General features: G+C 40.8%; 39 protein-coding genes and 1 tRNA gene (1 of these 40 running past the window's edge). 17 read left to right on the forward strand and 23 right to left on the reverse strand.

From position 1 onward, the window contains the following. Nucleotides 1-251: 251 nt before the first annotated feature. From JMX07_RS06905 to JMX07_RS06935, 7 genes are all read left to right on the forward strand, one after another. Entirely contained in the window at nt 252-3593 is a 3342-nt protein-coding gene (locus JMX07_RS06905; RefSeq protein ID WP_201607047.1) for a glycosyltransferase family 2 protein, read from the forward strand. Nucleotide 3594: 1 nt separating this feature from the next. Then, nucleotides 3595-4653, forward strand: a complete 1059-nt coding sequence (gene ribA / locus JMX07_RS06910) for a GTP cyclohydrolase II RibA (RefSeq protein ID WP_227684684.1) — start codon at nt 3595-3597, stop codon at nt 4651-4653. A gap of 2 nt (nt 4654-4655) precedes the next feature. After that, a complete protein-coding gene (locus JMX07_RS06915) occupies nt 4656-6077 on the forward strand; it encodes an asparagine synthetase B family protein (RefSeq protein WP_201607049.1) in 1422 nt (473 codons plus the stop codon). Further along, nucleotides 6074-6754: a hypothetical protein gene (locus JMX07_RS06920; protein WP_201607052.1), complete on the forward strand. Its 681-nt coding sequence runs from the start codon at nt 6074-6076 to the stop codon at nt 6752-6754. The genes JMX07_RS06915 and JMX07_RS06920 overlap by 4 nt, the downstream gene beginning before the upstream one ends. Before the next feature lie 317 nt (nt 6755-7071). Continuing rightward, on the forward strand, nt 7072-7581 hold the full coding sequence (locus tag JMX07_RS06925; protein WP_201607054.1) for a hypothetical protein: 510 nt from the start codon (nt 7072-7074) through the stop codon (nt 7579-7581). Between the two features lie 118 nt (nt 7582-7699). Then, a complete protein-coding gene (locus JMX07_RS06930; RefSeq protein ID WP_201607195.1) occupies nt 7700-7882 on the forward strand; it encodes a type II toxin-antitoxin system HicA family toxin in 183 nt (60 codons plus the stop codon). Between the two features lie 143 nt (nt 7883-8025). Further along, nucleotides 8026-8436 carry a type II toxin-antitoxin system HicB family antitoxin gene (locus JMX07_RS06935; RefSeq protein ID WP_201607057.1) on the forward strand — a complete coding sequence of 137 codons (411 nt, stop codon included), beginning with the start codon at nt 8026-8028 and terminating at the stop codon, nt 8434-8436. Nucleotides 8437-8508: 72 nt separating this feature from the next. Here the strand turns inward: JMX07_RS06935 and JMX07_RS06940 are convergent, their stop codons facing one another. Then, nucleotides 8509-8826, reverse strand: a complete 318-nt coding sequence (locus JMX07_RS06940; RefSeq protein WP_201607059.1) for a hypothetical protein — start codon at nt 8824-8826, stop codon at nt 8509-8511. A 976-nt stretch (nt 8827-9802) separates the two neighbouring features. Next, nucleotides 9803-10123: a hypothetical protein gene (locus JMX07_RS06945; protein WP_201607061.1), complete on the reverse strand. Its 321-nt coding sequence runs from the start codon at nt 10121-10123 to the stop codon at nt 9803-9805. A 250-nt stretch (nt 10124-10373) separates the two neighbouring features. On the opposite strand from JMX07_RS06945, the gene JMX07_RS06950 reads away from it, so the two are divergent. The 4 genes from JMX07_RS06950 to JMX07_RS06965 all read left to right on the forward strand — a co-directional run bounded on the left by JMX07_RS06950 (nt 10374) and on the right by JMX07_RS06965 (nt 16871). Further along, on the forward strand, nt 10374-10592 hold the full coding sequence (locus JMX07_RS06950; protein WP_165597235.1) for a helix-turn-helix domain-containing protein: 219 nt from the start codon (nt 10374-10376) through the stop codon (nt 10590-10592). A gap of 244 nt (nt 10593-10836) precedes the next feature. Beyond that, nucleotides 10837-11406, forward strand: coding sequence for a hypothetical protein (locus JMX07_RS06955; RefSeq protein WP_201607063.1), 570 nt, complete (start codon nt 10837-10839; stop codon nt 11404-11406). After that, entirely contained in the window at nt 11393-13705 is a 2313-nt protein-coding gene (locus tag JMX07_RS06960; RefSeq protein ID WP_201607065.1) for a hypothetical protein, read from the forward strand. The genes JMX07_RS06955 and JMX07_RS06960 overlap by 14 nt, the downstream gene beginning before the upstream one ends. Continuing rightward, complete coding sequence (locus tag JMX07_RS06965) at nt 13698-16871, forward strand: site-specific integrase (protein WP_201607066.1); 3174 nt, start codon at nt 13698-13700, stop codon at nt 16869-16871. Before JMX07_RS06960 ends, JMX07_RS06965 begins: the two co-directional genes overlap by 8 nt. A gap of 1093 nt (nt 16872-17964) precedes the next feature. Here the strand turns inward: JMX07_RS06965 and JMX07_RS06970 are convergent. From JMX07_RS06970 to JMX07_RS07055, 18 genes are all read right to left on the reverse strand, one after another. Continuing rightward, nucleotides 17965-19434 carry a serine/threonine-protein kinase gene (locus tag JMX07_RS06970; RefSeq protein WP_227684687.1) on the reverse strand — a complete coding sequence of 490 codons (1470 nt, stop codon included), beginning with the start codon at nt 19432-19434 and terminating at the stop codon, nt 17965-17967. Further along, a complete protein-coding gene (locus tag JMX07_RS06975) occupies nt 19431-19988 on the reverse strand; it encodes a hypothetical protein (protein WP_200662257.1) in 558 nt (185 codons plus the stop codon). Before JMX07_RS06975 ends, JMX07_RS06970 begins: the two co-directional genes overlap by 4 nt. Then, nucleotides 19981-21666, reverse strand: coding sequence for a helicase HerA domain-containing protein (locus JMX07_RS06980; protein ID WP_200662256.1), 1686 nt, complete (start codon nt 21664-21666; stop codon nt 19981-19983). The genes JMX07_RS06975 and JMX07_RS06980 overlap by 8 nt, the downstream gene beginning before the upstream one ends. Continuing rightward, nucleotides 21656-22804: a hypothetical protein gene (locus JMX07_RS06985; RefSeq protein WP_201607067.1), complete on the reverse strand. Its 1149-nt coding sequence runs from the start codon at nt 22802-22804 to the stop codon at nt 21656-21658. The genes JMX07_RS06980 and JMX07_RS06985 overlap by 11 nt, the downstream gene beginning before the upstream one ends. Then, nucleotides 22804-23604 (reverse strand): hypothetical protein, encoded by an 801-nt coding sequence (locus JMX07_RS06990; RefSeq protein ID WP_201607068.1) that lies wholly within the window; start codon nt 23602-23604, stop codon nt 22804-22806. Before JMX07_RS06990 ends, JMX07_RS06985 begins: the two co-directional genes overlap by 1 nt. A gap of 50 nt (nt 23605-23654) precedes the next feature. Further along, nucleotides 23655-27944 carry a hypothetical protein gene (locus JMX07_RS06995; protein ID WP_201607069.1) on the reverse strand — a complete coding sequence of 1430 codons (4290 nt, stop codon included), beginning with the start codon at nt 27942-27944 and terminating at the stop codon, nt 23655-23657. Further along, nucleotides 27941-29197: a hypothetical protein gene (locus tag JMX07_RS07000; RefSeq protein ID WP_201607070.1), complete on the reverse strand. Its 1257-nt coding sequence runs from the start codon at nt 29195-29197 to the stop codon at nt 27941-27943. The genes JMX07_RS06995 and JMX07_RS07000 overlap by 4 nt, the downstream gene beginning before the upstream one ends. Before the next feature lie 2 nt (nt 29198-29199). Further along, entirely contained in the window at nt 29200-30723 is a 1524-nt protein-coding gene (locus JMX07_RS07005) for a restriction endonuclease subunit S (RefSeq protein WP_201607072.1), read from the reverse strand. Beyond that, nucleotides 30723-32867 (reverse strand): class I SAM-dependent DNA methyltransferase, encoded by a 2145-nt coding sequence (locus JMX07_RS07010; protein WP_201607074.1) that lies wholly within the window; start codon nt 32865-32867, stop codon nt 30723-30725. Before JMX07_RS07010 ends, JMX07_RS07005 begins: the two co-directional genes overlap by 1 nt. Before the next feature lie 59 nt (nt 32868-32926). Further along, on the reverse strand, nt 32927-33310 hold the full coding sequence (locus tag JMX07_RS07015; protein ID WP_201607076.1) for a hypothetical protein: 384 nt from the start codon (nt 33308-33310) through the stop codon (nt 32927-32929). Between the two features lie 2 nt (nt 33311-33312). Next, nucleotides 33313-33501: a methylation-associated defense system helix-turn-helix domain-containing protein MAD1 gene (mads1, locus tag JMX07_RS07020; RefSeq protein WP_201607078.1), complete on the reverse strand. Its 189-nt coding sequence runs from the start codon at nt 33499-33501 to the stop codon at nt 33313-33315. Nucleotides 33502-33750: 249 nt separating this feature from the next. Further along, nucleotides 33751-35169 (reverse strand): DUF3631 domain-containing protein, encoded by a 1419-nt coding sequence (locus JMX07_RS07025; RefSeq protein WP_201607079.1) that lies wholly within the window; start codon nt 35167-35169, stop codon nt 33751-33753. 2 nt (nt 35170-35171) lie between these two features. Continuing rightward, on the reverse strand, nt 35172-35426 hold the full coding sequence (locus JMX07_RS07030) for a helix-turn-helix transcriptional regulator (RefSeq protein ID WP_201607080.1): 255 nt from the start codon (nt 35424-35426) through the stop codon (nt 35172-35174). Nucleotides 35427-35581: 155 nt separating this feature from the next. Then, a complete protein-coding gene (locus JMX07_RS07035; RefSeq protein WP_201607081.1) occupies nt 35582-36175 on the reverse strand; it encodes a hypothetical protein in 594 nt (197 codons plus the stop codon). A gap of 144 nt (nt 36176-36319) precedes the next feature. Next, complete coding sequence (locus tag JMX07_RS07040) at nt 36320-37786, reverse strand: tyrosine-type recombinase/integrase (RefSeq protein ID WP_201607082.1); 1467 nt, start codon at nt 37784-37786, stop codon at nt 36320-36322. A gap of 212 nt (nt 37787-37998) precedes the next feature. Continuing rightward, a tRNA-Arg gene (locus tag JMX07_RS07045) sits at nt 37999-38074 on the reverse strand. A gap of 73 nt (nt 38075-38147) precedes the next feature. Then, a complete protein-coding gene (locus JMX07_RS07050) occupies nt 38148-38948 on the reverse strand; it encodes a hypothetical protein (protein ID WP_201607084.1) in 801 nt (266 codons plus the stop codon). A 66-nt stretch (nt 38949-39014) separates the two neighbouring features. Further along, nucleotides 39015-39539 carry a hypothetical protein gene (locus JMX07_RS07055; protein WP_201607086.1) on the reverse strand — a complete coding sequence of 175 codons (525 nt, stop codon included), beginning with the start codon at nt 39537-39539 and terminating at the stop codon, nt 39015-39017. Between the two features lie 440 nt (nt 39540-39979). Between JMX07_RS07055 and JMX07_RS07060 the strand changes: the two genes are divergently transcribed. The 3 genes from JMX07_RS07060 to recD all read left to right on the forward strand — a co-directional run bounded on the left by JMX07_RS07060 (nt 39980) and on the right by recD (nt 51533). Further along, nucleotides 39980-44461, forward strand: coding sequence for an exodeoxyribonuclease V subunit gamma (locus JMX07_RS07060; protein WP_201607088.1), 4482 nt, complete (start codon nt 39980-39982; stop codon nt 44459-44461). Nucleotides 44462-44709: 248 nt separating this feature from the next. Then, nucleotides 44710-49236, forward strand: coding sequence for a UvrD-helicase domain-containing protein (locus JMX07_RS07065; RefSeq protein ID WP_201607090.1), 4527 nt, complete (start codon nt 44710-44712; stop codon nt 49234-49236). A 74-nt stretch (nt 49237-49310) separates the two neighbouring features. Next, a complete protein-coding gene (recD, locus tag JMX07_RS07070) occupies nt 49311-51533 on the forward strand; it encodes an exodeoxyribonuclease V subunit alpha (RefSeq protein ID WP_201607092.1) in 2223 nt (740 codons plus the stop codon). A 92-nt stretch (nt 51534-51625) separates the two neighbouring features. Here recD and JMX07_RS07075 read toward each other — a convergent pair whose 3' ends face one another. Both JMX07_RS07075 and JMX07_RS07080 read right to left on the reverse strand, forming a co-directional pair. Beyond that, the gene (locus JMX07_RS07075) at nt 51626-52189 is read right to left on the reverse strand and encodes a hypoxanthine-guanine phosphoribosyltransferase (RefSeq protein WP_057760160.1); all 564 of its coding nucleotides are present in this window, start codon (nt 52187-52189) and stop codon (nt 51626-51628) included. Nucleotides 52190-52291: 102 nt separating this feature from the next. After that, complete coding sequence (locus tag JMX07_RS07080; RefSeq protein ID WP_201607094.1) at nt 52292-52960, reverse strand: hypothetical protein; 669 nt, start codon at nt 52958-52960, stop codon at nt 52292-52294. Between the two features lie 302 nt (nt 52961-53262). Here JMX07_RS07080 and JMX07_RS07085 point away from each other — a divergent pair, with 302 nt between their 5' ends. The 3 genes from JMX07_RS07085 (at nt 53263) to JMX07_RS07095 (ending at nt 56462) form a co-directional block, all read left to right on the forward strand. Then, nucleotides 53263-54945, forward strand: coding sequence for a carbon starvation protein A (locus JMX07_RS07085; protein ID WP_057760164.1), 1683 nt, complete (start codon nt 53263-53265; stop codon nt 54943-54945). Nucleotides 54946-55060: 115 nt separating this feature from the next. Then, nucleotides 55061-55372 (forward strand): cory-CC-star protein, encoded by a 312-nt coding sequence (locus JMX07_RS07090; protein WP_201607096.1) that lies wholly within the window; start codon nt 55061-55063, stop codon nt 55370-55372. Between the two features lie 73 nt (nt 55373-55445). After that, nucleotides 55446-56462, forward strand: a complete 1017-nt coding sequence (locus JMX07_RS07095) for an ArsA family ATPase (RefSeq protein WP_201607099.1) — start codon at nt 55446-55448, stop codon at nt 56460-56462. A 16-nt stretch (nt 56463-56478) separates the two neighbouring features. Here JMX07_RS07095 and JMX07_RS07100 read toward each other — a convergent pair whose 3' ends face one another. Then, nucleotides 56479-57671 carry the 3' portion of a DUF3482 domain-containing protein gene (locus JMX07_RS07100; RefSeq protein WP_201607102.1) on the reverse strand. Its footprint extends 478 nt past the window's final position, so 1193 of the gene's 1671 nt are visible here — the last part of the coding sequence; its start codon lies off the right edge, out of view; its stop codon occupies nt 56479-56481.

Below are 57671 nucleotides of genomic sequence, written 5' to 3' on the forward strand. Positions count from 1 at the left end.
ATTGCATAGCACGATTGGATATGTGTCACCCTTTGAGTTTGAAAAGCGGTATTATGATAATTTAACCCTGTCAGGCATCGCTGCCTGACTCAAGTAAATCACTCTCCGATAAAGTCGGGGCGGTTCACAATGACATGAAAGTAAAACTATTAAATAGTTTTGACTGAACTACTAGCTTATTAACACAAGAAGCTTTATGACCTTACTATGTAAATATAAAAGCTAGTTGTTCATTAGCAATGGAGTATCGTGTGAACGCCCCACAAATAGCAGTGATTATTGCGACTAAAAACAGACCTAACTTACTAAAACAAAGAGCTATAAACTCAGTATTAAATCAATCAATATCACCGAACTATATCATTCTTGTAGATGATTCTGCTGAAAAAATTCAGCTCCAAAACAGACTGGTAGTCGAATCTATTCCATCAACTAACTGCCATGTTAGATATTTATTAAACCAGCGAACTCTAGGTGCTAGTGGAGCATGGAATACGGCAATAGAATACCTGAGCAACGAACAAAAACAGGAATTCGGTTCACTATTTTTAGCATTTCTTGATGACGATGATGAATGGCATCCTAATTACTTAGAAAACTGCAAATCGTTAGCAATCACACAGCATTGTAATATGGTGGCAGCTGGCTTTTACCGTTATGAAGGTAATGCACAACAGCCTATCAAATGTATACCTCCTGACTCACTAAATGAAGAGCTGTTTTTATGCGGAAATCCAGGTATTCAAGGCTCTAACTTATTCTTATCACTAGATATTATGTTGATGGCAGGCGGTTTTGATGAGCAACTATCAAGTTGCACTGATCGAGACTTGTGTATACGTCTCTGTGAATTAGACGCAATACGCTACTGCAATATAAAGAAACCACTACTAAATCACTATGCCGATATTGACCGTCAGCGCCTTAGTACACCAAACTCACTAGCCAAGAATAATGGATTGGCAGTTTTCTGGCAGAAATACTATGGGCGCATGAGCGCTGATCAAAGTAACGCGTTCCTTGAACGCGCACAGCGCCTATTTTTCTGGCAGCCAGAAATATTACCAACAAAGATACTAAAGCAGGAATTTCAAATCGCATTAACTCTTGGTGTTGAATTTGGAAGTCTTTTATTTAACCAATTAGAACAAGCTATTGAAAAAATTCATCATTTAGGCCAAAAAAGTCTGGTTAGATTCAATATCGTTTTGACCACAACTAAAAAATTGGATCAGATTGATTTGCGTGCGTTTATTGAACAGATGAATCAATTGGGAGTTACTTGCTATAATTTATGCCATCAGCAAACGTGTATTGAAACAGCCACAGCATTTGTTGCCAAAGAAAATATTGGTAATAGCGCATGGGTATTAAAAGATGCTGACTTTCAAGAGCAACGCTCTATTGAAAGCGAGAACGATTTATCAACAATACTGACGAACTTAGGCGCTCGTCATTTATGTACTAACCGCTGTAATGAACTCCTCATCAAACCGCATGCGACACTCATTAATAGAATAAAACAATGCCGCATTGATGCAGCTAATGATCGTATCAGAAGACTATTTGGTATTCATGAGCTTCTACTACTTGGTATGGGCTCTGAAGCTGTTGTTATGACAGATGGTCAGCGTATTTTTAAATGCATTGACTATTGGAAAACCCATATACCTGCTGAGCAAATCAAATTTTTAAAATGGTTTAGTTCACAACAGTACAATCTACCTGGTTTGTATACTCTTGACGAAGTTATATCAGATAGAAAAACTTTGGTACTCACTTATCCTTTTGAAAATAGCATTCCTTATCAAGGTGGCAACTGCGAACAAGTGATTGGCTTACTACACAGTTGTAGCAAAGCAGGAATCGTATGTAATAACATGCACCCGAAAAACTTAATAAAAACCCAGAGTGAAGTGAAACTGATTGATTATGGCGCGGATATTCGCCCGTGGAATGAATTAGGGTTTGAACACATGGCTCGGAGGGCTTATCTAACTATTCATCATGCGGATCATCCAAATCTCAAGCACTTAATGCGCCAATCTCTGCATACAATAAATATCCCGGAAATGCAGGGCTATCAAGCATTTCGTCAAAGTTTAACTGGTATTGATTGTAACCTTAAACAAGCACAGGACGCGTGGCTGCCACTTACCCCACTAGAAAAACCATCCAAGCCATTTGCCCTAACTATTGGTGTGATTACCGGTGATACGCATAAGTTATTGCCATTATTAAATAGTATTGCTGATCTTGCACAATGTGATTTTTTATCCAGTATAAACTCCATAGTACTATGCAACGGTTGCTCAGATACCTCTGTGAAAGAAACACTTTCATTCAGCAAAAGGCCATTGGGTGATATAAAAATAATAAGCGAAACACAACAGATAGAAGATGCTGTAAACGGCTTATTTGGTTCTGACTTGGCAAAACGACCAAAAGGCCAAGTGGGAATTGCACATGCACGGAGCATGCTGCAAAAATATGTTGGTTTAAAATGCATAACGACTCCAAATAACTATGCTTGGATCCTTGATGACGATATGCGTTTAGATGCCCGAGCCAAACAGTTTCTAGCTTGGCTACCAATGTTTAAGCAAGCAGATGTCGATGTAGTGATTGGACAATACGAAGGCTCATCTCCTAATCCTCCATTAAATGGCCTACGTGGCCAATTGGTAGATCTGCTTCATAACTTACGCTGGCTTGATAAACTACCAAACAATATCGAATTGCCTGATCGCAGCCACGAAAATACAATACTTCGAGATAAGTATCCTGATTATTACTATGATTTATCTCGTAAACATACGGCTCATATCGAAGCGCCATTTTGGCTTGAACCCGCCTACAAAGGTGAAAGCGTCACTGAAGCTCGCTCTCGATTGATTGCACATGCACCTTTATTGGTCACAGGATTTCCACTCACTCGTGGTATTGTTCCAGCATGTTCAACATCTCCATTAGCTGCAGCAAAAGATACGGTAAACCGTGGAGGCAACACCTTTGTACTAAACGCTAAAGCCTTAATACAAACGCCTAACCTAATTTTTAAGATTAACGGCCGTGAAGCTCGCCGTTCAGACATGGTCTGGGCAATAATCAATAAACATTACCATGGACTAACTATTAAAAGTGCGCCATTTCCTGTTCAACATACTGGGCGCATACAGCACGAACCAATTTTGAACTTAAGTAAAGTACAGGATGAAATCATGGGATCAGCATTGTACGCTGGTCTGCAAGAATTTCTACGAAACAACGAACGACATAACTTGGTTTTTACCGATATTGATATTAACCAAGTATGGAAAGCGACCAAATCAGAATGCAATACTCGTCTTTCACGTTTAAGGCTCAGCTTTTATCGGATTAATGGCTTAGTGCAAGCTTTATCCAAATATCCAGAACTAAGCGAGTTATATAAATACTTGGCTAACTCATTTAACCCAAATGCTTTTACTAAATTAGAAACCCAAGTTAAACAAATGAACGAGTGCCATATTTACGAATTTTTAAATCAAATAGTGCCGCAGAGTAACCGCTTTGCAAAAGCACATCAGAAAACCCTTGAGAGAATAGAATAAAATGCCTTTTAAAGATTACTGCGAACTCCCAACACTACACGGCACATTTAGAATGTACGATACTGGCAATGAAATGTTACGAGTAGTCACCTTTGGTGATATCAATAAACTAGAGAGTAGACCAATACTGCGATTACATTCTTCTTGTCTAGCCTCTGAAGTATTTGAAGCAAGGGACTGTGACTGTGCCGACCAATTGCGCGAATCCATGAAGATAATGGCACACAATGGAAGTGGGATCATTTTCCACTTACATCAAGAAGGCCGTGGTCAGGGCCTTTCTAATAAGATTCAAGCAGTATACAAAATGCAGAGTGAAGCTTTAGATGCAGCAGAGTCATTTGAGGCACTGGGTTTAGAACAAGACGTTCGCAACTATGCACCAGCTATAAATGTGCTAAAAGAAATGGAAATAAAACAAGTGCGCTTGGTATCAAACAACCCACGTAAGCGACGCGCACTAGAACAAGCAGGAATCGAAGTAGAACTACTTAATACACACCCACAAATACGGCCTGAAAATATAGATTACTTGAAAAGTAAAAACGAAAAATTAGGGCACTGCCTGCCTTTAGGTTTCGAGTATGACAATATTAACTCTATTTTATTTTACCATTCAGACCAAACCTGGGGAGAGCTTTCCAACTTTTCAAAACATGCCATATATCTGCATAATAAAATTTGGCCGACAACAGAGCACTTTTACCAAGCACAAAAATTTAGAGATCATACATTGCAAGAGCGCATACGCTGTGCAGCAAGTCCTATGTTAGCCAAACAAATGGCTAAGCAGTTAGAATCACAACACTTGCAACCTAACTGGCATAACATGAAGGAAGATATAATGCTTCAAGCACTTACAGCCAAGTTTACTCAAAACCCTGAACTTGAAGCGTTATTATTATCAACCCAGCAATATCACATAGCCGAACATACGATCAATGACAGTTATTGGGGCGATGCAGAAGATGGTAGTGGCTTGAATCGGTTAGGTGAACTGTTAATGCAATTGCGTAATCAGCTACAGTTCAATGAAGAAGCGCAACTATGTGCGGAATAGTCGTGCTTCACGGTGATACCGCCGAACAGAATATATCAGCTACTTTAACTCGCCTTGCTCATCGAGGTCCTGATGACCAACACTATTGGATCAAGGGGAAGTTAGCTATTGGGTTTGCACGTTTGGCAATTAATGATGAAAGCATTACAGGTCGCCAACCTTACAAATTGGGCGGTATGATAGGAGCTTTTAATGGCGAGATTTACAATGCAGATTTACTTGCAAAACAATATGACCTCTTCCGTAATAGCGACTGCGATACACATGTAATCGCACCACTATTTGCTCAACTGGGTGAACAGGTACTAAGCGAGTTAGACGGGTTTTATTCAGGAGTTATTTATCAACTGGAGACAGATTCAATTCTATTGTTTCGCGACCATATGGGTAAAAAGCCACTGTTTTACGGTCAAGCCAATAACAACCTATTTGTTGTCAGTGAACTTAAAGCCCTACAAAATATTGACTGGTTCGAGCAAGTGCCTCTTGGTATTAGTCAGCTTGACTTAACCACGGGCACGCTTACCCAAATAGCACGCCACCAACAGTCAACCAGTACAACATCTAATCTGCTTTCAGCAATGGAACAAGCAGTCATTAAACGCTTACCTAAGCAGCCCTTCGGTGTTTTCCTGAGCGGAGGTCTAGATAGTTCGATTATTGCGGCTATAACTTGTCAGCATCGCCAAGATGTAACTTATTTTACTCTGGGAGATTCCGATAGTATTGATTTTGCTATGGTTGAAAGGCTTGTTAAACACCTAGGATTAAAGCAAGTTATATACATCCCATTACCAAGTGAGCAAAAGTTACCCGCATTGATTGATAAGGTACTTTACGCAACTGAAAGTTACAATCCATCGATCATTAGCAATGGTCTTGCGACCTATTTATTAGCTCAAGCCGCACGCATGAAAGACTTAAAGGTAGTACTAACCGGAGAGGGGGCAGATGAGCTATTTGCTGGTTACCATGAGCAACTATCCGAAAAAGAGTGGCAAGTTATTCGTACTAGACTGATAACCGATATGCACTTTACGGAACTTCGCAGGCTTGATAAGTGCAGCATGGCTCATAGTATTGAAGCTCGTTGCCCATTTTTAGATCGTACAGTAAAAAAAGTTGCCGATGACCTTGAGCATAAGCAGTTCTATATTCCCGGTCATAACAAGATAGCACTTAGAGACGCCTTTAGGCACTTATTGCCTGTCGAGATCGCAAACCGAAAAAAGACCTCTTTTGATGTTGGTAGTGGCATCCGAAAGTTGGTAGTGGACCATTTAACCCGTAACGGTAATACAGAGATAGCAGAACTTAAGAAAATATGGAAAGATGCGTTCACATATGATGTAGACGATCCTTACTTTTTTAGCTATCCAACATTTGATTCTGCTATTGCTAAACGAGGAGGGGCTCATAGATGACAGTGCATTTAGCTCAACAAATACTACTCGATAAATTTATTCAAGAGCCATTCCATAACTTATACTTACTCAACAACGTACACCCTGCAACGATGGCATATGGCGGTACCTGTTCAGACAAAGCTCTAAGCTACTTAGCTGCAACCAAAGCAGCTGGATTAGATGCATACTTGCACTCTGCTCGCATTGGTGGACAAGATATTCACCGACTAGTAAGACTTGAAATAAACAACCAGCGCTATTTTGCAGATATTGGCAATGGATGGCCATCCATTCAACTTATCCCAGCCGCAACCCCGATTCTATATGAGTGTTACGGTATGCGCTTTAGGACCACGCTAGAAAATGGTGTGATCACAGTCTACCACCGAAAACGTAATGTAGAAAAAAAACAAATGGAAATTGATATTGCCGCAAAGTCTGAAACTGAAATCTATCACAGTATTGAAAACCGCTTTTCTGCCGATATTATCTATCCATTTAGTAGCCAGTTACGTTTCTCGATGGTTGTTGGTAAACGCTTTTTATTTATTCGCGATACCCAATTAGAAATTTACAGCAATAGTGGCTACGAGGAGGTGCTAAACATCAGTATGAGTAACCTGCGAGACGTTATAGAGGGGTATTTTGGCTATGATATTAAGCCAATCGAGTCTCAATTTAGCAATAGAAACTAATTCTCAAATTTGATCTGATAGTTTCATTCCACATGTAATACTCCTATCTCCCAAGTTGATGTGTACGGATTTGACGGTATAGGTCCCACGTCAGTGGGCCTATCTTCCTGAAGATACAATCATTATCAGGGTAACGCAAACCACTGATAGCGGCAATTCAGTATGACCGATATAGTGGGTAGATATGCAGCGAACCAGCTTACCGACCAGTGAGTATATTGGTTCGATTGTAAAAAGCCACAAAGTGGGCGAACTTGAGCAAGCGATCGCGGATGTATTTGCATAAATGGTTGATGATTATTCTCTGAATGCGCTCAATGGTATTTTCAACTATATTTAATTACAGCGTGCTGTGTCAGGGTCGTCAGTCGGTCGTAGAGTGCTTTACTAAGCTAAACGGTTTAGTAGTACTTAGACGTGATGATGAGGGCTTGTCAGACAGGCTGATGCGGATTATCTATGCCAATTGGCAAGCGCTGGCAAGTGAGCGCGGGCTGGGATTTTTGCAGTTTGTTCTTGATACGCTATACCCCAAACAAAATGAAATTATGAGGCTTTGGCACTCTAAATCCTTAGCGCACAAATATCCCTCATATCTGACCGATACCGCGCGTACAGATAGGTTTTTGACCAGTCATATTCGTATTAAACTTGATGCAGTGGTAAATATCTGCGAGCTGTCAGAGCTTGCTCCTACATTATCACGGCTTGTGCCGTGGCAAGTTGTGCCAGAGATTGCGGTTAACCTACCATCAGCTGAAAATATGGACGTCAAGGTTGCGGTGGCTAGCGAAGTTATCGCAGTAGCTGATTTTTCCCCTTTTTGAAATATTTAAGAATAAATTTGACATAATATAACCCTAGGGTTATATTATAATTAATGATTCATACCCCTAGGGTTATTGTTATTACAATAGAAATGAATTTTGATTATAGGGGGGTTTTATTAAGTCATCCGAGCTTATAGATATGCTCATAGCAGATGGATGGTATTGGGTCGCCACTAAGGGTAGTCATTTTCAGTACAAACATAAAACAAAAAAGGGCAGGGTTACTATCCCACACCCTAAAAAAGACCTACCGAAAGGTACTGTTAATAGTATTTTCAAACAAGCTGGATTGAAATGATCCAGTGGCTTTAGCAATAGTTAGCTTTGTTTGCAAACGAAGCTAACGTTTGGCTACAGCTAACTTGTAAATGCTAATAAAAAATCTGTTTTGAAATAATCTATACCGTTGAATTAATAAAACCCATATAAAGGAGTCTAGCTATGTTTTATCCTATCGCAATCGAGAGAAGAGATAGTCATACAGCGCATGGTATTCGTGTACCTGATTTACCAGGATGCTTTTCTGCTGCTGATAACTATCAAGATGCTGTTGATATGGCGATTGAAGCTATCGAGCTGCATTTAGAAGGCTTGGTAGAAGACGGAGAACAAATCCCACTTCCTTCTGATATCGGTACTTATATGGATAATCCAGAGTACGAAGGTGTAACTTGGGCTTTAGCGCCAGTCGATGTAAATCGTTATCTCGGAAAAACTGAAAAAATCAATGTAACTTTACCAAGTCGTCTGATTCATATGATTGATGAGGAAGTTGCAAGTAATAAAGAACGTTATAAGAGTAGAAGTAATTTTATTGCATTATTGGCAGAAAAGAATTTTTTTGCACATTGATATTAGTGTTCTAATAAAAAGTCTCGCATTTGCAGGGCTTTTTTATTTCAAGAAGTAGATAGAGTTAAATTACTATTTTAATCCTTCCGTTAGTTTCTTCTCGACATATGAATTCCAGGCTGCCATTCGCATTTTCTGCCAATTTTCGTAAGTAGTATTTTCTTGAATAAAACTATCCCATTTTTCGTTTGGGATAGCTTCAAAGCCTTCTAGTGACTCCCTCTCAAATCCAGAAAACTTTAACAATTCATCAAAGTTAGAATATTTGCTACAGCTCGATATGAATTTAGGAGTCATCAGTTCATCTATTGGTATCTCATGTTCACTAGATAGGCTGGCTAAATTTTTTTCTAGCTGATCAAACCCTGTAAGATCCATTTCATTTTTCATAATTTTCCCTTGCGACAGTGATTTGTAGGCGTGTTAGATTTTAGTAAAAAAAAGTTCAATAACACTATATAAAGATAGCATAGTAAATATACTCTAAGCCTTTTTTTATAAAAACTCTCACTGCTACTTAAACCACGGAACACTCCCCAAATCTCCAATTTATCTTTGCCACAATAGCCTTATCAAAACCCCAATTTTGATAAACTCGCCTGAGTAAATTTTCGAACCCAAAAGGGTGCTAACAATATGCCGTATATAGCGTTAGCACCTTTTTTACTACTACTTATATCTAATCATTATCGATATTTACTCATCACGCTAATAGTCTTAAACCCTTAAACCCTTAAACCCTTAAACCCTCTTTAACAAGGCTATAAGCATCTAAGAAATTACTACTTAATCCATAAAATAATCTTATTAAAAGCATAATCGTCAGCGAGCTTTAGTACTAGCAAGATATTGAAAGACTAATAAATACAATGATAAATACTAAAATAGTTGCTAATGCGCCGAAGCGACCTAGTGCAAGATCACCATGATTAAACCCGTCAGTATGAATTTATATCGCAGATTATCGATTACGATAATAAGGATGTAGAGAAGCTAAGTCTTTATGCTCACCACTTGCAACCTATGCTACGTGAGAGGCTCGATACCGCTTTTCTAAGCTACGTCAACAGGATTTAAAATTGTAAGAGGATAGTTTCTATCCGCTGAATACTGGTAGCGGTAGAGCTGGCAATGCTAAGGATAAATAAGAGAACTGGCTATCGAAAATAGTCGCAAGGTTAAATGAGCTATTCGATACTGAAAATCTGACCGATAGAGATCTAATCAATTACTCGCAAACTATCTGGGATAAGGTTAACGAAAACCAAATCGCCATGAATACGAATAGAGTTAGTGTCTTGAGTGAGAGGTATTGATTATGTCAGATAAAAACATCAGTTTTTTAGCCAAAAGTAGATTTGATTGTTTATTTGCTAATAAAGTCACTTCTCCACATAGCATGCTCACATACTGCACAAAACCAACTCTCTTTTGCCCGCATATAGGCGATATCAGCAGGTACTTCAATCGGACAGGCGCTACCACAATATTCACAGCAAACATCATCTAAGCAAGCATAGCATTGGCTTATAGTTTCAAACAATGTTTGCGAGCTAATATTGTATTTTTGACAGAGCATACGTACATAATCTACATAGCTGATTTTATGATTATAAGCCCAATAATCTTCACAGACCCGTTTGTCCCAAGCATTTTGTGTCATGCTCCATTCAATCTTGATGCCCACAACATACTCCTTTTTAATGGCAGAATGACTATGATTAGTATCACATTTTTATGGTGACTATATCTGTCGAACAAGTCGCACCCATCATAGTTAGCCAGCTATTGAGCAGCAAGATGAGTCTATGACATAATAAAGCGTTAGTCAGCACAAAATAGTTTTTGACGGAAACTTAGTTATTGCCAACGAGTATTATTTTAACAGAAAAGTAATCACTGGCAAGTATTTTTTACTTACCAATAAGGATTTTATTGTGATTTCATGTAATCTACCAGTGCTTTTAGCGGAAAGAAGATTGCGAGTTGCAGATTTAGTAAGGATGACAGACATCAGCAAGTCAACGCTTCATAGAATTTATAACGATGAGACAACTCGCATAGAGTTCGATACCCTGAGTAAGTTGTGCCAAGTATTAAAAGTCACCCCAGGGGATGTTTTAAAGTATGTTCCCGATGATAATGAAGAGAACTAAGCTTGATAGGAAGGTCGACTGATATAAGACGTTAACCTCCTCACCCAACTAAAATTGAAATTTTAAAATACTCTTTAGCCTTTATTTATCATGGGTTAGGGAGTATTTTTTTTGTCTAAAAAATGGTTATGAATCAGTATTTGAGTTATCCAAAGATAAAAATATAACAGCAATATTAAAGGCTTTACAATCGATAAGTTATAACATATCATAATTAGTATAATTCACTATTAACTATATTAAAATGAATAGTATTCATCTAAAGTCTACTCAGAAGTTTATAACTTTCAGTAAATATAATTTGGTTGTTCATCAAGATGCGCAAAAGGCATTGTTGATATGGCATCAATTTAGGCCAAGAATGAGAGGTATAAATATAGGTGGCTTGGATGATTATTATCGCCCACCGCTACGATTGGTAAATGATAAAAACGAGACTTATTATTTTTTTAATGAGTTTAGAAGGTTTGATGAAATTCTAATAGAAGAGACCAATTCACGTCAGCCTTGCTTAGTTGCTGCTGAAAGCCTGAGAGATATTAAGCGCTTAGCTTGGAGTGAGGTTGTCGAGCTGGCCTTCTCAAGGGGAATTAATCATCCTGAGTTTCTAAAGGCTTTAAGCTCTAGTGCACCAAAAAGTATTATTTGCGAGCTCATGAACATTGAGCGACTGACGGTAGACAATTATTGTAGGTTTGCTGGTATCAGCCAAAGTGCTTATGAGTATCAGCAGTGTAAATTAGCCAATGATGATGCGATGCTGGGGCTGCCCAAAAACCTGAGTTGGATGGAAACTTCTTATGGTTCACACTAAATTATTTAATGATGTGACCGACAGGCGAGTGTTTGATAAGCTTATCCCAGTAGGTTCACCACATCACATACAAATGTCTCAGCTTGTGATTGATGTGATTAATTTAGTACCAGATGATGATATTGATTTAGTGCCCTCAACACTAGAGTCTAATTTTGCAGACTTTACTGGCATAGACTGCACTGAGGTAATGACACAAATTATTCGGGAAGGTAAAACTGGAGAGTGGGCGGTCAGCTATCTACTGATTATCTTTTATCAGGCATATGGCGAAGTTGATATCAATAATAATGCTTGGCGGTTTATGAGCGGCTACTTAAAAGTGATATTTATGATCACAGCACGCCATGACAAGCACTTTGCCAAAATAGATAAGCTTGGCGTACGGGTTCGAATGGCGCTAAGACCTTCTGATCCGCAGTGTGAGATTCTCGACCAGTTAATCAGTATTCACGATCAGTGCGATAGCTTGTCCTCATGCTTATCTTATATCAGACAATATGAAGCAAGCGTTAAACAGAAAGAGGCAACAGGTAAAACAGCGAACCAATATCTTGGTAGTAAAATAGGTCAAATCAGGCTGGCTTATGAGGTGGTAATTAATAATAAAACCTTTGTTGGCAAAACTTATACTGAGAGTACTAAACGCGTAAAGTCGGCTCAAACCGTCATCAAGACATTAGTGGATACTGACAATGAGCCACTACAAAGTATAGTGTTTGGTACGAAACAATCAAAAAAGCACAGTAACGTGGCAATCGCTGAAAATATTGCTGATGACAACGAAGTACCTTTGCTAGACAATGACTTTAAGCCAGCCACACAAATTGCTAAATCCTCTGAGCTGCAGCAATGGCGATTGAAAAATAACCATCAACATGCCCGCCGTAATCAATTTCATTTCCCAACCAATCATCGTCAGCTAAGCATTACCGGATACCAAATGTTATTTGCCACGCTTTGGCAGCGCTTTATGAGTGTTGATAAAGAAAGTGGCACTGGGTATGTCGTCTTACTACTGTCACTATTAAGTGGACTTAGTATCGATAGCATCATTGCTGATTGGCAATGCAGTCGCAGTCAACGGAAGTATTTCGTCTATGACCGTGTCCGTAAAGTTAGTAGCATTGCCATCACGATTGATGTGACGACCAATACTCGAAGTCATCTGCTTGCCCACAGACAAAGCTATGGCAGTACCTTTTATCGTGCAATTCCTGAAGCTTTACAAGTTATGCTTGAGGATAAAATTACCGTTTCATCCGATACTGTTAAAGACGCTATCTCTTATGCTAAAGATCTGCTTAACCTACCAGCACTGAGTCCGCAGTATATTGAAGCAGGCCTGTTTATATTGATCAAAAACGAGCTTAATAAGCCCTTATATGCTGATCTGATCACAGGTGTTGATGTACGGCATAGCTCTTCGCTGTATTACCTTAGCACTAAAACGGTAGAGCTAGAGCAAACTTATATAAAAGCGGTAGAGCTGATAACTGAATATTGCAATGATGAGCAAAAAGTACTTTTAATAGATGAGTGTAGCGTACCGATGAACGGGCATAGAAGCCACATTGGTAGTGATATGGTGCTAAAGACCACAATGTGCCAGCAGTTCTTTAATCAACTGGCTGTCAGTGCCGAGAGCTTTAATGGCAAGCTAAAGTCCCACATGGATCGCTATATTGCGCAGTTCAATAGCTATAGTATTTGGTTGTGGCATATTGTCATGATCCAAACGGGTATCCGCCCAGTTAAGCACGCACCAGGCTTGCTACACCAGTTTGACTTTCAGCGGCGCATGTTATGGGTATCTGACAAAGAAGAGCGTCATGCGCAGTCTGATGGCAGGCTCATTCCTCTTAGCAAGTTTTTGATAACGGCTATTCAAAACTACATTATTTATATTAAGCAATTTGCCGCTATCTATAATTCATTATGTCCAACAGAACCTTATCCCATCAATGACATCTTGCAATCAGAACAACCCCTTATTCAAATTTACCAAAAAAATCCAAAAGGCTTTGCCAGTATTACGCCAAGTCGCGTCCGATACCAGTTGCAAAACTTTTTTAGTCATCAGGACAATTGGCTGCGTCATCAGCTGAGATCCATGCTCATAGGGCGCGTGCCTGATTATCTGATTTGCGCGCTTTACGGTCATGAGCATCCTGATCAAGAATTTATGCACACGATGTCATCAAGCTCTATCAATCAGCTGCACCAGCTCAGTCCTCATTTAGATGCGATTGCTACAGATCTTCACTTAAAACAAATTGAGGTTCGTCTATATGGATAATATTAGCGCTCATAAACTGCGACAGCTTAATAGAGAAGAATCCAAAAAAAGTGTTAAGCGTGATGCTAAAAAATTAATCGAAGAATATATCAATCAAAATTCCATGCAGCCGCCTTGTGAGCTGCAGCATCATTATGAAGCAATTAACCAGTTGCTAGAGGAGAAGTTCGATACCGCTCAAAACTTCCAATTGGCTCGGCGCGGGTTTTTAGAGTTTGTTCGTGATTATAATAAAACTCACCAGATATATCTTAATGAGCCTGTGGTACCGATACTGGCAACTCGTGAGCGCTTGACCATTAACTATGATTGGTTTGTGAATGGACGTGCTGTGGCAGACAGTAGTGTGACAATGATAGAGGTTTGGCAACGAAAACGGCGTTTCTCAGTAAACGACTTGGTTGAAGGGGTGCTGTATTGCAGCATCATGTATGGCGGTATTAATGATATTGAGGTGTTAAGAGCGCTATACGATTGGCTGTTTGGTGAGCGCCGTATGTATAAAATTGACATGCCAGCGATTGATGAAAAAAGCAGAGTAGGATATTTGGCTATAATACCGCTTAGGGTATGTGACGATAATTATGGCTGCGCGGCTGATGAGAGTGAAAGCTTACTCCGTTTTGTTGATTATGTTCCCGATGATATGAGCTTGTGTTTTTTATATGCTCTAAAAGATAAAGAGTTAAACACGGCCAAAATAAAGCCATTTAATACTGTAATTAACGATATCTCAAAAACGCTTAAACTCATCAATAAAGATATCGATCGCCCGCAGCACTCACTGCTCATCAAATATGCCAACTATCACTGGCAGCAATTGGAAGATAGCCAGATTGATGGGGCGCTTGCCGCGATTAAACAGGGTGACCTCAAAACCACAGGACTGCCGACTGATAAGCTCATTCATTATAATCGAGAGGATATTAAGTCAAATCCTGTACCACTAACGTGGTCTGAACTGTTTAATGCTAGTTATCAAGTATCAGAGAAAGCACAAGAAAAGAGCAATACCATAGCCTACCCGAGCTTTAGTAAAAATGTGATTAAAGAAGTTCAAGAGGCACTTAAATTAACCAAAAATGACGCTATTTCCACTATCACAATATTAAAAACAGACGCTAGCCAGCCCAATGTACAGCGTCTGCTGAGCTGGGCGCTGTCTTTACTTGGTGATCATAGCATTCGGCTTAATACGGTCAGTAAATATATCGGCTGTATTGGTCGCGATTGGCTGATGCTGACGATTGATGAGGACGTTGCTCAGTGGGAGAGTGAGGATTTTGAAGAGATATACGAGCAGATTATTCAAAGTAAGGTTAAGGACGGTCGCAGGGTATCTGTGCTGAGCAAGTCATCAGAGTTTGATGATGGCGTGCTCAGTAGTAGCAACAACGATAATAATGTGATTAGTCAAAAGCTGTCTCATCTTAACCGTTTAAAAGACAGCCAGAAATTCACCTACGGTCGTCTGAAAGCTTTTCATGATTATCAGCGTACGCACTTTGACGCTCCCTATGTCTATTTTCCATGGGGTAATAACCGTCAAGTGATTAAAGCAAACATAGTATCACCGCGTATTTATCATGCCATGAAAGATTATCTCAAATCATCAGCTTTAGAGTCGGATCAGAAACGACTGTGCTTAGTCGTCTTGAGTTTGGCGTATCGTACAGGTATGCGTATAAATGAATTGATTGGTATAAAGGTCTCTGATGTGACCGATATCTATACTGACAGCCTCAACCAAAAAGTTGAGTTTCCTCAAGTATTATTGAGACCCAATCGTTATCGACGACTAAAAAGCAGCAGTGCCAAGCGAATGATACCAATAGATTGTCTACTCAAACCAGATGAATTAGAGCAGTTCCTTAGTTTATATCACTATCAGACCAGACTAAAACAACGCTACTTGTTCTCACAAGGATCAGGCGATCAGCCGTTGCCTCATATGTTTTTTAGTAATTTGATGAAGGTTATGTGGGATCGCTTGCTTGGTGATCATGATTTCACTTTTCATAGTCTGCGGCATACGGCAATCAGCCATTTAGCGGTTGTGCTCAGTCAGTCACCATTGGCGCAGTTATTAACAGATTACGATGCTACGCATTGCACGGCCATATCCAAAGGGGTTCTGGCATATAATCAAGATCAGGGAGTATGGTTTGGGCTGGCTAGCTTTGCTGGGCATCTAACACCTGATACGACATTTGAGCATTATATTCATACAGCGCACCTACTGGCGGGTTGGCAAATGAGTGAAGCAAAACTAACCCTACCATTAACGGTTCTAGAGGCAGTCACAAAGATAAACTACCAGGCAGTAAATAGAGAGGATGCTAGTGCCTACGACGCTAAAACTAAGCTAGTCGCCTTAAGTAAGCTACGTCCGTATCTTATAAAGAAGTTAGCTGGTCATAAAACATCTTTGTTTGTTGAAAGTGTAGAACAAAGGAAAGGCTCTGAATCTAGCCAGCAAACAACTGAAAACATAACAGACACAGAGAAATCAGAAGCAAAATCTATTTTAATCCATCCAAAATATCATGATGTGATTGCATTTTTAGAAGAAATACAAGAACTAAAAGTTGAAAAAAGGCAAGAAAAACTAGTAGAGGTTGCTATAAGGCATGGTATCAGTATAACGGAAGCAAAATGTATCTATCACAAGGCAGAGCAAGTATTTACAAATAATAAATTGCTGCTAGGTGCACCGAGAGGACGTAAGAATCAAGAGCTGCTTATCAAATTGCTTGATAGGGTTTACCAGATGTCTATTGAAGAGCCTGAACAGTTAACAGTATTCGTAGAAATATTCTCTAATAAACATAATGTGAAGACATCCTCTCTGCATTTTGGGGTAAAAGAATCACAATTAATAATGCTAAAACAGTTCGTAAGTATAGGAACTAGACTCGTTGATGGCTTGTATTGGCAGATTCGTGCGGATAGCGAGAAGACGGTTAGTCATCTTAAAAAGGAGCTAAAGCTGGACAGCAATATACGTACTGGATCTCGTGAAAACTACAAAGGTTATGAAGTCAGAGTAGTACAAAGAAAACTTAGACATTCTGATAAAAACTTGGCTAAGGCGGATAGCTACTATGCTTCTTCAGGACTTCTGAAATACGTGGGCTACTTACTTATGATATTAGTTGAAAACTAGAGCCTTTCACAATTCTGAACGACTATTTTCCTTAATATAATTTGCAATCGTCATCGAGCTGACTCATTTAAATAGGTCATATAAGCATTAATAAGCATATCAATAAGGTGACAGAGCGACAAGTCATAAGCTGAAAGGGTTGTAAGCTGATTTTCGACTTGTATGATCGAGGAAGCTGTCACAGATAATATTGCTCTGAACACTATAAGATATAAAGGTTGTCACACTGTCACGGTAAAAAAGGAGGAGGGGTGTATGGTGGCTAAAACACTCTACCTATTTAAGTATGGCAGTTAATTATCACAACGCTTACCTCACGCATCTGCTAGCATGTTATGAATGGCTTATTTAGGTTAGGAGTAAAACTAAATCAAGTTTAAATGGGGAAATTAAAACAAAGCATGTATTACGTAAATTTAGTTCAATTTTAGTGGGAAAATATTTAAATTATAGGCAACTATTTCCTGTTATCTGCCGAAAGTTATCTGATCATGTGAGAGCTTGCATTATGAATAAATATTAATCTGAACCTGCATACAGTATGTTAATAATATCGAATAATAATTTACATTGTATTCATCCTTACTGAACCCGATATTTTGAATGGTTATTTGCTTAACATAAGGCATTGATAATAAATTTTTTGGCACTTGATCAATGCTTGAAATAGGGTTTTCATAAAAATATTATCACCGTATATAAGATGATTATTAACAAGTTATTCAAAGTATTTTACGAACTTTACCTAGTTTTTACTATCAGCGTTTTGCATATGTTCTTAGGACATCCAGTCTTTGACCATAATAGAGTGGTGTAGGACAGGTGTTTTTAGCGTGACACCGTGACAAGTCTTATTCTATATAGCTTAAAGGCATTTAACATTCGTGACAACATAGTTGCCTACTAGAATGAAGGATAGATGCAAAGCCATATTGTTTAAGGTCTGTCCCGGTGTCACGCTTATAATAATGCGAATTTTATGAAAGTTAATAGCTCTTTAATGGATAGTTATATGATGTCCTATTAAGTGAAGTTGGCTAGCCTACCTTAAACAGTCAAAAACCCTTGAAAATGCCTTTTTAAAATTAATCAGTCACATGACACCTAATTTTGTGTATAAGGCTTTTTTACTTATCATATTAGCGTCTAATGGAGCTAAACGTAATGCAGCTTTTAAGTAGGCTACTGCACCTGAGTAATCACGCATTTGCTCGCAAACTAGTATTAATTGGCAAAGCACTTTAAATTTCATTGGCGTCTTTTGATTCACTTTTTCCAAGAGGGCTCTTGCTTCTGGATACTTAGCTTCGAGACCAAGTATTGAGGATTCGAGATACATTGTAGTAGTGTTTTCTTCTGCAGCTTGCTTCCGCTTTAATAGCCAATATTTAGCCTGATTAATATCACGAATTTGTAGATTTGCTTTAATGATTAATTCGAATAGATCTAATGGATGCTGCAATTCGCCCTCTAACAAAACTGCTCTGTTCTCTTCAACAATCTTTTCAAACTCAAACAAGCGGTTCGCTCTATATAGTGCAATGAGTTGTTGGTGTAATGCTTGTAGATCTTTACTACGATTGTACTCTTGGGCAGAGAGTAGAGCGGCTTTTTGATAGGCTTGCTCAGACATGGCAGCTATTACTGCACTAGACCAATCTTGCTCAGGCTTACTTTGATATATAGGGTTGATAGTTATTGATTTAAGTTGTTTCTCAACGGCACTATCAAATGCTTCAACTAATAGCGATACTGACTGATACCTATGTCTAGGTTGTTTTTGAAGGCAAGTCAGCACTACTTGCTCTAAGTCTGAGTGAATAAAGTTATTAATTTCTGTAGGTCGCCTAAAAGGTGCATGGCGTTGAACTTGTGCCGGCGTATTATGTGGTAGTTGCCCTGTAATTAGTTGGTACAGTAGTACTCCTAGACTATAGATATCTCCCAGTAGCAACTCTTCCAAGCTACCTCTCCGGCTATCCACATTAGAGAACTCAGGTGCTGAATAAAGCACGGTGCCGCCATTTTCCCTAGAGCGAACGTAAATTTCATCAGGTAAAGCTGAGCTACCGAAATCTGTGAGCTTCACTAAATCTTGTTCGCCCACCAAAATATTATGTGGTTTGATGTCACCATGAGAGATTGGCACTGATAGATTAGCCAAGTAGTGTACAGCGTCAAGTACTTGCCGATAGATACTGAAAAGTCGCTCGTAAGTTTGACCAAAATTTCTCTGATGGTCATCTAACTTTTGCGCCAATGTTTGACTGGGAAAGTATTCCATTTCAATATAAAACCATTCATTCTCGATTCGGCCCATATCAAATATCTGTACTATATTAGGATGCACCTCAATCCCTAGTAGCTCTTTTCCTTCAGCTAATTCTCTATCTTCACGTGTCATATCTTTAGGTATTTTAACTGCAACAATTTGATTATCTTGTAAGCGCTCAGCGCGCCATACCCAGCCATGACTACCATCACCCAAACATTCTAGAAGTAAGTATTTATCACCCAAGCGTTTATTTGTGCCTGGTAAGAAATGTGCTGACTTTATATTCACAGTAACACCTCATTGTGAATTCGGTCTAATGCTATTGTTGACAGGATTTTTATAAATATAAACCTGCTAAGAGTAACTTCTAAATTATGATGAGCAGAAATACGGTTACCAGTTGAAGAGGTAAAGCCATATTTACAGATATTTTTTAGACTTTTTACATCAGGTGCGTTTACCAATCCTTGGCTCCAAGTACTGAGTACAAGTTGTATTGGGGAGTGCTGCCATCGCTGCGCTGATTCAAGTAGATTTTTTAATTTCTCTTCTAGCTTAAGCTGACTAGGTTTTGACCCATCGTATCGCTCAAATTCAATTAAGCACAGCGGTTTTGTTGTGTGCATCTCAAACCATCCTGAATCTGAGCGTATATCTGCACCAGAAGTCCCAGGCGCTGGACATTCAACAACTGCCATGTAACCTTGATCATGACCGAAGGTATTCCAAACACTACAACCTAAGCTATGTACTAGAACATCTTGATCTATAAGTTTTGCACTGGTTAATAATGGAAAGTTGTTTGATACCCACTCAAAGTTGGGCAAAGTCATATTAGCCATTAAATGAGCCCCAAACACGTAATACCTCTGGCGATTCACCACCATGAATGAGAGCTTTACTACCAACTTTAACTAATAGGGGCGCAGGGATTGAACGTCCGCATACTAATGCTTCACCAGTAGATAGACTTGGTAACTCATCAAGGTCAGCTTTACTTATCATATCTGAGGCCTTAGCAATAAAGCGTTGATCGTCTGGATTCTTTAGTCGCATAGTAATTAGAGTGTTACATTGTGAGGTTACGTCAGGATCTAGTTTAGATGGTCGTTGGCTAACAATGCCAAATCCCACACCAAATTTACGTCCTTCCCCGGCGATTTTTTTAATAATGCGATGACTAACAGCTTTACCGCCTGCAGGTGCAAAGCTGTGGCCCTCTTCATAGATGATAAAGCAAGGACGAAGTGGATCTGTTTTACTTGAAGCCGCTTTAAGGATTTCACTGGATAATAGAGCACAAACGACTTGTTTTGCTGTATCGCTGAGACCTTGCAAGTCTACAACAACTAAGCGTCCTTGTTGGTTGTTAGGACGACCAATCATTTTGTATATGTCAGTGGGCTCTGACATAGCAGCACTATAAAAGCTTTTGCCCTCATTAAGAACTCTAGATAGCTTCATAGAAGCAACTGCAGCACTTCTACCAGAGAGTGCCTTTGCTTCTGCTTCAGATAAATCACTCCATTCTTTTAACTCTTCAAGTCCATCACCTAAAAAATGTCTCAAGCGGTTAATGTCTCGTGGTTCAGTCTTATCGGTATAGCGCCAGTAACGAATAGCAACGTCTAAGACACGTTGCTGTGGTTCAGTGAGTCCTGGAAGGATTTCAGCGATATCATCCATCTCAAAATGATCAAACTGCAAAGCTAAAGGAATGTTCTTACTAGCATATTTGTGTTTGAACTCCTCATTTTGCGGTGTATAGATTTGAATGCCAGCACCGGCAGCTTGAAGTTTTTCAAAAGTTTGTTTTATGATCGGTAGGGTTTCTTTATCACGCGTATCTTCACTAATCTCTAAGTTATCTGCAAACTGTAAGTTACCACCAGCAAGTGCTTTACCGTATTCGCCATGAGGATCAAACACTACGACTGTACCGTTATTGAGAGTTACCAAGCGTTCAATAATTCTACCTACTGTGTATGACTTCCCTGAACCTGTCATAGCTAATACTGCCATATGCTCAGTCACTAACTTGTTCACATCGATAAATACTGGAACTGTATTTTCGCCCTTGTCGTACCCAACCAAATTACCAAGGTGTAGGCTTGTATGCTCATTAAATTCGTAAAAATCACTTAAAAACTGAAAATCAACGGTTTCTACAGCAGTTCCGGGATTTAAAGGTCTACGTGGTATTTTTATTTGTCGTGAAATAGGATCTCGATATCCGACTAACTCAACTTGTGCGAACATATTCTCGCCAGTAACGTTTGCACTTGGTAGTAGTTCTAACTCAGTAACACCATCACCAAACCCAGCGTTGTAAAGCATATTGCTACGATTAATTTTAGTTATTCTCCCTAATACTGCTACTTCGCCTTCATCTTTTCTTTCTTGATGCATAATACGGACAAATTCACCGCGTCGAACAGCAAAAGAGTCTTGCACGACCATAGTTAATTGGTTTGCGTCACCTGTATTACCAACGAGTTTTCCCAAAACCTTATATACCATTATTTAATTCCTCATCTAAGCCAGACAACCAGCGAGTTTCAATATCATTGTTTTTAAGTGCACCATGTAAGCTTTGGCGATAAAACTTAGTAAATTTGGGCAAAACCCCCAGTTGCTGATAACCTAAAAGCTGAGGTAGTGGCATAGCATTAGCCTTGCTTTGCATATCAAGCACCATTAAGCGAGCTGCTACTAAGTCTAGGCCTGTCGTTTCCCAGTCTGGCTCGTCGCCAGCAAGCTGTACCATCTTTATTTGGCCACCACGAGCACTGCGATAATGAAAACCAATTAAGCCTTGTTGAACTTCCATACTTGGCTCTATACGATTTTCTTTTTCAGATAAACGAAACGCAATAGTACGTGAATAATTTCCTAAAACCCCATTGATGAAGCGCAGATCGCCAACTCCAGCTAGGCTTTCATCTAAATCAGCTAAGTTCATCATACGCTCTTCAGAGAACCCGTCACTTAGAAGTATTTGTTGACGACCTTTTTCTGAACGTAAATCTTGTTTGGCAATACTGACGATAGCGCTAAAGCGCTCGGCTAATATGCTGGCAAGAACTACACCTTTTTGGTTCCATGGAAACAGTTTTGCACGGTGTTTTTGCCAAAATGTCTCAATAGCTTGTAAGGTATTTTCATATTCTTGCTTATGGCGAATATTTCGATCGAGTGGTGCCATATCCCTTGCCAAAAATAGCGGAGTATCTAGTAAGATTAAATCACAGGGCTCCCCATTTAGTAGTTGTTTTTCCACTAATTGATAAGCTTGACGAATCTCTATCAAGTCTAGACGCTTACGCTGTGCTTCAAAATCAATATCATCGAGTTCGGAAACAGAGTCGCTACCTTGTGTGCTAACTTTATTGTCTTCAATCAGCAAGTCCGTGCGGACAGCAGCACTAGCATAAATAAATCCGCCAAGCGCTCTATCTATGCAAGACTTAGTTGCAATGCCTGATACTCGGAGATTAACCACAGTTGACTTTGGTACTGCTTTAACCAATCCAGCATCACGAAACAATGGAGCCACTTGCTCAATGTCTCTAATTTGCTTAAGCAATCTACCAGCACTTCCTGGCAGACGTAACTGGCTATCTATCGCTAAAGACTGTGCTAAATTCATATTTTTCATTATTGCGTCCCTGTTCTTAACTGTTCGCATAATAGCTCAGCATAAGCCCAATAGTCAGAATTCATGAGTACATTAGACCCTTTTTCAGTTAGTCTATTTTCACTAATAAAGCCGTATTGGCATAGATCTAGCCAGCGTTGATCAATCGCTAGGGTAGAGGTATCAAATAACATTTTAACCGCTTGATGCTGACAAATCTCTTTCGCTGCGAAACCTGGGATGGCATAGATTAGGAGTAATACTACCTCATCTTTTTTGTCAGGAATAAAATCAGCCTTATTAACTTCAACTATAGAGAGAGTCGTATCTCCCGAATGAGTAATTAGCCAATTTAGCCAATCCAATAATATATCGCTATGATCTAGTAGGTTTAGAGACCAAAGGGGTAAGGTGGTCATCGCAAATAGACCACTGTTACTGTGTTTACGAATATATCGCGTATGAATTACATCAGCTATCTGATGAAGGGTTGCGTTCGAGCTGCCACTAAAACCTATAATTTTTTGGGTGATTTCATCGGCTAGTAATTTTGTTAGGCCATCAGTATTAGCATCGATAATATTTGAAGCGGCTGCCAGATGCCAATCAATTTCAAGTTCAGGTGCTTGCCAGCAGTCAGTTTTACTGGTTAACGGATCCACTACTAATGCTGCGCAACCAGTTTGCATTGACCAATGATACAAGGTTCGCCAATCTTCTACTTGGTTTAACTCATCACCTTGCACCAGTAGTAAACCTTGTTGGGGTGGGTTGGATTGCCAGTCACTCGTCAATGGCTGCGCTTGTACAATACTATGCAAAAAACGCCCTTTGCGATTACTACCCAGTTTAGCTGATATATATATTGTCACTAAGCCCCCAAGCTTTCTGCAAAAGTTAAACGCATTTTTAGGATGCCTTTATCTACCAATATTTGTTGTTGCTGAATGTTCAGCTTTGGCTCTTCATTCTGATTAATGAACTCATAGATACGTTGCCACTCATCTAAAGACAGTCCAGTCCCACTAAGTGCTTTATTAGCTATTTCTTTCCAGTCATGCAATGTTCTATCACATGTTAGTAGCACCTCGCTCACCATAAGCTCTTTCATGTCTGAGAGATTCAATACAGTAGGATGAGGGCTAGAGTGCTGCTGAGAGATGAATAAAGGCTTTAGCATGGGTAGCCAGGCATTAACCTCTTTAATAGAGTTATCTTTCATTTGATTTAAATGTTGACTGATCTTTATTAGATCGCCATGTATGGGGGCGATTTGACCACGAGCAGGCTTTAATAGCTCATCTGGCAAATCTCGAAGGGCAGTAAACTGACCATTACGAAGGCTGGCTTGTATGAGCTGACGTTTTTGTTCAGCATCAGAAGGCAAGTCCTCTATTGCGTCTTCGATTAACTGTAGTTTATTAATCAGTTTAGGCAATTTGGCTATATCGTCTGGATGTGGGTAAGAAGCAGGAGCATCTGCTAGCTGCCTGTGGAGGCAAACAGCTTGAGTCTTCTGTTCAGCCAAGTTGTCCAATAGTTTTTCAAATCGTGTTTTAAAATCACGGTAACTCGTCAGAATATAACCTTGAATATCAGCAAGAGGTAGTTGTTGTTCGCTTTGTAGGTTCAATCCGACCTCAAATGCTAACGCATTCAATTTCTCCTGTGAATGAGATAAATCGAGTTTTCTTAAATAATGTAACAGTGTATCGCTACCAGCTTGCTGCTCTCTTTTACCTGTGGCACTCGTATTATCTTCTTTCAAGGCTCCATCAAGGATATGGCCTATGGTACGTAAAGAATTGGTATAAAGGGTTTTTGGAAAATTGTTTAGAGTAGAGACATCGTTTTCAATGTCTGCGATTAAGTCGATTAAACGTCCATTGATTTTTTCAGCACTATCTTCAACGAACTCCGCAAACAAACAGGCTTGTTCGACACGCTGGAATAATGAGGTAGTCTTATCCTCTAAGTTTAAGTCATGTGAGCTCTTTAAGTTTATTTCAGAGCATTGTATAGGTTTTACTTTTGCTACTAGTGCTAATACATTAGCTCGTTTAGCGATTAGACCAGCAAGTACACCTGTATCACTGAGGTGAGAGATATCCTGTAATTGCTCTTCTTTTTGTTTCAGGTCTATAAAAAGCTGGCGAGCTTTCTCAAGTTGCTCTTTGGCTTCCACGGTAGCGTAACCTAATGAGTTTCGACCAATAGGTGCAAATATATCGTCTATACGACCTTGACCATAGACTCGGCTCATCACCTCAACTTTGGCTTTGTACCCATCGATGCTATCGTCATTAAACCAGTTATTAGCTTCGATAATCGCATTATCTAATCGGGATCTTGGATAGTTTTGCCATAAAGCTTGTCTATCGTTAGGGTTTTCCAAAGTTAGAAGGTTTAGTTCACCACACCACCACATCCACTCATCGAATACGCTCTTCGCTGTATTATTGGTATCACAAATATAGCCAAAATAAAATTTCTGTTTGAAAGATTCGAATTTCCAATTCCATTGTTTATTAGGATGTGCGATACGAGATAAAAACAGTGGAATTTGCGCCTGACTACGCTGCGGATTATTAAGCTCAGTAAAAAGACCTGCATGTTCATCAGCAGTAAAGCCTTTAGATATAAAGCTACCAGGAACTTTTAATTTGTCTAGTAAGCTCCCGAGCTCTTCCGATGCAACACCATGTTCACGTTGTAAGTCCATCAGACCGTTAAGGTTGGGATAGCCGATGGCTAAGGTATACCAGCCTTTAAATAATAAGTTACGATCATTCGTTGATAGCTTGCCATCCGCTTTAAATGGCCAAGCAATTAAACCCCGCTCATGCAAACGATGACGCCATTTTTGAATAGCATTGGTTGCAAATGTCGTTAGAGCATTTAGCTTATTCCTAAATTTTGCTGTAAAGCTTTCAGTGTTTAAAGTGATGCTGTGTTTTTCGCACAACGCTAAGCTCAAGCCTATACGCTCTAACTGATCTGTTTCGCTGGAATTCACATAGTGTAGTAGTACCGCATCACGCAGTAGAGAATCATTCTCTAAACGGCTGTATTGTTCCATTAAGTGAGCAGAAGCCGTTAATGCCAACACAGGTGTGCGACCATTTTTGCGTGCGTAATCAGATGCAAAGTCGTGCAATTGGTCCAACTCGGTTTTGTTGCTTATCCATGCAAGTAACACCTTACCATCAGGATGTAGTTTGAAACCATCTAGTGTAAACAATCCGCCTCGTGGTTCGCTAAGCAGTACTAAAGGCTGACCATTACTACCAGCACTATTACTTAGTAGGGTTTGATCGTATTTCCAGTTGTTGTCTAATAAACGGATAAAGCCTGTCAAACGAGCCAAAGATTTTAGAATGGGCTTGTGATTACTGTCCTGTAAAAGCTCAGCCATGGCTTTTTTGTGACCATCACCCATACTAGGGTCTTTGAAAATAAGCGAGTTTTGTTGCACGCTGCGGTAGCGCAAGTCCAGTCGTAATAGCATCGCAACGCTGGGTCCGATGTGGGTAGCTTCATGTGTATCAAGCTCGGTCGCTTCACCGACCAGTTTTTGCCATAGAGCATCGGCGGCAAATTCAATCGCTGGATGATCATATAGTAAGCTCAGTAAGTGCTTAAACTCACCTTTGGACAACGGTAATAACACGGCATGTTTGTCTTCGCTTTGGACCTGCTCTTTGATAGAAAAAGTAGATATATTATCGAGCAAAGTATCTAAGCTAAGAGCTTGTTCGACAGCGGGATAGTACCACTCCTCACCTTCACGTCGGAATTTGGCTTCTTCTAGAGCTTTTCGACATTGCCAGCGTTCTAGACTTAACTTGCGGTAAAGAGCGGCAATAGGCTCTTCATCTTCGTTTTTAAGCGCTAATAAGTCTTGAGCGTTTGCTATTTGATTGATTCGAGCGGGTAACTGACCATAGAGTAAGTTTTTACATTCAGCTAATAATGTTTGATCACGAGTTTGAATGCCCTCAATAGCACCTTTATCTAATACATGTTTGGCCACCCGACCAGAACCTGCAAGTACTGCTTCAAATAGTTCTCCAATATCATTTAGTTGTCGGTCCGCTTGCTGATAGTGATATAAAACAGCATCAACGTTAGCCATGATGACGTTAAACCAGCCAAAGTTTGCGCCGCTCATCGCATAAGCTGCTTCTACCAAGCCAGTAGGGTATTTATATGCCAGCTTTTCGTCTTTATCTAGGCTTGCTACGTAGTCAGAAACATCGGCAAAGGCGTTATGCTCTAATTCAACCAACTCAAAACGACGCGCGACGGATTGAATCTCCCGAAGTTGTTGCCCAAGTAGGGGTGAGCATAGCGCCACATAACGCAGCCAATGGAGCTTACGACGAGGGTCCTCTTCCTTGATTGCTTTACCAATTAAGCGAATAGCCTGACCGTCTAAGCGTTTACTATCATCATCTTCTAGTCCAAAGGTGGCAGCTTCAGCTACAGTTTCCAGCTCGTCTAATACTACGAGTACATAAGATATACCAAAGCGCTCTAATACTTTATATGCGGATTGAACAAGATTTACTACCAATGTCGGATCGGTGTATAAATCCTCTTCACTGTGGTCGGCACTAAGCTCTAACGCATCCGCTAAATTTTGCGCTGTGAAGCCAAGTGGCATTAAACGCTCATAGGCTTGCTTGGCAATTTCACTTTGAATTGAGCCATCGAATTTCTGCGTTGCCAAAGGCAATAATGCCTGATACAAGCCAAAGGCAAACCAGTTATCAGAATTTTGATAGTCAGAGGCAGCTTGAGAGTAGCGAATATACAGCGCTAAATATTTATCTTGCGCTTGTGAGTCGAAAAGCTGCTGATCATGTAGACTGCCATTTTTATCACGTACAAACCAACCTCTAGAACAGTCATTTATTTGTGCTACCAGCTCATGGCCCAAGCGCGATTTACCGCGGCCCCATTCAGCCTCTATCGCAAAAACATGGGCAAAACGGTCTTCTTCATGGTCTACGGTGTGTAAAAAGGTTTGAAAGCGCTTAAAAAATCGGCTTTGGCCTACTAACGGATCACTCGGTGGATAGTCAGAAACACCAGTAGCCGCCCAGCGATGTTGCTTGGCAAGCGTGGCAACTGATTGATCATCTAGTTCAAAATTCATAGTCCACTTCCTTGAATGTTAATAAGCTTCGCTGCTCGTATGTCTCGTGCCGTTTGTTTCATAGCTTGTTGTAAGCGCGCGCTTCTATAGCCAAAAATAGGTGCTAGTGGCAAGCTATAGCAAGCATCACCAAAGTCTGGGTTAATGCTATAAAGTCCTGCTTCATTACGTCCACCTTCCTTAAACTGCCAAATCTGATGGCTTAGTAGGTTTGCAACTAACGGCGCTAATGCTCGGTTGAGGTCATGAGTATCTGGTACTTGCGGATATATCGAGATATTTAGGTTATTAAGCAGTGCTAGTAAAAATGCTGCCAAATTTCCAACATTGACTTCATCGCCTTCTACGCCTTGCACGACCACACTGATTTCTGTTGGCGAAAAGGCATTTTGGTTACTGGGTAATGTAAGTAGCAAGCTATCACGTTGTTCAGCTGCCCAAGCATCCTGTACAAATACGAGTAAGCTTAGAAGGAACAACCAAGGTTGCTGGGTGAACCGGGTTAAATGTGATGAGGTGTCACTACTTGAACCTCGTTCAGTGAGTATCCACGATGCATGAGGTTTAGTTTGATTTAATAGCGAATAAGGTAGTGCTAATAATCGTCTTGCACACCAGTTTTTATCAAGGGCTTTAGCGCTAGGATCAATGGGCGTTAGAGAGGTTAGTCTAGAGCCGGCTTCGTGAGCGCTACGCTCGGCAGAGCTAGCCAACTGATAACTGACTCTTAAAATCCTAAGTAGGGCTGGCAAGGCGGCATTATCGTGCAGGCTATGTCCGATCAGCTCATGCTCTAGATCACTTAATGGTCCAGTACAAAGCTGAGGATTCCTAGAAGTGCCTTCCAGCTCTTCTAGTACCCATGCACTGGCATTACCCAGTTGGCTAATGATTTTAATCAGCATCTGTGGATCGCGCATATTACCAGCTTCGCGGCAGCGTGCAGCAGCCAAGCGTAGCCAATGTTCGCGAAAGCTTGGATTTAAGCCTAAGAGAGCCAGTTGCCATTCACCAAGTTGGCTTAATGTACCAAAAGCCGTCAATAGTGGCGCGGTCAAAGTATATGCAATTGGCGTGTCTGGGTCTTGATTGTCGCTAATAGGTTGTAGCAGCCCGTTTTGCAAAAGTGGTATGGCAGCGAACACCTCAACAGCTTGTTCGACCGCTATACCACCTCGTTGCCAAAGTAGGGCACAAGTTGTGCTGGCATGTCGCGCTTGTAGCAGTAATGAGGTTTCGCTGATGGCCGTCATCGCTAGTCCTCACTATCAGCAGCAGTGGCGCTCGCCAGCAAACGATACAGCTCATCTATATCACTGAATAGTGGCGTAGCACCCTCTATAGCATAACCTTCGTTACTGAGTTTGCTTAATATAGCTTTATCTAATGTATTATCGCCATCTTCTAGCGCTTGCTGGGCTTTAATCAGTTGCTCTTCAGTTAGTTGGCCTTCGATTAGCGCTTCGACTAGGGTTTTGGCTGTTCTTATGAGCGATTTTGACGCTCTAGTAGTAAGCTCATAATTTTCTAGTAGAGTTAAACAAGTTGTTTTTTTATTTAGAACATAATCTGGGATGTATAATGCAAGTAGCTCTTCTTGACCAATCTGAGGCTGTACAGCGCCATAGCTAATCTTGTGAAGAAGTATTTTTCCGGCAGTAGAGTTAAGAAAGACTGAGACGGCTGCAGCTGTTTCTTCTTCTTCAAACTCTAAACGAATAAGATGACTACTTATGACACAACCCTTATCTAGTATATTTACTTTGATAGCTGTACCGATAGAGCCTGTTCTTACCACTAATACACATCGCTCATGAATTATAGCTTTTGAAGGTATGCTGATATCTGATCCAATTTGGGGAGCATCTTGTACATTTAACCGTCCTGAAGATACTTCTGTTACTGTAATATAGGGTACACCTTCATTAACAAAATTACGCTCTTCAAAGCCGTTGGCAATAGATTTAATCAGAGAGCCTAGTAATGTACCGGATTTTTTAGTAAAACGTTCTACAGCAATTGCTTTACTATCATAATATTTAGGATCAAGACGATTAGATAAGTCATTTAATGTTGGGTGACTAATTTTGGTGTCAGGTGTGTTACAAGCTACTAGATACTCACTTGTATTCAAAACTTGTTCAATTTCTGATTCCAGCTCTTTAGCCCAAGCGCGTAGTTGCTCAGCCTGACGAACTTTATCTCCAATATATTTTTGGGCTACCAAATGTGGATAATAAAGATTTACATTTTTTGTATCTGTAACACCTAAGTATTGAATAATACTACCGAGAGAATAGCGCTGAAGCTGCCCTACACCATAATAACTAAATAAAAATGTGGATATATAATCAATATCTATATGACTCTTAGGTCTAACAGCTATGATGTGTTGAGTTATATTCGCTTTTGGCAATGATTCAGGAACTTTACATATTTTTTCACCAACACTAGCTTTCACAATAAGTAGGTCGCTAGGCAGAACCTCCGAAGCTTTAAGTTCTTCATGAGATTTGGGAGATAAGTGCACAAAGCTTTCTGTTATAACTTCAAACTGACCAACATTAGTAACTCGGAATAAAGGTATTCCTTCTTCAACATATAAACTGCTTGGAAGTTTTGAGCCGAACGGACCTGTAAAAAAATGCCCAATAGAACCTAGCTTTACGCAATTTAAGTGAGAGAGTACTTCGTCAATAACCAAATATTCAGGACGATAAAAATCAGAATCAAGTCTTTTAGTATTTAAACTGTCTACGGATATTTTTCTATAAAACATTATTCACCCCGCTTATAAGCAGAGGCGATTAAATCCAAATCGTTGGGCACGCCAGCATTATAGTCTTCGATATTGTTCTTCACTAAATAACCTAGCGTTTCAGCCACTGCCATAAATACATCAGTCTGTGGCTCAGGTAAGAACTGCTCGGGCTGATCAGGACTGACACGACGCTTTTGTAAATACATGATTGAAGTCTTGGCACCAGTACCTGATAATTTAAAACAATCGCTAGGTAGTGATATCACTGCTTTTACGATGGCCTTACCACCGACGAACTCACCAGACTGCTCATCCTTCTTACCCATGATGTACTCACGCACATAGCGGTCACCTGAGTTACATAATATGCCATCAGGTAACACGATCATCAGTCGTCCACCAGGTTTAAGTAGTTGCAAGCAGCGGTCTATAAATAGCACAGCTGGGTCAATGCTCGCACCGACTGGCTTCCAATTCCCTTTTTTATCAGGCTTACTACCAAGGGCTAAGCCATCAGTAGAAGGTGCTAGGCTGTAAGTTGGTTTTTTATCAGTACCACCAGTTTGGCGTAAGTCGGTACGGTAGCCTGCCCATTTAGGGTTGCCGTTTTCATCGAGGTATAAGTCACCAGTATCATCCCAACGCATTTTTAGGTGGTCATAATAGGCGTTATAACTGTCAGTCACCTGTTCTGTGGGTCGAAAGCCACCGAGTATCTGCTCCATATCAGCTTCATAGGTCTTTTTCGACGCTTGTGCATTTTTATTGTTGGCGAATTTTGGTGTGCCAAACGGCGGGTTAGTGCAGATGAGATCAAAGCTGTTAGGCTTGAGCGCGGCGGTGGTTAGTGAATTGTCCGTATAAAATATCTGAGCCTTTGGAGCGCCTTGTAATGCCATGTTGACCCGTGCCAGCATCACCATACGCGGTGCAGCATCAGCACCCGTGAAGCCTTCATTACGCAGTTTCTCTTTTAGTGCTTCTTTTTCATAATCATTTAATCCACCAAGCTGGGTATCGATAAGATGGTCTAATTGACTTAATGCCACTGAGCCAAAGCCAAATGAGCCACAGGTTGGATCACAGAAGCGGAAGTCGCCATTAGATAAGCGGGCGATAGCCTCATCGTCATTAGCGATATCGTTGATGGCTATCTCTAACATGGCTTGCTTGACAGGATTAGGAGTGAGGTAGACACCTAGGCCGCCTTTGGACTCAAAGTTAGCACGCAAGAATACATCGAATACTCGGCCTAATAAATCACCAGAGACATCGCCTAAGGTACCTTGTTCTTTGGATATGCGTCCATCGTTATAAATGACTGGACCAAGATTTTGTAAGGCTTCAAGTAAATCTTCATAGTTTTTTGGTACAGATAATCTCAAATGAGTATCTTCCGAAAAAATAGCGTTATGCGAGCCATCATCACTGGTGACAATATAATCCTTATGTGATTTAAACTCATTAAAAGCATCTTTGATTAAGTTGACCGCTTTATCACCTTCTTTTTTTACATATTGCCAATTAAATACAGAGCTAAATAGGTGTTTATTACCCTGTTTATCAGTGAACTGAATATCAGGGTGATAAATACGAAAGCTCTCTAAAAATAACAGCTTGGCTACTTCTTCAATAATATCGTTTTTATCATTAACTTTATCTTTAGTAACGCGATAGACGTTTTCGTGAAACGCATCGAAGCGGTGCATTAGGTGCGTATAGATACGCATGGACCAGCGAAAAGTAGGATCACGCTCTAACCGATCGAAACTGTTTAATTCCTCTAAGCTGGGAAGAACATCGACACCATGGGTACCATCAGAGCCATCAGAACCAAATAAACTCAGAATACGGCTATTGGTGCCATCGCTGATAACAGCGAATACCGGCCAATCGCTGTCAGTATCACTAAGTAGCGTATAGGCTAAATCATCAAACTTAGCCGTATCAGCCGCATTTTCCCAATGACCTTCTGCCAGCGCTAGTAGCATAACAGGTGGTGTCAGATTGCCTTCTACCATTCCCTGTATTAAGCCTGCTTTGGCAAACTCGTGTGATGATAGCTCTAATACGGGTTGATCGAAATTTCGATGTTGTTTAACCAGATGATTAAAGAGGTCAGTTAGTTGAGCTTGTTTGTCGATTTTATTGTCTTTTGCCATGAGGTATTTTAATTCCTAAGATTTGGTATTTGAATGTTCAGATGGTTGTTTGATGGATGTTAAGTATCAAGTACCAAAAATGGTCCTTTGACGTTCATTTGGTGGTTTTGTTCAGCCAGTTTACGTAATTGTTGCTCAGTGGTAGTCGTGCCAGCTGGTAGTTTCTTTAATACCTGTGTGAGAAGCATGCGCCCACCAGACTTTCGCAGTAGAGCAGTTAAGTGCTCTGTGATATTGGAGGTTGTTTGATATGCTGATTTAGATTCGTTTAATATGTTACGTGCTGGCAAGGAGGCTAGCCATAGTGTTACTTGGGCTTGATTAAAGCCTAAAAAATGCCAAAGCTCCTGCTGTTCACTAAAGAGGTCATCTGCAGATTTTTTTGACGTTTTAAGTTGATCAATAAGCTGATTAAGTAATGAGTTTTGAGTTTCTTGATGCATAGCTATTCCTTGATCGTGGCTTGCTCAGTTTGCTTTAACACCCAAGTATCGAGGTCACTGCGTTTAAAACGCCAAGCATTGCCTACGCGAAATCCTGGTAACTCATTACTAGCTGCCAATCGATAAATAGTTCTCTCATTGACCTTGAGGTATTCGGCCACTTCTTTGATAGTCAAAACTTCACTGTCCATGACGAATAGCTCCTAGTTGTGTCGAAAGAGTACATATAAATACAGTTTATACCAGTGGCTAGCTGTGTCAATGAATTACACAGTTTTTAAGAGCAGGCAAGTCTTAACATTATTTTTGAAAAATAATATAGTTAAATAAAAAAAGTCCGAGACCTGTGTTAGACAGGTCTCGGACTTTAAGGGAAACGCATGCTTCAATATTCTAGAAAATACCTAGATACCTTGTATTATCGAAAATAGAGGTAAACGCTACGATATATAACGTGACAAAGCATCTTGGAATTCATTGATATCATAACCTCGACCTCTTACTTCCTTGCCATTTACGTCAATGGTTCTCATACACTTAGATGAAATACGAAATCCACTTAGTCGTTTCGAAATCTGTGGTAATGTGATAGGTTTGCCATGATTCAAAGTTGACCAGATCATCTCTGGATCTCTACACAATGCTGCTAGCAAATGCTTACTTAAAAGTCTATCGGTTTCATGTAGATTGAAAACAGTTTGAATATCCGCTAATAGCTGTTCATTTAAGCTAGGCTCATCGCTACCATTACCTAATATATCCATGCATGATTTATGCGTTTTTTCTAACCAGTCATCACCCAATATCATACCTATTTTAAAGAGTATCTGCCAATTATCTTGCGCGCGATCGTTGATCGTAATAGGCAGCACTGGCTTAGCATCTTTTACTGCTTGCAAATTATCATCTGACCACCTAGCAAGCTGTGACTGGATTTTGTTAGTGGTATCTACAGGCAGATCACGCACTCGTTTTTTTGACTCATTTTTCATTTTACGTCGTAGCGTGAGCGGTATTGATCGATCTATTAACGTGTCTGGAATTTTACCGATACCAGAGATAGCTTTAGCGCCGTATACATTAAATAATACAGGCTCATTATCATCACCGACACAGCGTATGATATATGGATTATCACGACTATGCCCTGCATTTAGTACACCTCGAATGCCTTCATTATCATTGATAAATGTGTCAATTTCATCAATGAACAAAGTCGGCTTGAAACTCTCAATTGAGCGAAATAGAGCCGACCCTGTAATGTTGGACGTTGACAATGACCGTTTACTCATACGGCTCATTAATGTTAAAAGCGTACTTTTACCGCAGCGCCTCTCAGGCGCATTTATCCAAGCAATAGGCAAAAAATGACTTGCTGATATGATCCAGGTTAATATAACCCATAATGTAGCAGCGATTTTAACTGCATCAGTACAGGCGACATGCTCGTCCAGTGTCTGATAAATTCGATTAGCTAATAAAGCGCCATCTACTGGTTCTGCGTATGGCTCAGTATCAACTACTAAGCTTTGAGCTTTTTCAGCGTCCAATTCGTTTCTGGCACTTTTCACTAATTGATCAAATGCTTTTAATGTTACATTTAAAAACTTGGCCGTATCAATTCTTGCTAGCTGATAATTTAGCTCAGGTAATCTAGCCATCTCATTGATAATAGTTTGCGCATCATATGAGCTAATTTTTGGCACATTTTGTGATAAAATATCTAATGATGGCTGGTCTATGTCATCTCTAGTAATTTCTGAAAGCTGAGCATCTTGCAGGATGCTTGGCTTTTTTATTATGTTAGCTGATGGCTCAGCAACAAGATTAGGAGGGGAGGTGTGAGTGTTTTTATTCATGATTATGCCTCTTCCTCATTAGATGAAGAAATATGACTATCAAGCCAGGCATTAATGTCGGACACACGCCAAAGACTGGCGCGTCCGATTTTTATTGGGGCAGGAAACTTACCTTCATTTATGAGGTGATAAATATGTTTAGCAGAAAACCCAGTGATGCCGCGTGATGCCGGTCTAGCTGTAATGATACGTTGCTGACCTGATTCAGTGGCATAGTTGCGAGCTGGACGCTCAGGTTGGTTTGCGAGATCTGACATTCGCAAATATCTATTTTTTAGTTTCATGTTATTACTCCATAGCACGGTTGGTTATGCCAAGTTTGGCTGAGTGCTACGAAGTAATATTAGGTAAAGTGATACATTAAGTCATTTCTATAGAAAAAATGTTTTTTTCTATAGAAAAAACATTTAATCTAAGATTCTGTTTTAACTAAAGTTTTAGCATATTTTTTTGCTTCAGAAAATTTTTTGCTCAGTGTGCTTTTTGATAATCCACGGATTTTATATTTATCTAGAATAGTGTCAATAAGTAGCTCCTGGGTATATCTGTCTCCAGCAATATCCTTTATAGAGTTCATAACTACACCTAGAACTAGTAAGCTATCTCCCTGCTGTTCTTCCTGCTGAGGGTTAGAGTTTGAAGGTAGAGGAAGCTCTCTAAGTAAGTATAAATTTTGATACTTTTCTTTGAATTCACTTGATACTGTTCTTTCATCTCTATGCATTCGTGCCGCGTTCTGATAAAAATTAAGGTAATCCTGAGCTTCAGCTTCTTTATCCTTTTCTGCTAAGTTTCTGTAAATGCCATCTTCCTTAACATAAACATGGTTATAACCATGAATGTTATCGTCAATATAAGTTTTCAAAATAGAAGAGTAATTAATCAGAATATATACTGCGGTAGAATGTATGCTACTCTGATGTTTATTTGCTAGAGCCTGCAAGTTTTCAGTTGCTAATATATATTTTTCGTCTTCTTCTAATCTTAAACTATCTAAAATACCCATAAATTATATCTCAAAATATATGTTAATTAATAAAAGGAAAAATGTTCTGAATGTATATAAAGCAACTAAAGCCTAGATAATTAGACCCAGTCTTGCATTCAATTCCATAATAATTGCTGGTTTACAAGAAAATCTGAGTTGTAACTATTTCATCTGACTAACGAGCTGTGCTAATAGATCAGGCGACACACCCTGAGCTTGTAAGCTTTTTATTAAAACATCTTTATCATGTAGCGCTATATCAGTAGCTTGCTCATTACGACTATCCATTTCTTTCTTGACTTCATCTGGTGTAAGCAAGTCGAAGCTCACTGCCTTACCAGCTCGCAGGTCGTCTAGATGATTTGCCCATTGATTCATCATCATCTGCCGTTCTGCTAGATGTGCTGATAAGTCATAACGCTTTTTGACACTGGACTGCTCAAGGTGAGCCAACTGTATTTCTATAAGGTTTTGACTAAACTGCAACTCGTATAGTCCAGTGCTGGCAAGCTGCCTAAATCCATGGCCAGTCATTTTAGGATAGGGGTCACCAGTGTATCCCATCCGCTTTAATGCTTGATTGAACCATACATCGCTGTACGGTTTGCTACGCTCAAAGTTATAAAATACGTAACCCGTTTTTTCTGTCAAAGGCCGCATACGCTCGATAATAGCCATTGCCTGTGGTGACAAGGGGATAATATGATCTTGACGCATTTTCATCTTATGCGCTGGGATACGCCAAACATTTTTATGATAATCAATCTCTGACCATTCAAAAAATCTTAGTTCTTTTGTTCTAACAAAGCACAGCGTCATCAGCTGCATGCCAGCGATAGTCTGTTGATGCGCGTTTGGATTATCTGCACCGTATTGATCAATATTGCGTAGTAGCTCAGGGAATTGGTGCTGCTCAATCGCTTTCATACGCTCAGCTTTATGAGGTCTTAATGCTTTGTTGCGACCATAAGCAATGTTGATGATATCGTACCCTAGTGTATTAATAGCATACTCAAAAACTGAGCTAATGAGGGCAACACACTTGTGTGAAGTATCAGTTGTCCACTTCCCCCGCTCTTCAAAATAGGTTTGGATTGCTAATCCAGTTTTGATAACGTCTTGAGCCGTTATAGAGGCAATAGGGTAGTCGCCTATATGCGGTGCAATATGCTTATCTAGATAGTTATGTAGTTTTTGAACGTTCTTAGGTGTGGTACTAGATCTTTCGTTAATATAGCTCTTAGCGATAACTCTAAATAAGTCTTTTTGCTCAAAGTTATTCTTTTCATAGTTTTTATGTTCAGTTGGATCAACGCCATCACTGAGTAGCGCCTGAGCTTTATCACGTGCCAGCCGAGCCTCTTTTAGTGAGACTTCTGGTTTAAAGGCAGAATCAATAGTTTGTTTGGCAGGCTTATAAATGCCAATCTGGTAAGTTTTTTGCTTGGGTTTAAGATCTTTATCGGATTGATAGCGATAAGTCATCTGCCAAAATAGTGAGCCATTTGGATGTTGTATCAGATATAAATTGTTGCCATCACCATGGCGTGTAACTTTGACAGGCGTGGATTGTTTGGCGATTGCTTTCACGCCAGCGTCAGTTAATCGGTAGTCTTGTCTTCTCGTCATAGCTTATACCCCAAGGTGTCGAGAGGTTTAACAACAACCTCACTGCATAATTAACAACAGAAAATGACGTTGTATATTATTTAACAACTCATTTAACAACATTCTAGAGGTGCTAGTAGGTAATGACAAGTGTTTAATAAAGACAGATAAATAGGTATGATAAGTGTTTAAAGGGTTTGAGGTAATGGGAGGTTATGTCTAAATACAATGATTGGTGCGCCCACCAAGACTCGAACTCGGATCGATCGCTTAGGAGGCAACTGCTCTATCCTGTTGAGCTATAGGCGCATTATGGAGTGACATTGTAGAAAAAAGCAGTCATAAAAGCAATCAACAAAAGACAAATAGAGACAATTTATCTTTACTCACCATTGCTAAGCGCGTCAGTGACATCTACAGCATGATCACCTGATGCATTTTTTGCCTGTGAGGTTGGTTTAAATAAGTCATTTACACTGTTCTTATAACCACTAATGTTCTCATAATCATATTTTTTTAGTATATCTTGACCTGTGCTCGATAGTAAAAAATTACGGAAGTTAATAGCAGTTGTATCGTCTGTCAGGATGACACCTTCAAGCGCCTGTTCATCTTTTAGCGCATAGTTAAAGGGGTTTAGAGTGTGTATCTTTTTATCTTTATCATGCGTACTATTATCACTATTTTTATCAGATGCATTACTTATATCACTGGCCTCAGTACTTTTCTGACTTTGACCATTTCTATCTTGTGCCTGTTGCAATTCTGACTGTAGGAGTGATACTCGTTCTGTAGATAGGCTATCGTCATTGGTAATAATCATATCTGTATCAAAGACAAAGAGTTTGTCTTTGGTAGAACCACTACTTGGTACTGTAAGAAGGTCGTTAGAGAAGACATAGCTCGCTAACACTTGTACGTGCGGATAACGAGATTCAAAACTCACAATGATATCGTCCAAAGGTATCTGTAACTTCTCCTCTGCTCGAATGTATAAAACACTGTCAGCAATCTCTCTTGATTCATCACCTTTCGTACTAGAGTCTGCTTCACTTTCACTTGCCATGATTGGCAATGGGTCTGTGTTTTTGCGATTACTGGTCCACAACCAAATGAAGACCGCGATAAAGATTGTGAGCAGTAGCAAGATTAGCCCAGCCAGCAGTAGTTTGTAGTCTTTCATATATTACTGCTCTTTTATTATTAGTTGATTCATAACAACGTTTATATACAGGGTAGTATCTAGCTTTTAAAGCTTTTGTTCTAGTACTTCATCGGTTAATTCAGCCAACATGTCTGCAAAAATATCCGTATTTGCAGAAGGGGGAGATACTTGTTCTTCATTAACTTCACCACTTTCATCAGTATGACCATTGGTTTGGCGATTTATTAGAGAATCAGGTTGGTTGTTTAATACCTTGGCAGGCGTAGTAGTTTGATGCGCTGCTAACGGCGATTCACCAGTTAACAATCTGTCTTTTAACCATCTAAACCCATGTGCCTCCCACCATGCTTTAAAACGCGGCAACGTGCTACCACGTACTGCTACAGGTAGATCTAGCGTTCTCAATTTCTGCGCAAGGATAGGGTCGCTGATAGCTTGATGGATGCTCAAATAAAGTGAGCTACTATCATTCGTATAGGGTCGTCTGTTTTGCCATGATCTATCATCAATTTTCATACGCGGCAGTTGCCACAACTCACCGCGATAATACACGACGTATAAGCGTTGTTTTGGATGGACAAAAATGGCATCAATGGGACGCAATGGCATAATATTAAGTAATCCCGTCAATAGAAAGTGTTATTTAGATACAGGTTGTAAAGGCCAATTTAAAAACCACAATGAGGTTATTTCATTGTAAATATGAATGATAGTATAAAACGACACTAAATGTCGCAAGCTTATTATAATATCGGCATCTACACTAGTAAACGATAACCATCAATGGCACACTGATAGCAAATTTGGCAAGTCAACGTTATCAATGGATATGTAGAGTTTGCTACTATGATTGTTTTTGTTTATGGCCCTCATGCTAGCAGAAATGCATCATAGTAACGACCATCAAACATGGATTGATGAGTATCGATTTTTGTTTTGTCTAGATATTTTATGGTGTTTTTGACATTGGATATAGACATCTCATCTACAAGTGAAGCCTTTTTTATTAATCCTAATATCTCACCTTTATTGCAATCAGATTATTGTCTATGTTCACTATTATTCAGTCGCACCGTACCGAAAACCTCGTTGATCAATTGCTTGTACAATACCAGTCCAAGGATCAGCCGGTTTTTGAACCCTTCATTGTCATTGTACCGTCAATGGTATTGGGTGATTGGTTGGACAAAACTATTGCTAGCCGTGCTGGTATTAGTACCTTGGTGCGTACTAAATTTTGGGGTCAGTATCAATGGACACTGATGCAAGATGTATTAACCCGCCATAATGCATACTTACTGGCGCAAAACCCTGAAGCGACAACTCTAAATGTACCCGAAGTGGCGGTGTTATCACCGACAGTAATGCAGTGGCGATTGTTTGGGTATTTGACTTATTATCAAGAGACAATCGTTGCAGATGAAAAGCATCCAGTTCATCCATTGTTAGCGTCTTTGATTGATGACCCACAGGCAAGCGCTCAACAAGACAGCTTACAACAGGATAAGGCGCAACAAGATGCTCGCATTTGGCAGCTGGCAAGCGATTTGGCTAGGGTGTTTAACCGCTATTTGACTCACCGTGAGGATTGGTTGGCATTATGGTCGCAAAACAAGCCGTTGAACGTAAGTGAGTTGATAGCGGATAAAGACGCCTTATCCCTGCGCTTTGATAAGTATGCGCGCGGCACGCCTGAGTGGTTGGTCGACCATTATGTTGAGTTAGAAATTTCCCAACGTTTTTTATGGTCGCATTTATTTGCTGATGTTCATCTACACCGTGTGGCACTGGAGCGTGCGTTCTGGTCAGCTTTAAAAGGCAACAAAGCGAATGAGCGTGATCAGTTGCCCAAAGTACTGCGTATATTTACCATTCAGCAACTGCCACAGACCGAGTTAGACTTTCTACAGAGTCTGTCGCAATACATGAATATCACGCTATTGCATTACAATCCATCAAAGCTGTTTTGGGCAGATATCGTTGATAAATCATGGTTACAACGCCAGCAGATTATCAACCCTGAGAGTGTGTTTTTGCGTGATTATGGTCACAGCTTGCTATCGCGTTTGGGCAAGCAGTCGCGCGATGCGTTTGCGATGCTTGCCAATTTATCAGGTAATGAGCAATACGACGATGCGCTAGTCGAATGGCAAGATAATTTCGACGATACACTGAGCATTGGTTCTAATCATGAGGTTGCTGCTGAGTATATTGATGATGCTAGTAATACTCAAAATAGTCCAAGTTTATTAAGGCGTTTGCAAAACGATGTGCTGATGCTTGATGAGCAATCGACCCAGCAAGCAACGGCTGCTACAGTCTCACAAGCAGTAAGCAAGCAACTAGAGTCAAGCTTTGATGAAGCTAAGCAAGAAACGGCTTGGTATGAAGATAAAGCGTTAGAGAATAAGCGTTTTGAGAAAAACCGTTTTTGGGCAATCTCTTCCCAAGATAATAGCCTAAGCATTCATTCGTGTCATAGTTTGCAGCGTCAGCTTGAAGTATTGCGTATTATGATTGGTCGTTGGCTAAATGAACCTATCAAACTAGGTGAAAAGAAACGCCATATCTCCGACATCGTTGTGCTGCTACCTGATGTTGAACGTCATCATGCATTGATTGGGTCTATCTTCGTCAATGGTAAGGGTCAAGACGGTTTGACTTTGCCTGCTAAAGTGACTGGTGTTGTTGATTCCGACATTCGCCAGTTATGGGAAGCGATTATCGGTTTTTACAAACTATTGGGTAGTCATAGTGCCCGTTTTGAAGCAGCTGAAGTCTTGGACTGGCTCATGTTGCCGCCTTTATTTGAAAGCTTTGGACTGACTCATGAGCAGATGAGCCGTGGCTGTGATTTATTGGTAGAGGCGGGCTTTATTCGCGGTTTTGACGAGCTGCATCTTAAACAAACATTGGATAGTAATGATTACGACTATCGCTTTAGCTTTGCACAGGCATTAGACAGATTGACCCTAGGTCTGGTCATGCCAGAGGCTGAGTTGAGTGATTGCTTATATGATCTAAATGACGATGAATGGCCAAGCACTGCGTTACCAGAAATGACCTTACCGTTACCACAAGTTAGCCTAAATGATGCGTTGATTGTTGAAGCGCTTTGCCGCATTTATACCGGCTTGGTCGCACGACGTGATGATCATACACAAAAAATGAAAGCGGAAGATTGGCTTGATCAGATTGAGACACAAGTTATCCATCGCTACTTTGGGGATGTAGACCAAACGCGTACCATGCGCGCCATCTACAACGCGATGAATGGTTTTAAGTCAAGTCTGCGAGCCAATCGTCACTATAGGCAGTACGCTAGTGGTGATGTCGACAACAGAGAAGTGGAGCAAAGGCTGGCAGGTGTGGAGCAATTGCCGCTCAAGCTGAGCTTTATGCTAGACAGTATCGAAAACGAGCTTGAAAGTCAGCAGGTCAGTGCGGAGCCAACTGGGGTGATTACTTTTGGTCGATTTGGTGCACTAAGAAACGTGCCGTTTGAGTTGGTGGTGATGCTCAATATGGATCTCTCTGAGTTTCCTGGGCGTGACCGAGATAACCGCTATGATTTGATGAAAGCGACCAATGCACGCCGTGGTGACAGAGTTAGTGAAGATGATGACAACGGCGCATTTTTAGATGCGTTACTGTGCGCGCGCAGTGCATGTTGGATGTTCTACAACGGCCAAAGCTTGACGGACACTCATGAGCATCTGCCTGCCAATCCAGTGAGTGAGCTATTGCAGTTTTTGCAAGGCGAGGTGCAATGGCAGGTGAACTCGCTTGAGACATTACCCGAGAATATTGACCCCACCACCGAAAGCCTCAAGCGCTATTTGCCTAAATTGATTAAACAGTGGTTGGTGACTGAGCATCCTGCACTGCCTTTCCATGAGAGTCTGTTTGAGACAGAAATCGAAGGCCATGATGTTTCTGAGCAAGCATCTCCTGATATTGATGACAATGCTCATGCTAATGCTCAGGATTCTAGCCCTGTCGATATGATTGATGAGCTGGATACTTTATTAAATACCGCCATGCGCAAAACCAAGCTGGCTCAGAAAAAACAGTTTCCACCTGCACCGCTTTGGCAAGCGGTGTTTGATACATTGAAAGGGCGAGTGGCTAGTGAGCCTATGCAACTGGTTGGCTTACCCACAAGAGCACAGTATGAGTCAATTGCTCAGGTGCTAGGTCAAGGCTTGGGACAATTAGGTCAAGTGGACAATAAAACCTTGTCTGCATTGGCTGATATGCTAGCGCTAGATAAGGTTGTTGATATTAGCAATGTGAGTAGCATGACAGAGGCGCTCATCCAGAATTTATCTGATAGCGTATTTAATATTGGAGAGATAGACATTGAAGGGGTATTGGCTTACCAAGTACGCCATCCTGCCAAAGCGTTCTTACGGTCTCAAAAGGTGCATGTGGTACAAGGTGAAGAAGCACTGTCGCATCAAGAGCCGCTATTTCTAAACAGTTTAACTACCTATCAAATCAAAGATCATTTGATTAAGCAATTGGTCGCCGATGAGACTAAGGCCAATGGCGGTGATACAACTGCTGAAACCACTACGCCAATCCTGATGTATCAAAAAATCATGCCCGCTGGAGTCGCTCGCCAAACTACATTACCCAATCAACAGAAGAAACTGCAACAGCAGTGTTTGGAGTTCAAAGAGCAGCTAATTGCTAATGGCTTTGACGAAAGCAGTATTCTCAACGAGAGTAAGGCAGATAGCAGCAGTGTATTACAGCTACTGACGCCAACTGCCGAATATCCTGTCCAGATAGAGCTAAAAAATATACTGAATAACACTGACAACGAGTCAAAGCACCAGACGAATATAGACGGTATGGAAACACTGCTTAAGCTATTGCCAAAAACTATTAAAATGAAGGGATTAGTACCAATATTGGCACCCATATCAATTATTCAGGCGGGCGTGCCTTATGCTAAGCAATCCCCCAAGCAGTGGTTAAATATATTGCCCAATTCTGCCAGCCCTAGGCATTTACTCAAGTTTTGGTTGTCACATTTGTATTGGCAAGTGGCCAGACGTACCACCGCTCAGCAAGTGGAATTAAATGATGGCGTGAGTATTTGGCGTTTTAATAAGCCTAGCTCACAAGTCAAAAAGTATGACAAGGTCATCGCATTTAAACTAACCCCGATTGTGTATGAAGATGCAGTAATTGAGCTGATAAAATGGACTGTTTTTGGCAAATTAACGGGTCAAGTGCCCATTACATTATTACCAGAATATGCATTTAATTACCTTGATAAGTATCTAAAGCATGAAGAAGATGACGGCAACCGATACTGGCCAAAACGTGCCGACTTCTCCGACTGGTTAAGACCTAACTATAACTCAGACACGGTATACGATACTTGCTCGCAGCATGCTATTTGGCAGTACGTGCTACGTGACCAAGATGCGTTTAAGGCGTTATCATCAGCGTTGACTACATTAGCCCAGCCATTGTATGAGCCGATGTTTAACGCGTTAACTAACTTAGATGGTTAGCCCATTATCTAGAACAGCCTCTAATTAGTTTTTGCTATCTTGTTCTAGGGCGTGTCTTCATTTCAAAAATGGTGATAAAAATGAGATAAATTGCCGTCAAACGAGGAAAATAGTGCAGATAATATCGGGATATTAACCAGCTATTTGACGATGTTTGGCAAAATTTAGCTGTTTTTAGCCCATTTAGATAACTATCAAGTGAATTGAAGACATGCCCTAATAAATAATAATTAAAAGTATGCGCCCATATGACAGACATTAGCGATCCAACCAATACCATTGACTTGTCTACACAACCGAATTTATTTGATGAATATTCAGATGAGCTGCCTTGTTTGTCTGCTATACCTGAACGTAAAGCCGATGTCATACCAGCAGTCGATGTTGACCTAACGGGCAAGCACCTAATTGAAGCCTCAGCGGGCACGGGTAAGACTTGGACGTTGACCGGTATTGTACTACGCCTACTGATCGAAGCGCGACGTGCGCCAGAGCAGATCATTGCCACAACCTTTACTCGAGCTGCCGCTGCCGAAATGCGTCAGCGTATTCATGATCGTTTGGTGGATTTTTATCAGCTATTACAATGGGTCAATAGCCTAAGTGCTGATACTGGCAATAAAGAGCGTTTGTATCCCAACATACTACAGGTTATGCCTGAGAGTAATAAAGACGCACAAGTAGGCAGTAGTTCAGATGTAGATGCAAACGCTGAGACAGGCATTGATGATTTAAATCAAGACCTTGCTGCTGATAAGCAAGTGGCGGCTGAGAAACGTAAACAAGCAAAAAAAGACCGTGAAGATTGGCTGGTTAATCAGGCCAAATATGTGCGCTTAGACGGTATTATGCAAGATCCTATCAACCTGCATCTCGTCGGTTATTTGCTAGATCATGTGTACAGTTACCCAATGGCTGAAGCTATCAGACGTACCGCACTGGTACTCACTACATTGGATAAGCTGTTTGTAGGTACGCTCGATAGTTTGGCGCAAAAATGGTTGACGGAGTACAGTAGCGAGACTGGTCACCAGCAGGGCATGGGGATTATTGAAGACAGCAGTATTGAACAGGTGACTGACAGTATTATCCATGATGAGCTGCGTCAGTTTCAGAGCCGATTATATTATGAGCAGCCTAAACTTTACGCGCTAATGGATCAGCAAGATAAGCTGACTGCAGTTGGCGATCATAAGAAATATGTGACGCGCTCACTCAACTTTATCTCTGCACCGATTGATGAGATAAGGCATGAGAAAAGCTTTGATTTTGATGCATACGAAAAGCTAATCAATGAGTTTTCTCAGTTAGATTTAGCTGATATCCAGCCTTATTTGAATCCTGACTATAGAAAGTCTCAAGGGTTTCGTGGTGGTTCTAATTTAACCAAACAGTTTGATGCCCTTATTGAAGTGCATCAAAAGATATCAGAGTATCAGCTGACATTTAATAGCTATTTAAATGAGAGCGAAAACAAGATTCTGACATCATTGCAGGATTCTAGATATCCCGATGAAGATGGCAAAATCAAGAACTTTAATAAGAATAAAGAAAAAGAGCATCAGACGCTTTTTGAGTTAGAAACCATTAGTAAGTTAATGGCCCTCTTAGACATGCTTGATAGTTTAAATCAGCATATATTGTTGGTATTGGCCAATCTTAACCGTCATATTGTGCTGGCTGTGCGTAATAGACTGCCAGTAATTTTGGAAGAGCGTGGCGAGACGACTTTTAGCTTGCAGATGGTACGCTTAAACCAAGCATTAACTGGTCGTCAAGGGGATAAGCTGGCGCGTTATATTCGTCATCACTACCCAGTGGCATTGATTGATGAGTCGCAAGATATCAATGGCGAGCAAGCCATTATGATTGAAAGCATCTATTTGCCAAAGAATAAGCGTAAACAGTTGGACAGTGACAAGCAGGCAACCACTAAGAAAGCCAATCATGAGTTTCTGCTATTGGTTGGTGATCCCAAACAGGCTATTTATGGGTTTCGCGGTGGCGATGTGGCCAACTATAATTATATGAAAGCCCAGTTTGACAAGAGTACGCTTTGGACACTAGATATCAATCGCCGTTCTAATGCGGGTGTGATTAACGCATTGAACTGCTGGTTTGGTATGGCTGATGCCACAACTGCTGAGAATAAGCTGTCGCAACTAGGAACCGGTATTCATTACCAACATATCAAAGCGGCAAAACCAGAATATGAGCTGTCTTGGTTTAATGAGTCAAATAGTCTGGATGATGTGCTGGTGACAGAGGTGCTTTCTGCTCAGCCAGTGAGCTTATTGCACCTGCCTTATGATAAGGACAAAGAGTTTGATTATGATGAGCATGAAATAACAGCTCGCCATATAGCCACTTTGCTTAATAGTGGTCAGACACTTAAAGGTAAGCCGATTCAGCCGAGTGATATTGGGGTGCTAGCACGTGCCAAAAAAGATCTGAAAAGAGTCGAAGACGAGCTAGTAAAACTCAATGTGCCGACCTTGACCACCAGTGATGTCAGCATATTTGAGACTATCATGGCAGAAGATGTAGCGGCGCTACTGAGTGCTATGCTATATCCGTATCGTCATGACATGATTAATCGGGTATTGACCAGCCATCTATATGGACTAAGTATCAAAAACATTAAAGCCATGATGACGGATCATGAGTCAGGAATTACCGAGGGTAGTAGTAAGCCAAGCGCCCATGCAAACAGTTCTAATTTGAAAGACTTCTCAACTAATGAAGCTACTGATACTAAAAAAAGCTATCAAGACTTTATTACCTATCTAAAAGAAGGTGCCCAGCGTTGGCAGCACTTTGGCATATTATCGGCGCTACATTATTTATTAGATAAAAGTCCCGTGCAGCCGCAAGGCGTTTGGCAGGCCCTAGCTGCTCATCCAGAAGGTGACCGTCATATCATGGACTTGCGTCATGTGATGGACATCTTGGCGCAGTATGGTCTAGGTATGGGTGAGTATGAGTTGCTGGCGTGGTTCAGGCAGCAGATAGATAAAGCGCCTAATAGTGATTGGGCTAAGCAATATCCGCTACCGACAGAGTCTGGCGTGCAACTGATGACCATTCATAAGTCAAAAGGGCTTGAATTCCCTATTGTCTATGTATTGGGAATGGGTGATGCCAGTAGGAAGTCTGGTAATAAAGAAGACTATGGGCTGTATTTATACAACGCGCAACAAGCGCCCTCAGCGCTAGTGCGGCAGCCGATAGACAGTCAATCGACGGGAAATCAGCGCCGCTTCTCACCACTGCAAGGCTCTGCCACGGTTGAGGATTACTATACTGATATCGAAACACAAGAAGGTTTTGATGAGATAAGGCGGCTTGGTTATGTGGCATTTACTCGGGCCAGTGAGCAGCTTTATGTGGTGCTGCGAGATCCGAGTAACAAGACAGGGTTTGAGCTAAAGCCAGTGTTCTATTGGTTTGAATCGCCAGAAGCAAAGTTTGAGCTACCAGATAGGCTCAAAGGTACCATAGGCATGCTCAGAGGGCATAAGGTTAATGAGTTCTATGACAATAATTACGCAAGCAATGGTGCTAGCTCAGCAGGTATAAATGACAATGTTCAGATGACTGCTACCAAATCAAGTGTTCATAAGCCTACAACAGAGGCTATTGAGTACGCGCCCTTTGCTGAGGTGATGAAAACCAATTATTTTTATGGTTGGGCAAAGACCAGCTTTACCGCTTTGGCACGTCAGCTAGATGAATCTACACAAGCAATGGCGATAGTGGATGAGCGTATTGATGATGCGATAGACATCGATATGACAGAGTCTTCTGTTTCAGACCTCTCTTTACTTAATAACAACGAGTCTCTCGAACAAGACAGTGAACTAAGCCTCAAGGTAGAAGATGATATCCGCTTTACCTTTGTAAAGGGTGCCAATGCCGGTACGTTTTTGCATGAGATATTTGAACAAATAGATTTCACTAATAAAGCCCAGTGGCATCAGGTTATTGATAGAGCGATTAATAGCTATCAGTTACCGCTGATATATAGTAGTGCTGAACAGCAGAGCCGCAGATCACAAGGAAGGAAGAAAGGAATCAACGGTGTCATTGATTTCGATTCAATAGATACAACCAAGCATGAGGCATTAATCAATTGGATTGAAGAAGTGTTGCATGCGCCACTGTTGGCTTCCAATCAACCCTTGATTGCTCTTGATAAAGGTAAGCGATTTGCCGAGTTAGAGTTCAACATGGGATTGTCAGAGAATTTCAAAGCACAGGATATTAGTCAACTTTTTCAACGGTATTTACCTGACGAGACAGATAAACACGTTACTCTAGTGCCACAAAATAAAGCACATCTATATCGTTATTTGCGTGGTGAGATTGACTTGGTGTATGAGCATGCTGGCAAGTATTATGTGGTCGATTATAAGAGTAACTTTCTAGGAAATAGCCTAAGCGATTACAATGAAGATACGCTCAAGAAAGCAATGTCCAAGGCGGGGTACTGGCTACAAGCAGCAATCTATCAAGTAGCATTGCATCGGTTCCTTGCTATGAGGATCAGTGATTATACGGGTAACGAAGATAAATATTTAGGCGCTGTAGAGTACGTATTTTTACGCGGTGTGTATGACCCGAATGCTCAGGCAGCTACTATGCCTACATCGCAAGATGTGGTTCAGTCTAATCACGATAACTTGAGCAGTAATAGTTGCTATGGACTGGTTACTTGGGATATTCCCATTGCATTCATTAAAGGTCTAGATGCCTTGTTTGGCCTGCCTGATTAATAAACCTTATATAGCAATTAGATAGATAAAAATTGTTATAGCAGTTAATCAGATTAAAAAGAGATAAATATACGATGAGTAATGATAACAATAAGAGCAAGTCAGCCATTAGCTTACAAGAGAGCTGGGCTAGTAACATCAGCGATTATATCTTGTTGCGTCGTCAGCAAACACATGTAGCATATGACGCGGTAGATGCAAAGACAAACGATAAAAACAGAAGAATCGATAAGTCAAAAGATAGCGATTTATTTACGGCTCTATTCGTTATTTTAGCGGCTCATTTGGAAGAAGGGCATACTGTATTAACCATTAATGCAGCCGATCATGAAGCTCCCATGCAAGGGCAAATTAATGGGGAAGTGGTCACGTTATACGCATGGCAGCAGCAATTATTGGGGATACTGGCAACACCAATTTTTGCGCTGATTGATACTCAGATGAAAACGCAACTAGACACGCAACCAAACACGCAACTAGACGATGATACTACAACGGAGACATCGCTATTTGTATTACTGGACACTTTGTTTGGTCAGCGAGATTACCTGTGGGCGCAGCTAGCACTTAGTAATCATGAAAAAGAGACGTTGATCAAACGTTTTGATGCGATAACTACGTTATATCAGCGCTTGAAAAATAGCGACTTAAATACTTTCGTCCATTCAATCCATGAGCATGCTTTATTTGCTAATATTAATGCGAACACTGATTGTAATAACTATCAAAATAGCCTAAGCAAAGATAATCAACCAATTATTTATAACATCGCTAAGAATAAAGAAACCCAAGGTTCGAAAATCACATTTTGGCTACACCGCACATGGCAAGCAGAATTTAACTTAGCACAGCATATCAATCATATTTTGAATCAGCAGATAGTGCCTTTAGACATTACCATGCCTGAGAACTTAAATGACCAACAGATAGCTGCTATCAATGTGGCGAACAATAATGCATTTAGTATCATTACTGGTGGCCCAGGGACAGGTAAAACCTACACTGTAGCTCAATTGGTTATCGCGTTACAACAGGCGACAGAGAGTAGGGGGGATGAGTCTGAACATATTAGGTTTAGCACAGACAGTGCTAGTCTAGCATTAGCAGCGCCAACGGGTAAGGCGGCCCAACGTATGCAGGAGTCTCTACAGGCGGCTTTAGACGACGCAAATGTAGAGCTACAGTTGCAAGAGGCAAAAACCATCCATCGTCTGCTAGGTATCGGTCGAACGGGTAGACCGCGCTACGATGCCAACAACCCACTCGGTGAAGATATTATCATCGTTGATGAAGCATCTATGCTCGGAGTTGAGTTAGCCAATTATCTTGTGAGCGCAGTAAAGCCAGGTGCTAGGCTAATACTATTAGGCGATGCTAATCAGTTAGCAGCCGTCGATGCAGGAGCAGTATTGGCTGATCTCTGTCGCATTCCGCTACTGCAACCCATACATGCAGAACTAACCGAGAGCCGCCGATTTAGCGCCGACTCAGGTATCGGTAAACTGGCCACTCAAATTAATAAAGCAGAGACAAATCTTCAAGCTATTTGGCAATTACTAAGGCAAGACGCTGCCTTAAGTTTTCAATATGTTAACATGTTACAAGCAGAGTCCATATCAAATAACAAGATAAAAAATAGCCTAAGCAAAGAAAAAATTATTTCAAAAATCTCCAATAATTACCAATCATACATAAGTAAAATTAGAAATTTGCTAAAGGATCCAATAGAAAAATCCGTGCCAGAATCAGTTAAAAATACTACCACTTCGTTAATGGAAGTATTTAATCAATTTAGAATCCTCACTGCTGGCCACAATGGTGAGTGGGGCGACCACTATATCAATAACTACCTTACTCAATGGCATCTTGCTGAGCTAAAGTTACCGTTGGGTCAAAACACATGGTTCCATGGACGTCCTGTTATGGTGCTACAAAATAACTATGAGCTTGGGCTATTTAATGGGGATATTGGTTTCTGCTTACAAACATCAGATGAAAGGAGCCAATTAGAGGTATTCTTTGAAAATAAGACACAAGGGATAGCTGTTAATTTGCTAAATGAAGAGGTGATAGCCACGGCATATGCAATGACCATTCATAAGTCACAAGGGTCTGAGTTTGATCATGTGGCCATTACTTTCGATAATAGTCATGCAAGATTGCTGAGCAAAGAGCTTATCTATACAGCAGTGACTCGTGCTAAGAAGCAGGTAACGGTATATAGTACCAAGCACGCCTTAGAAAAAGCGGTTCAAACACCAACTGAGCGGCATACAGGTTTGGCATTACAGTTTTAACGATTCATTCAAGTTGTTGTCCGCGCAATAAAAAAGCATCCAATTTGGATGCTTTTTTAGGATTTAACTATTTTAATCAATTAAGTTTAGAATTAAACTTTGTCTTCTTTGATTGCATAGATACCTGGCAGGTGACGCAAGTAACCATGGAAATCCATACCACAACCGTAAACATAACGATCTGCAACATCAATACCCACAAAATCTACGTCAAAATCTGCAACTTTGCGATCATGTTGCTTGTTAAGCAAGACACAAGACTCAAGTGATAGAGGCTTTTCTTTACTTAATTCTTCAACAACTGCTTTTAGAGTAATACCTTCGTCAAAGATGTCGTCGATTAACAATACGTGCTCACCTTCGATACTAACATCAGGCTTGAATTTCCAATCAAGCTCATTAGTACCTTCGTTATCACGATAACGAGTCGCATGGATATAATGCATGCGATGGTAGAACGTAAGGTGTGTCAATAGTTGACCAGCTGGAATCAAGCCGCCGTTCATCACGACCATAACAATTGGGTTTAGACCAGCATAATGTAGATTGAGCTGAGCGGCCAAACGCTCATAAGCAGCAGCTACTTCGATACTGCTGATAAGGCACTCTGAGTTGCGTAAGGTTTTTTCAATTTCTTGGTTACTGATTTGGGTCATCGGGTGCGCCTTTGGTAAAAAGTGCCGCTTATTTTAGCAAATTTTAGTGAATTTGCCCAACGTCATATGACTTTTGGGACAAAATTAATCCAACTTTTGGGGTTATTCTGGCTTTTCTATAATAAATGGACGGTAATAATTGGCCAATCTATTCAATGAGTCATTTGGTAGGTCAGGTAATAGCTTATTAAGTGCCATACTCATGCCTTTATCAATTGCCGATTTGGCAACTGGAACTGACTTACGTTTGATCATGCCTAGCTTTAATGTCTCGGCATAATGACTGATGAAGTGGGTTAACGTTTCTTCGTTCATGGTTTCGAGTGCCGTTTTAAATTTGGCTCTATCTACATGCTCAGGCGTGATAGCAGCAAACCCTTCAGTGATGGTATTGGCATCTTTTTCTGACAGTTTAAAGCCGACACGTTTAACACCTTCATTATCAATAAAGGTTGCATGATCTCTTAGAAAATGAAAACTTGGTAACACGTCTTTGTTGTTTTCTTTACCCAATAAGATATTGAGCAGAGTATCTGTCGCGCGTTCAATCGTTCCAACAATTTTACGCATAGAAGCTTGGCGCTCAGGGTTCGGAATAATCTCTACCAAACCAACCAATAAATTATCAGTAAGATCACGCGCTGTCTGATGCGTAAGAGCATCGCGATAAGGGTAGTACTCTACATTCTCATTTGAAGCAACGACTTGTTCGGCCTCACTGATTAAAGCTTTTAGTTTATCTGAGGGTACGAATCCAAAATAATGTGCCATTGCACTTCCTTTATTTGTTGTTTTTTATGTCTTACTTGCGTTACATTTATCACCAAATCGGTTATTATTCAAACAAAGTTTCAGTCTCAGGCTCATCAAACCAAATGCTGATTAGTGACATGCCCTAGTTATAAGATAAATGACTTTGTTGATTGGTAATAATTTTGCAAATTGCTAGAATTTACCTAAACGATAGATGAGCTGAGTCACTCATCGCACACTAATTTAGCATATTTTTCATATTTTAATTCAAAAAGCTTGAACTTATAAGGCTATTGACTACTTGTCTAGGGAGAGATGAGATGAATAGTGCTATCGTACTACTATTCGCCGTTGCCGCTATGCTTTGCGGCTACGTGTTTTATTCAAAATTTATCGCCACCAAAATTTTAGCATTGGACAACAGCCGTCCTACACCCGCACATACGATGAAAGATGGGATCGATTATGTTCCCACCAATAAGTATGTATTGTGGGGGCATCACTTCACGTCAGTGGCAGGGGCTGCACCAATTATCGGTCCTGCCATTGCGGTTATTTGGGGCTGGGTGCCTGCTATTATTTGGGTAGTGGTAGGTACTATCTTTATGGCTGGTGTACATGATATGTCTGCTATTTGGGCAAGTATGCGTAATAGAGGGCAGTCGATTGGCTCTATCGCTGGTACTGTCATGGGCACACGTGTCCGCAGCTTGATGATGGTTGTTATCTTCTTATTACTACTGATGGTCAATGCTGTATTTGGCGTAGCTATTGCCAATATGATGATCAAGACGCCATCTGCGGTATTGCCAGTTTGGGGTGCCTTAGTGGTTGCCTTTATCATCGGGCAGTGTATCTATCGCTACAATATGAATTTGGTCTGGGTGTCCATTATCGGGGTAACGGCCTTGTACGGGCTTATTTATCTTGGCCCTATGTTCCCGATTGTGTTACCTGAGACCGTTATGGGTTTGCCTGATAACGCGGTATGGATCTTGATTTTGTTCGCCTATGCGGCGATTGCGTCGTTGTTGCCCGTATGGATGCTGCTTCAACCTCGTGATTATATTAATGGCTTACAGTTATTTGTCGGTTTGATTCTATTGTATGCTGCTATTTTTATTGGCACGCCTAATATTGTCGCGCCAGCGGTTAACACTGCATTACCAGCGGATACACCGTCACTTCTACCATTGTTGTTTGTGACAATTGCTTGTGGTGCTATATCAGGTTTCCATGGTTTAGTCGCCACAGGGACTACTTCTAAGCAGATTGATAAAGAAGAAGACGTTCGTTTCGTTGGTTACTTCGGTGCATTGGGTGAAGGTATGCTAGCACTTGGGGCAATCCTTGCAGCAACCGCAGGTTTTGCAACTCTTGGTGACTGGCAAGCGGTCTACCAAAAGTTCGGTGATGGCTCTATCGGTGCTTTCATTGACGGCGGTGCGACCATCTTGAATGCAGGCGTTGGTATCGATATGGTGCTATCACAGACCATGCTTACGGTAATGGCTGCATTGTTTGCTGGTACGACGATGGATACTGGCGTACGTTTACAACGTTATATTTTCCAAGAATTTGGTGAATTTTATAATTTACCCGTATTGAATAAGAGTGTCGTTGCAACGTTACTTGCTGTCGGAAGCTGTTTGTTATTAGCGTTCGGTGCTGGTGGTATCGATGGCGCGGGTGGTATGATTATTTGGCCACTATTTGGTACAACTAACCAGTTAATGGCTGCTTTAACCTTGATGATCGTTACCATTATCTTGTTACGTAAGGGCAAGCCAGTTTGGTACACCTTAGCACCACTTTCATTCTTGTTGGTTATGACTGTCTTTGCACTATTGATTCAGCTCAAAACCTTCTTTACTGATGGTAATTGGCTACTTATTATTATGGATATTATTATCTTAATCGCAACTATTTTAGTGACGTTTGAGAGTTTGTCTGTACTACGCAAAGAGTGGTCACTACATAAAGGTAAAAGCGGTGAGGTTTAAACGTTAAACCATATTGAGTGTCTGTTTAATGAAAAACGCTAGCAGCAATTGCTGGCGTTTTTTGTATCATATAGGCATGATAGATCATAAGAATTAAGTAAAATACGAGTACATTATGGAAAATGAAAACACATCAAATAATATAGAAAATGTTCAATCATTAGAGGACACTCAACCATGGTGGCAACGGTTTAAGAGTGGACTAAATGAGTTTTATCATGCGCCTTATCGTCAGACGATGGCACGCGCGGCACGTGATGAAGAAGATTTTTTTATGTTACTCATGTTTGCTGAGAGCTTGGGTATTGATAATCCCGCCAGCTTTTATACATTAGAGTTGCAACCTCTATTTTTAGAGAACTTTCATGAGTGGCATACACGTATGGGAATGGATAGATGTCCATTTGAACACGTCGGCTGCTGCTAACCGTAGTGGATTGACTATATAAAAAAGTAGCTAAGCATTTATTAGATAATGAGACAAAATACGAGATAACAATATGGCATTACACCCTTTACATGGATTGGTAGAGCAGTTAGAGACACAACCGATTATATTTATCGGCGGCAAAGGTGGTGTAGGGAAGACCACCACAGCAGCAGCTCTAGCCAGCTACTATGCAAGCCAGCAGCAAAAAACCTTAATTGTCTCAACCGATCCGGCACATAGTTTGGGCGATGTATTGAATATACGACTCAATAATGAGAAAACGGTGATATCACCTTATCTAGATGCGATTGAGTTAAATCCTGACGTAATTGTCGATGAACATTTTGCTCAAGTCGAACGTACGATTAAAGCTTATGCCAACCCAGATATGATGCCAAAAATTCGTGAGCATCTGAGGCTATCTAAGTCGGCACCTGGCGCTCAAGAAGCCGCGATGCTCGAATCTATGTGCCACCATTTAGTCGAAGCGGCAGATGCTGGGTATGAACACATCATCTTTGATACCGCACCGACAGGTCATACTTTGCGATTATTGGTATTACCGGAAATGATGGGGGCGTGGACGGATGGGCTGCTTGCACAGCAGCGACGACAGGCCAAACTACGTTCGGTGGCGACGCATTTGGACAGTCACAATCAGAAACAGAGCACGCAAAAGAACGACGTGGCCAATCCATTTGCAGCAAAAAAATCAGATCGCTGGGAGCAAGCTGTATCCGTATTAGAAAAGCGCAAGCAACTGTTCCGTCAAGCAGGGTTGCTACTACATGACCGTACACAAACAGCGATTGTGTTGGTGATGACCGCTGATGTTTTACCATTGGCTGAGACCAACCGCGCTATCGAGCAATTAGAAGACAGTAAGCTCCTGCCAGCAGCAATCATTATCAATCAGTTAATATCAACCACACAGTCGGATGAGTTTTGGCGACGCCGTGCTGAGCGTCAGCAGCATCTGCTGCAGGATATCGAACAAAGCTTTACCAAGTACCCGCTGTATCCGATCTATCTGCAACAGACGGATGTACGTGGTACCGATGCATTGAGTGCATTGCTAAGTGCATAGATAGTTAGCTAGTAATTTATGACTCATGCTTATACAACTGTAGTTTACCTGACAGTGACCATGCCATGTCTGTGCGTAATAACTGAGCTTGTTCGGATTTACCACTGCTGAGCGATGACCATTGTGGTTTACCACGCGCTTTTTTGAGCTCACTTGGTAATTTATGAGCTGGCCATACAGTAATTGGATTATTGTCTTCATCTGCATGGTCACTGTCGTCAGTTAACGACGTTCCAAGACTACTGCCTTTATACAATAACTGAGTGGCATCTGTAGCAGCATGACCACGATGACGTAATGCCGTAAGTAAGTCTAATGCTCGCGTGGCTAATAGCGTCAACGTAGCAGGATCGATATATAAGCGTTTTACCCCAGTAATCCTATCGGCAATACTGCTGGTATTCGATAGCAGCCCTCCTGCGATCCCACCTATTGCGGCACCCAATCCCAGTGTCGTACCTAGGGCTGCTGCATCGATACCTAGTCCTAGAAGCGCACCAGCTGCTGCCCCAGAAGTGGTACGAATGCCGTAGCTTTTGAGAAGTTCAGGGTCGAAAGGGTCTTGTTGATAGGCTTGTAGTTCAAGCGGTGTTGCTGCGACCGCATTGTCATAAAACTTATATAGGTTAAGGAGATTGTGCTGCATCGCACGCTCACTTTGCCTGACCGCTTCTTGCATTTGCTGTAGTACAGGAAGTGGGTCGTCATCTTCATTGATCTCGCGCACAAAGGCAGCAACATTCAATAAAAAATCAGCGATGATGATATTGGCCTCATCATAGAGCTGCGCCCAATCCTCAGTCCGTCGTTGCATCAGCTGCTCAAGCATTTCAGAGTGAGTGAGCATGGTTGCTAGGTTTTTCCATAGGCGCATCTCATCCTCAAACTCAAACGCGACCGAATCGAAACGCGTTGAAATATGCAGATTGCGTCTTGCCAGCATCGTCTGCCAGTCATCGATATTGGCATTCTGGCTATCTGTAAAATTAAAAACAGGCATCACAGGAATCGCAGCCCAAGACAAAATCGCTAGCTCATCTTTATATTTACCCAATACAGGCTCACGAGCATCTACCACGTAGATGGCCATATCGCTTGCCAGCAGCTGACGAATTACCTTGGCTTCTTGACTATAATCGTAGGGCAAGGCATAACTGTCTGAACCTTGAGCAACATCCGCCGCCAAAAACTGTTGCAGACGTTCAATAC

Origin of the sequence: Psychrobacter immobilis (assembly GCF_904846235.1) — a bacterium.
Classification (GTDB): domain Bacteria; phylum Pseudomonadota; class Gammaproteobacteria; order Pseudomonadales; family Moraxellaceae; genus Psychrobacter; species Psychrobacter immobilis_C.

Coding starts and splice junctions, on each gene's coding strand:
- recD (WP_201607092.1), top strand. CDS start 49,311: ATGAGTAATGATAACAATAAGAGCAAGTCAGCCATTAGCTTACAAGAG.
- JMX07_RS07040 (WP_201607082.1), bottom strand. CDS start 37,786: ATGACGAGAAGACAAGACTACCGATTAACTGACGCTGGCGTGAAAGCA.
- mads1 (WP_201607078.1), bottom strand. CDS start 33,501: ATGGACAGTGAAGTTTTGACTATCAAAGAAGTGGCCGAATACCTCAAG.
- JMX07_RS07005 (WP_201607072.1), bottom strand. CDS start 30,723: ATGTTTTATAGAAAAATATCCGTAGACAGTTTAAATACTAAAAGACTT.
- JMX07_RS07030 (WP_201607080.1), bottom strand. CDS start 35,426: ATGTCAGATCTCGCAAACCAACCTGAGCGTCCAGCTCGCAACTATGCC.
- JMX07_RS07050 (WP_201607084.1), bottom strand. CDS start 38,948: ATGAAAGACTACAAACTACTGCTGGCTGGGCTAATCTTGCTACTGCTC.
- JMX07_RS06935 (WP_201607057.1), top strand. CDS start 8,026: ATGTTTTATCCTATCGCAATCGAGAGAAGAGATAGTCATACAGCGCAT.
- JMX07_RS06965 (WP_201607066.1), top strand. CDS start 13,698: ATGGATAATATTAGCGCTCATAAACTGCGACAGCTTAATAGAGAAGAA.
- JMX07_RS07090 (WP_201607096.1), top strand. CDS start 55,061: ATGGAAAATGAAAACACATCAAATAATATAGAAAATGTTCAATCATTA.
- JMX07_RS06975 (WP_200662257.1), bottom strand. CDS start 19,988: ATGGCTAATATGACTTTGCCCAACTTTGAGTGGGTATCAAACAACTTT.
- ribA (WP_227684684.1), top strand. CDS start 3,595: ATGCCTTTTAAAGATTACTGCGAACTCCCAACACTACACGGCACATTT.
- JMX07_RS07095 (WP_201607099.1), top strand. CDS start 55,446: ATGGCATTACACCCTTTACATGGATTGGTAGAGCAGTTAGAGACACAA.
- JMX07_RS06960 (WP_201607065.1), top strand. CDS start 11,393: ATGGTTCACACTAAATTATTTAATGATGTGACCGACAGGCGAGTGTTT.
- JMX07_RS06920 (WP_201607052.1), top strand. CDS start 6,074: ATGACAGTGCATTTAGCTCAACAAATACTACTCGATAAATTTATTCAA.
- JMX07_RS06925 (WP_201607054.1), top strand. CDS start 7,072: ATGGTATTTTCAACTATATTTAATTACAGCGTGCTGTGTCAGGGTCGT.
- JMX07_RS07060 (WP_201607088.1), top strand. CDS start 39,980: ATGTTCACTATTATTCAGTCGCACCGTACCGAAAACCTCGTTGATCAA.
- JMX07_RS07085 (WP_057760164.1), top strand. CDS start 53,263: ATGAATAGTGCTATCGTACTACTATTCGCCGTTGCCGCTATGCTTTGC.
- JMX07_RS06985 (WP_201607067.1), bottom strand. CDS start 22,804: ATGAAAAATATGAATTTAGCACAGTCTTTAGCGATAGATAGCCAGTTA.
- JMX07_RS07010 (WP_201607074.1), bottom strand. CDS start 32,867: ATGGCAAAAGACAATAAAATCGACAAACAAGCTCAACTAACTGACCTC.
- JMX07_RS07025 (WP_201607079.1), bottom strand. CDS start 35,169: ATGAATAAAAACACTCACACCTCCCCTCCTAATCTTGTTGCTGAGCCA.
- JMX07_RS07015 (WP_201607076.1), bottom strand. CDS start 33,310: ATGCATCAAGAAACTCAAAACTCATTACTTAATCAGCTTATTGATCAA.
- JMX07_RS07080 (WP_201607094.1), bottom strand. CDS start 52,960: ATGGCACATTATTTTGGATTCGTACCCTCAGATAAACTAAAAGCTTTA.
- JMX07_RS07000 (WP_201607070.1), bottom strand. CDS start 29,197: ATGACGGCCATCAGCGAAACCTCATTACTGCTACAAGCGCGACATGCC.
- JMX07_RS07055 (WP_201607086.1), bottom strand. CDS start 39,539: ATGCCATTGCGTCCCATTGATGCCATTTTTGTCCATCCAAAACAACGC.
- JMX07_RS07035 (WP_201607081.1), bottom strand. CDS start 36,175: ATGGGTATTTTAGATAGTTTAAGATTAGAAGAAGACGAAAAATATATA.
- JMX07_RS07065 (WP_201607090.1), top strand. CDS start 44,710: ATGACAGACATTAGCGATCCAACCAATACCATTGACTTGTCTACACAA.
- JMX07_RS06940 (WP_201607059.1), bottom strand. CDS start 8,826: ATGAAAAATGAAATGGATCTTACAGGGTTTGATCAGCTAGAAAAAAAT.
- JMX07_RS06995 (WP_201607069.1), bottom strand. CDS start 27,944: ATGAATTTTGAACTAGATGATCAATCAGTTGCCACGCTTGCCAAGCAA.
- JMX07_RS07075 (WP_057760160.1), bottom strand. CDS start 52,189: ATGACCCAAATCAGTAACCAAGAAATTGAAAAAACCTTACGCAACTCA.
- JMX07_RS06980 (WP_200662256.1), bottom strand. CDS start 21,666: ATGGTATATAAGGTTTTGGGAAAACTCGTTGGTAATACAGGTGACGCA.
- JMX07_RS06955 (WP_201607063.1), top strand. CDS start 10,837: ATGAATAGTATTCATCTAAAGTCTACTCAGAAGTTTATAACTTTCAGT.